The following is a 57,671-nucleotide window of genomic DNA, read 5'->3' on the forward strand; positions in this document are numbered from 1 at the left end:
CCGGGAACGGGTTGCCCAAGACTTCCGCTCACGCGGTCAGGAAGAAGGTGCGAAGATCGAAGCCAATGCTAACCGTGAGTCCACCATCATTATGGCGGAAGCTTATAAGGAAGCGGAAAAAATTCGCGGCGAAGGGGATGCTAAAGCCGCTAATATCTACGCACAAGCTTACCAACAAGATGCCGAGTTTTACGCTTTCTACCGCAGCCTAAACGCTTACCGCAATACCATCGGTAAAAACGGGGATGTCATGGTGTTAGAACCCAACTCCGAGTTCTTCCGTTATTTCAAGCAGCAAGCGCTGCAACCCTAAGCAGTGGCGTTTAACTGGAACGATTTGCTCACTGCTATCGCCCTCCTGTTGATTTTGGAGGGGCTTATGCCATTCTTAAGCCCCTCCCGCCTCAAACAAGCCTACCGCGAATTGATCGAATTACCCGACAAAACCTTACGAACCATTGGTCTGATAGGTGTAATTGCTGGTATCCTACTGCTCTTTTTGACCGATTAGCTGAAAACATGCTGAATACTCACCACTATTGGGCGCTTCCTGATGGAATCAGCGAAGCCCTGCCCGATGAAGCCGAAGCGCTGGAGCAATTGCGCCGCAACCTGCTCGACCTGTATGCCACCTGGGGCTACCGTTTGGTAATGCCGCCACTGGTAGAATTCATGGAATCCCTGCGCACGGGACATGGCACGCACCTTGATGTGCAAACCTTCAAGCTCACCGACCAGTTAAGTGGGCGCATGATGGGAGTACGTGCCGACATGACCCCGCAAATTGCGCGGATTGATGCCCACAAATTGCAAACCGAACAGCCGAATCGCCTATGCTACATGGGCACGGTATTGCGCACCCGCAGTTTCCACGACGGTTCACGTTCGCCCTTGCAAGTAGGCGCGGAATTGTTTGGTCATGCAGGTTTGGACAGTGATTTTGAAGTTATCAGCCTGTTGCTGGAAACCTTGACACATTGCCAAATCCCCGACTTGCTATTGGACATTGGGCACGTTGGCATTTTCCGCAGCTTAGCGCGTGCTGCTGGGCTGGATACGGCGCAAGAACGCCATTTCTATGACATGCTGGTGCGCAAATCCTTGCCCGAAATTGATGCATGGCTGGCAACAACCAATTTGCCTGCTGACATCAGCACTTGTTTGCAACAATTGCCACGCTTGAATGGGGCGGTTGAAATACTCGATCAAGCCGCTGCATTGTTTGCAAACGCGCCGAGCGACGTTCAGGATGCTCTAACGTATTTGCGCACCCTAACCACACGAGTAGCGGCGCACTTCCCCGCCTGTAATATCCATGTTGACCTAGCTGAATTGAGTGGTTACGACTACCATACTGGCATTGTGTACGGTGTTTATACATCGGGCATGGGTCGTGAAGTCGCACGCGGCGGGCGTTACGACGGTATCGGCGAAGCCTTTGGGCGCACCCGCCCTGCTACGGGTTTCAGTACCGATTTGCGCACCTTGGCAACGTTTGCTTTGCCACAGCAGCAACGGGCGGGCAACGCCAGTATTTTTGCGCCAGCCGTACAAGATGCGTCACTGGAACAACTGATTCGGACATTACGCAGTCAACAGCAACGGGTTATCCGTGCACTAGACGGGCAAACACACAACGCGGCAGCATTGGGTTGCAGCCAACAAATCATTCAGCAAGACGGTCATTGGAACGTCGTGGCTGTTTAATCTTTATTAACACCTTTTGGCACATTTGAGCGAGACTGACATGGGAAAATTCGTCGTTGTATTGGGCACGCAGTGGGGTGATGAAGGCAAAGGCAAGATCGTTGATCTGCTGACTGAAAATGCCTCCGCCGTAGTACGTTTTCAAGGTGGGCATAATGCTGGGCATACGTTGGTCATCAACGGTGAAAAAACCGTGCTGCATTTAGTGCCGTCCGGTATTTTGCGTGAAGGCGTGGAATGCATGATTGGCAACGGCGTGGTCGTCGCTCCTGATGCCTTGCTCAAAGAAATTGAAATGCTGGAAGCGCGGGGCGTTCCCGCACGTAGCCGTTTGAAAATTTCCGCAAGCTGCCAACTGATCCTACCGTACCACGTGGCGTTGGATGCGGCGCGTGAAAAAGCGCGTGGCAAGCAAGCGATCGGCACGACAGGGCGCGGCATTGGCCCGGCTTACGAAGATAAAATTTCCCGCCGTGGTTTGCGCGTTGGCGACCTGCTGAATCCAGAACAGTTTGAAACCAAGCTACGCGGTATTATGGAATACCACAATTTCATGCTGGAACATTACTTCAAGTGCGACACAGTTGATGCCGATGTGGTACTCGCTGAAGCGATGCAAATGGCAGAAATCATCAAGCCGATGATTACCGACATTCCGAACCGTTTGGCGGAACTGCGTAAAGCGGGCAAGGACGTGATGCTGGAAGGCGCACAAGGCACATTGCTGGACATCGACCACGGCACATATCCATTTGTCACATCCTCCAGCACCACGGCTGGCGGCGCTTGCACAGGTTCGGGCATTGGCCCGCGTAACCTTGATTACATCCTCGGCATAACCAAAGCCTACACTACCCGCGTTGGTTCTGGCCCATTCCCGACCGAGTTATTTGATGACACCGGTGCTTACATTGCCAAGCAAGGTAATGAATTTGGCTCTACCACGGGTCGTCCGCGCCGTTGCGGTTGGTACGATGCGGTATCGTTGCGTCGCGCCATGCACATTAACTCCATTAGTGGGCTGTGTATCACCAAGCTGGACGTGTTGGATGGTTTGGAAACGGTACGAATTTGCACCGCTTACAAGCTGGATGGCTATATCCTTGATGTGCCACCTGTTGACACCGATGAATTTGCACGTTGCGAGCCGGTCTACGAAGACATGCCGGGTTGGACAGAATCCACTTTTGGCGCAACCAGCTATGACGCGCTGCCAGCGAATGCTAAGGCGTATCTGGCGCGTTTGGCTGAAGCGGTGGAAACGCCTATCGACATTATTTCGACAGGCCCTGACCGCGACCAGACCATTATTCTGCGCGATCCTTACGCAGCATAATGGCGATGGATGTTAGCCGTCGGTTTGGCGGCATCATCCGCACCTACGGTGAGGCGGCATTTAACCGCTTCACCGCCGCGCATGTTTGCGTGATTGGCGTGGGTGGCGTAGGTTCGTGGGCTGTCGAAGCCTTGGCGCGTAGTGGTATTGGCGCACTCACGCTGATCGACCTTGATAACGTTGCCGAATCCAATATCAACCGCCAATTACCTGCCCTCGGCAGCACGATTGGACGTGCCAAAATTGCCGTATTGCGGGAACGTTGCCTCGACATTAATCCCGCCTGCCAATTGTATCTCGTTGAAGATTTTATCGACAAGGATAACCTTGCGACTCTCATCAAACCCGAATTCGATTACGTGCTGGATTGCATCGACAATGCCCGCACCAAAGCGGCACTGATTGCGTATTGTCGCCGTAACAAAATCCGCTTAATTACCGCTGGGGGCGCGGGTGGGCAAAAAGACCCGACCAAAATCCGTCTAACCGATTTGACCAAAACCTTGCAAGACCCGTTGCTATCAAAAGTGCGTAAGGAATTGCGCCAGCATTACGGTTTCAGCAGCAATCCCAAACGCCGCTTTGATGTACCTGCCGTGTGGTCGGAAGAAGCGATGACTTTGCCGGAGCGGGCAGATGGTGCAAGCGCGTGTGATTTGAGTTGCGCGGGGGGGATTGGGTCGGTGACAACGGTGACGGCAAGTTTTGCCTTTGTCGCCGTCAGCCACGTATTGGGAAAACTAGCAATCCACTAAATCAGCGAATCAGCCATTTCTGGTGTATTCTCTTCCATAGAAACCAGAGGAGGATTTCGCCATGTCAACAGAAGAAACTAACCCGAATACTCAAGAACCTGAAGCCACAGCAAGCGTGCGCTTGCGACCGTTTATCGCCCCCTGCCGCCCAATTTCCCCAACTGCTCCCTTGCGCTGGCTGAAACAGGGGTTTCAAGATTTTAAGCAAGCGCCGCTCTTGAGCATGGCATACGGGGCGATATTCATGCTCGCCAGTTGGCTGATTGCCTTGTGGTCATGGGAAGTGGGCAGTTTTACTATGCTCATCGTTTTGTTTGCCGCCTTTGTGTTTCTTGGTCCTGCGCTGGCGATGGGTTTGTATTCCGTCAGTTGCCAACTGGATCGGGGCATGAAACCACGTATCGGGTTTTGTCTGACACAGGGTAAGAAACGCCTTGGCAATCAGATGGTGTTTGCTTTTGCCTTGTTGGTCATTTTCTTGGTCTGGGCGCGAGCGGCTGCCATCGTCAATATTTTTCTACCGATGGCACGAAGCCCCAATCCCTCGGAATTAATGACGTTTTTGATCATCGGCTCTGTGGTGGGCTTGCTGTTTACCTTGATCGTTTACTGCGCCAGCGTGTTTTCCCTGCCCATGATTATGGATCGGGAGGTGGATGCGATTACCGCCGTGTTGAGCAGTGTCAATGCTGTCCTGAAAAACAAAGCTGCCATGTTGCTGTGGGCACTGATTATTTTGGGGTCGGTGTTGCTGGGCTTCCTGACACTGTTTATGGGCTTTATCGTCACCTTGCCGATCATTGGCTACGCCAGTTGGCGGGGCTATCGGGAAACCATTATCGGTGATGAATGGCAGCAAGACCCGGATACAGCCGCCTGATCCGGGTCATGTTACTCAGGTTTTGGGCAAGGTAACGCCGGTTTGCCCTTGGTACTTGCCGCCACGGTCTTTGTAGGACGTGGAGCATACCTCATCTGACTCGAAAAACAGCATCTGCGCCACGCCTTCGTTGGCGTAGATTTTCGCGGGTAGCGTTGTTGTATTCGAGAATTCCAAGGTAACGTGCCCTTCCCATTCGGGTTCTAAGGGCGTTACATTTACAATTATTCCGCAGTTATGGACGAAAACGCCATTATCCAACGCAAAATTTCCCGCTTCAGGAACGGTCAAACAGAACACATCGTGATCACCTGCAACAGGACGAACATGTGTCACTTTATGGTTTTGCTGACCTTCACGGCTCACACCTCGGAACGCATCAATAATATGCGGGAAACGCCGGAATACAGCACGATCACATTCTAATAAACGTGCTGCTCCTCGAATTGACCCTGTTTGATGCAATGCCTCTTTCACGACTTCATCAGTAATCTCGGTACGCAAACGCAAATTTCGCGCAAATTCAGCCTGACGTTGATGTCTATCAGGGTCAGCCTGCTCCCAAACAGCTTTCATCCGTTCACCTTGCCTCGCTCGTTCTGCATGATCCTGATAACGGGCAAGCATCGCCTCACGATGAGCCTGTCGAGTAGCATCCGAGGGATTGCAACGCGCTGCTAGTAACTCTGCGCGTTGAGCAGCGTAAACATCATCGTGCCAGAAACGGCTAGCTCGTTCACTTTGCAAGCTAGAATAACGTTCTGCCCATTCAGGATTTTGCATACGCTCATGCAATGCGGCACGGATGGATGCACTGTGTTCGTCAGGGTCAAACTCCTCACCGTAGTTTTCCGCATTGTGCAGCCGAATATGTGCTTCGGCATCCATGCGGACAATGTTCCAAGGGTTATTATTTAAACGGTCAATATCGACATGATGGCGATGGGTGTTTGGCGCATCAGCATACAAGCCATTCCGTAAATTCCACTCATCAGCCAAACGGTGCGTGGGATACAAATGCCCGTTCAACGGTTGGTATACCATTTCATAACCACGCGCCAACTGCCGATATAATGGCATCAACGACGCTCCCGGTGTTAATTCACCTGCCGCGATCCAACGCCCATCACGCAGCATAAACAAATGGTCAGGGGTAGCGAAAATACTTTTACCATTATCTAACCCAACTTCAATGAGGCTATCACGCCCCACATAACGCGGGGCTTCCAGTTGTGTCACAATCAAACGACCGTTTGCACCAATGCTATAACCCCAGAACAATTCACCCTGCTCGGCACGTACTGCCATTTCTTCCAAGGTTGGAGAAGAGCCATCGACTAAAGCAACACGGGTATCGCCGCGAAAACAACGCGCATACGTCGATTTCCCCAAACACACCACCAAGGTGCTGCGGGGAATACGGAAATATTCCACCGTCCGCGCCAGTGCAAACGAGTTGGGCGGGATAATGCAAACATCGCCTTTGAAATCCACAAAGCTCTTTTCGTCAAAGTTTTTCGGATCAACAATAGTGCTATTGATATTGGTGAAAATCTTAAACTCGTTGGCGCAACGCACATCATAACCGTAACTTGACGTGCCGTAAGAAACGATCCTTTCGCCGTTGGCAGTGCGCACCTGCCCTGTTTCAAACGGTTCGATCATATTGTGTTCGGCTGCCATGCGGCGAATCCAATGGTCGGATTTAATGCTCATCCTTTCACCCCTACGCCACCTTGACGCTGAAACGGTACTTTAACAAACGGTAAACGCACCGCACCACTGAGGTTATACGCCACCGTGCGTGAACGGATAGCATCCGGTGCGAGGCGTAAAATTTCGGCGAAATCGAGTTTTACCGGAATTTTAACCGGCACATCCTGACGTGCGCCGAGCGTGACATTTTCGGTTTGATCACCGCTGGCGACTTGCCGCCCGTTGAGGATTAAACCGTATTCAATGCCCTGCAACGGAATCGGGAAGGCATTAGGGTTGCTGACATTCAGAGTGACAACTGCCGTGCCTTGGGTGAGGGAAATCTCTTGCACTTGGATGTTTTGGATCGAGACGTTGGGCTGCTCAATCACACCGGGGACGCTGCTGCACGCTGGCAACAACAGGGATGTGGATAGCAATAGGGATATTCGTTTCAGCATGGGTTTTTCTTTGTGTTAAGGGCGATAGCGAATACTAAAACAAAATGGCGGTGGTAAGAAGACCCTCACCCCCCAGCCCCCTCTCCCGCGAAGCGGTAGAGGGGGAGGAGGACACTACTTTTTCAATTCATTTTTCAGATCATCAATTTTCCATTGTTCTGAAGGAATGAGACGATTCTCATCTTTCAGTCTTTGCAAAACCTTCAACGCTTCGCTTAATAATTCTTTGCGCTTATCCGGTTGAATTTTCGCCAACTTGTAGTAACTTACTACCAGGTCGTTTTGCCATTCGGCCTGCTTCGGGTCGAGTTCCACCAGCTTCTGGGCTATCAACAGCGAATCCTGATACGCCTTCAGCGCGGCGGGCGTGTCGCCGTTCGCCTTGTAAAGGTCACCTACCTTGTTGTAGCTCACCGACAGGTCGCGCTGCCATTCGGCCTGCTTCGGGTCGAGTTCCACCAGCTTCTGGGCTATCAACAGCGAATCCTGATACGCCTTCAGCGCGGCGGGCGTGTCGCCGTTCGCCTTGTAAAGGTCACCTACCTTGTTGTAGCTCACCGACAGGTCGCGCTGCCATTCGGCCTGCTTCGGGTCGAGTTCCACCAGCTTGTTTCGGATCAACAGCGAATCCTGATACGCCTTCAGCGCGGCGGGCGTGTCGCCGTTCGCCTTGTAAAGGTCGCCGATTCGATCATAGCTCACCGACAGGTCGCGCTGCCATTCGGCCTGCTTCGGGTCGAGTTCCACCAGCTTCTGGGCTATCAACAGCGAATCCTGATACGCCTTCAGCGCGGCGGGCGTGTCGCCGTTCGCCTTGTAAAGGTCGCCGATTCGATCATAGCTCACCGACAGGTCGCGCTGCCATTCGGCCTGCTTCGGGTCGAGTTCCACCAGCTTGTTTCGGATCAACAGCGAATCCTGATACGCCTTCAGCGCGGCGGGCGTGTCGCCGTTCGCCTTGTAAAGGTCGCCGATTCGATCATAGCTCACCGACAGGTCGCGCTGCCATTCGGCCTGCTTCGGGTCGAGTTCCACCAGCTTCTGGGCTATCAACAGCGAATCCTGATACGCCTTCAGCGCGGCGGGCGTGTCGCCGTTCGCCTTGTAAAGGTCACCTACCTTGTTGTAGCTCACCGACAGGTCGCGCTGCCATTCGGCCTGCTTCGGGTCGAGTTCCACCAGCTTCTGGGCTATCAACAGCGAATCCTGATACGCCTTCAGCGCGGCGGGCGTGTCGCCGTTCGCCTTGTAAAGGTCACCTACCTTGTTGTAGCTCACCGACAGGTCGCGCTGACGGTCAGTATTATCAGGTTCGGCGGTAGCAGCTTTTTTCAGGGATTCATGGGCTTGGAGGAATTTTTCCTGCGCGGTTTTACCATCGCCGTTGGCTTTCAGGATGTCGGCTTCCCCCATGATTGCAGCGGCAAACTCACGCTCCTGTTTTTGGGTTTTAGCGGCTTGTTGCATCCCGCGCCATGCGTCGAGGGCTTGGGGGGTATTGCCCAGCTTTTGGGCAATTTTGGCAAGCTCCCACCACGCAGTAATGTTATCGGGTTGGAGTTGGGTGACTTCGCGGTAGCGGGCGAAGGCTTTGTCGTGGTCGAGGCGCAGTTCGGCGACCTCGGCGAGGTCAAAGGCGCGTTGTGCAAGACGTTGGCGCGAGAGTTCAACGTCTTTGTCGTAGGCTTGTTGCAGCAGGGTTTCGGCTTGGTCGAGGTTGCCTAAGTCGAGTTCGCGGCGGGCTTGTTGGGCGAGTTCGTCGGTTTTGGCGTATTCGCCTAAACGTTGTTCCAAGTCGGCGTATTTGCGTTTGAGTTCTTCGAGTTCGGCGGCACGGTCAGCTTCTGGTACACCTTTGGCAATCAGACCTTGTAACAGGCGTTCTTCTGCCTCTTTAGAAAGCTGGACTTTAACATCTTGGGTGATGCTGACATTCCCACCCGCGACTGCGTTGGGTGAAAAATCACCGCCACTGCTTTGGCTGACTTCTTGCTTATCACCACAGGCGGCAAGCAACAATACACTGACTAACACTAAACGACGCATAACCAACCTCAACAGGGTTTCTTGCTCCCCGCCTTTGCAAAAGGAGGGGTTGGGGGAGGATTTTCTTACTTCTGCACGGATACCGTCGCATTACCAACGCTGTTCGGGCTTTGATCACCCTTGCTGCTTTGTTCAACACGCTCTACCGCGACACCCGCGCCGACACTGTTCGGGCTTTGCTTGCCTTCACTGTGCTGGATGATGGCGGATTGTGGAGCAGCGGCCTGTTGCTGCACGATGCTTTTGGCAAAACCGCCGATAACAATCAGCAACGCCAACACAAACACGAGATTCAAGCCTTTGTGAAACAGCCCTTCAGTGGCTTTGCCAGTCAGTTTTTCGGGTTTGAACAGCTTGACTAAGCCTGCCAGCGTAAATATGGCGAAACCAACCAATACCAAGGGGTCACTCAGGTGTTCGATCCAAGGGGTAATATCACTCATCGCAAGTCTCATCGGGTAGTGGGTTGCCCGAAAGTGTAGCAAGATACAAACGTAAGTTATAGCGATTTTCAAGCAGTTATTCGCAAGAAAAGCGGCATAGCCGCTTTCTCTTACTCCCCCTCTACCGCTTGGCGGGAGAGGGGGCTGGGGGGTGAGGGTCTTCCCTACACGTTCATAATCTTAATCGTCGGGAACTTGGTGCTGTAATCCTTGGCTTTTTGCGCCAGACGCGCTGAAGCTTTACGGGAAATGTCTTTGTAGATTTGCGCCACAGTACCATCCGGGTCAGACACCACGGTAGGGTTGCCGTTGTCGACTTGCTCACGGATTTTGATGTCGAGTGGCAAGCCACCAAGGTAGTTCACGCCGTATTGTTCTGCCATGCGCTGACCGCCACCTTCGCCGAAGATGTGTTCAACCGTGCCGCAGTTACTGCAAATGTGCATACTCATGTTTTCGACGATACCCAAGATAGGCACTTCGACTTTCTCAAACATTTTCAGCCCCTTACGCGCATCCAGCAAAGCAATGTCTTGCGGTGTGGTAACAATAATCGCACCGGAAACCGGGATTTTCTGGGAAAGCGTCAACTGGATGTCGCCTGTGCCGGGTGGTAAGTCGATTACGAGGTAATCCAAATCACCCCAGTTGGTGTCGCCGAGCAATTGTTCCAAGGCTTGTGTGACCATCGGGCCGCGCCAAATCATCGGAGTGTCTTCTTCGATCAGGAAACCAATCGACATGGCTTTAATGCCGTGGTTTTGCATCGGCTCTAAGCTTTTGCCATCGCTGGATTCCGGCTGCCCGCTAATGCCTAACATACGCGGTTGGCTGGGGCCGTAAATGTCCGCATCCAACATACCAACGCTTGCGCCATCGGCTTTAAGTGCTAACGCAATGTTAACCGCTGTGGTAGATTTTCCAACACCGCCTTTACCAGAGGCCACTGCGATAATGTTTTTGATACCGTCTTTGCGCTTCACACTTTTTTGCACGGCATGGGCAGCAACTTGGGTAGTCACGCTTACGTCAGCATCAGCAACACCCGCAGCAGCTAAGGCAGCTTTGATCTCGGCTGCCAGTTCATCGCGGTAGCCACCAGCAGGGTAGCCTTGCACAACGCGCACGGCTACCTTGTCATTGTCGGTGGTGATGTCCTTCACTTGGTGCAGGCTCACGATGTCCTGATCCAGATAACGGTCTTTAATGCCTTTCAGTACGGCTTCAACCTGTTCGCGTGTCATGTTAGGGGAACTCCTCAAATGGGCTTGAAAACATGACCGGCATTCTACACTGTCTGATGCCAGACTCGAAATAAGCACCCATTCAGCGATGGGTATTACCTAGTGGGATACTCAAGAATGGATAGACCTTATTGACAAGGGTTTGAAACAGTTACCATAAAATCTATATAAATCTATTCAAACTTTATCATTTTGGTTAGGTTTATAAAAGCATAGTGCCGTTTATCCGTAAAAGATAGCAGCAAAAGCACGGATGACTAGACAACTATCACACCGTGCTGCATTCTGTTTGCCATGATCATCAGCCACAAAATCCGCCTTGACCCCAACCATAAGCAAGCGACGTACTTGGCGAAAGCCGCAGGCACAGCACGGTTCGCCTACAACTGGGCGTTGGCAGAATGGCAAACCCAATACGCCGCATGGAAAGACGACAACACCCAGCCAAAACCCAACCAAATGGGCTTGCGCCGCCAATTGAACGCCATCAAACGCGAACAATTCCCCTGGATGCTGGAAGTCACCAAAAATGCCCCGCAAATGGCAATTATCCAACTCGGTGCAGCTTTCAAGAACTTCTTTGCGGGACGCACCCAGTACCCGCAATTCAAAAAGAAAGGCAAAAGCCGCGACAGTTTCACCCTCACCAACGACCAGTTCAGCCTTGACGGTTGCCGCATCCGCATTCCCAACCTTGGGTTAGTACGGATGCGGGAAACGTTACGCTTTTCCGGTAAAATTCTCTCTGCCACGATTTCCCGCACCGCTGATCAGTGGTTCGCCAGCATCACCGTGGATACCGACCAACATCATCTCCCGCCTGCCAAAAACCAAGGCACGGTAGGGGTGGATTTGGGCGTATCTGCACTGGCAACCCTATCAACGGGGGAAAAAGTGGTTGGGGCAAAGCCGCATAAAGCCTTGCTTTCCCGCCTAAAACGGCTCTCGCGCAGCCTGTCCCGCAAGGTCAAAGGCAGTGCCAACCGTCACAAGGCGAAGCAGAAGCTGGCAACACTTCACGCACGTATTGCCAACATTCGCCAAGACAGTTTGCACCAGTTCACCACGGATTTGACCCGCCGTTTTCACACCATCGGCATTGAAAACTTGAACGTATCGGGCATGGTGAAAAATCGCCATTTATCCCGTGCCATCAGTGATATGGGGTTTTTCGAGTTTCGGCGGCAACTGGAATACAAGGCGGAAATGCGGGGTGCGGTGGTCGTGGTGGCTGATCGGTTTTTTGCCTCCAGCAAAACCTGTTCTGCTGCTGGCTGTGGGCATAAAGTGGAGAAGCTGCCACTGTCGGTACGTGAATGGACTTGCCCCGTTTGCGGTGCAGTCCATGACCGTGACGTAAATGCCGCCAAGAATTTAGAAGAATACGCCGTGAGTTACACGGTGTCTGCCTGTGGAGGGGAAGGCTCTGGTCTTGGGCGCAAGCCGAAGACGAAACCAGCCCCCGTGAAGCAGGAATTCAACACCATGACTACTTTTAGTTAGCTATAGGTAGATTTGGGTAGGTTTGAAATAACGGATAACTACAATGTGTGAAGTTGTGTAGAATAACCTCTTTCGCCCTACAGGATGCCCATTATGGTTTGGAAACCCCGCGTCACCGTCGCCAGTGTCATTGAACATGAAAACCGCTTTTTGATGGTGGAAGAAATGCACTTTGGGCAACTTACCATCAATCAACCTGCCGGACACATGGAACACGGTGAAAGCCTACTGGATGCAGTACGTCGTGAAACGCTGGAAGAAACCGGCTGGATGTTTGAACCAACTGCCCTACTCGGTATTTTCCACATGCACCGTGATGACCCTGACCGGGTGTACTTGCGTTTTACCTTCACTGGTACGCTGCTCGAACCTGTCCCTGGCTACCAAATAGATTCAGATATTACGGCAGTACACTTCCTGACCCGCGAACAAATTCGTAACCAGCAACCACGCATTTGGCGCAGTGATTTGGTCGGGCGTTCACTCGACATGTACGAATCTGGTGTACGCCATTCCCTCGACAGCCTGCAATACTTCGTTGCCAATGACTAACACACGCACCAAAAAAGTCATTGTTGGCATGTCTGGCGGTGTAGACTCCTCCGTTGCGGCCTTGTTACTGCTCGAACAAGGCTATCAAGTCGAAGGCTTGTTCATGAAAAACTGGGAAGAGGACGATACCGAAGACTATTGCTCCGCTGCGGTTGACCTTGCAGATGCACAAGCTGTTGCCGACCAATTAGGCATTACCCTGCACACCCGCAATTTCGCCAGCGAATACTGGGAGCGCGTGTTCACTTACTTTTTAGAGGAATACCGAGCTGGACGCACACCCAACCCCGACATCATGTGCAACAAGGAAATCAAATTCAAAGCCTTCCTTGAATTAGCATTGGAACTGGGTGCAGACTATATCGCTACCGGGCATTACGCCCGCATTGCACGTGACTCCGGCGGCACAGTGCGGATGCTCAAAGGCGTGGATAACAACAAAGATCAAACCTATTTCCTCTACACCCTGCAACAGCACCAACTACAACGCAGTTTGTTCCCTGTGGGTGAATTGGAAAAAAGCAAAGTCCGCGCCTTAGCCGTAACCGCCGGATTCACCACTGCCCGCAAAAAAGACAGCACGGGTATTTGTTTTATTGGTGAACGTAAATTCCGCGATTTCCTGCAACGCTTTTTGCCTGCTCAACCCGGTAACATTGTTACTCCCGCCGGTGAAATCATCGGTAAACACCACGGCTTAATGTATTACACCCTTGGACAACGCCAAGGTTTAGGTATTGGCGGACGTAAAGATGCCGATGAATCCCCGTGGTTCGTTGTCGATAAAGACATCGCAAATAATCACCTGATTGTCACTCAAGGCCACCAACACGCATTGCTAATGAAACATTTCTTGTTAGCTTCACAACTGCATTGGGTTTCTGGTCAAGCATTAGCCCAACAGTTTGAATGCAAAGCAAAAATTCGTTATCGCCAGACTGAAGAAACCTGTCAGGTCAGCCTACAGACAGATGGCAATTGCGCCGTTTGTTTCCCCAACGCACAACGTGCCATTACTCCCGGACAATCCATTGTGTTTTATCAAGACGATACCTGTTTAGGCGGCGGCATCATTGATGCAATGTCAACAAATTGTCCTAATCCTTCAAGCTAACTTGAATTATTGACGTAAACCCTTATTCTCTCAACACATACCAGAAACGGACACGATAAAAACCTGTGGAAGCCAATAACCGTAACCGAACCATTGCCCTTGCCGCGCTCTTCCAGTGTGTAGAAGGTGTCACTCAAATCGCCGCTCGTGGCAATGTCGATAGCGAATTATTTGAGTCCTGTATTAACAGCATGTTGACCGAAGACGACTCATCTCCCGAAGCTCTTTATGGTGGTATAGATACACTCAGAACGGGCTTTCGCGTATTAATGTACCAATTGGGTGCTGGCACTATGAACCCCGATGGCAAACCCAAAGATATCGAGGCTACCCGTTATGCGGTTAACCTGCTGTATCTGGAGAAGAAACTTGCCAATGACCCCGATATGTTTCAAGCATTATTAAAGAACATCGAAAACGCCCAACAACAACTCGACTTTTTTGCCATGACTCACCCCAATATGATTGCGCGACTGGCTGAAATATATAGCAATACCGTCAGCAAACTGGGGCCGCGTATTATGATCAAAGGCGACCAAAATCACCTTGCCAACCCTGAGAATGCTGCCAAAATTCGCGCATTATTACTGGCTGGCATACGTGCAGCCTTATTGTGGCGACAAGCCGGAGGTAGCCGTTGGAAGCTCATTTTCTCACGTGGGGCAATGCAAAAAGAGGCTCAACGCTTGCTGAAAAGCTAAGACATATCTTGATTAATTTGTGCAATCACGGCCTGCGGATCAGCCGCCTGCGTAATTGGCCTGCCAACCACCACATAACTCACTCCTGCTTGTTGTGCCTGTGCAGACGTCATGACCCGTGATTGATCACCCAGCTCACTACCTGCTGGGCGAATACCAGGCGTTACCAGCAAGAAATCCTCCCCTAACACTTGCCGTAACATGACTGCTTCCTGCGCAGAACACACCACTCCATCCAACCCACTGCTTGCGGCAAGTTGTGCTAAATGTTGCACTTGTTGTGCAGGATCGGCAATGACCCCCGTACTCGCCAATTGCACTTTATCCATTGACGTTAACACCGTGACTGCAATTAACTTGGGTGGATTTTCAATACACTGTAATGCTTCTCGTGCTGCTTGCATCATTTTTGCACCACCTGATGCATGAACATTGATCATCCACACGCCCAAAGCTGCGGCTGCTTTACACGCTGATGCTACGGTATTGGGAATATCGTGGAATTTCAGATCCAGAAACACATCAAAGCCACGCGCTGTTAATTGACGTATAAACTCAGGGCCAGCAGCAACAAATAATTCAAAGCCGACTTTAAGCTTACATTGTGCAGGGGTGAGAGCGGCAACAAACGCCAGTGCTTGTTCCGCAGTGGCAAAATCGAGGGCAATAATCAAACGGCTAGACATATGATATTCCTTACAAATTAAACGTTACTGACCGTATCCCACTGGTGACAAGCAGGACAGCGCCACAAATAGCCATGCATTTTATACCCACACTGGGCGCACTGGAAATCTGGTTGGCTGGCAGACAAACGTTGCAAGGCGATTTGTAGTTGGGCAATATCACAGACTTTTTCTTCCTGCCACAATGATGACAAGACTTCTGTCGAATGCACTACGGTGTTCAAACTAGGTTTGCCTTTAGTTAAGTATTCTTCAACCTGAGTACGCATTTCCGGTAACTTACCCAATTTACGTGCCAATTGCAGTAAGTAACCAAATAACTTCGTATCTTGGGTTTTCGCAAACGTTTGTTGAATGAAGCTACGCAGACTTTCAAGCTCATCTTTTTGATTAAAATTATTCACTAACTGATTGAATAAAACACCAATCAGACGCGTATCTTTCTCAATCGCCTGGTGATAAATACCCAAAGCCTCTTCGCGCTGATTACGGGCATACGCTAAATCACCTTTCAACACCAAAACGCGGGCAGAGACTGGGTAGACTTTAGCAGCTTTTTTGATGGTTTCTTCTGCACGAAACAAATTTTGCTTTTGCAGCTCCTGTGCAGCTATTTCACAGTAGTAGTGCGCAATCAAACGACTATGATCAAGTTTGCTACGCTGCTGTGCTAACTGTGCAATCTCAATTGCTTTATCCCACTCATGCAATTGTTCATAAATATTACGTAATGGCTCACACGCATCAGCATGTTTCGGGTCATCTTTGAGTAATTCGCTAAATACGCTTTCGGCACGATCCAATAAACCAGCCGCGAAAAAATCCTCTCCGAGCGCCAACATGGCAGAGATACGTTGCGCTTTACTGAGATCGGAACGGGCAACCAAGTTCTGATGTATACGCAACGCACGGTTTATTTCGCCTCGATTGCGAAATAGGTTACCTAATAATAAAAAGGTATTAGCTGTGTGCTCATCAACTTCGGCATAATTGAGAAACACATCCAGTGCTTTATCAGGTTCTTCACTCAATAGGTAATTAATGCCTTGCACAAAACGCTGCGGAACATCCTTACGTTGCTCTTCGCGCTCTTTGTAACGCTTACGCGCCGCGTGCCAACCGGAATAAAATGCGATGGGCAATAATAAAAATAGAATTTCTTGCATAATGCCTTAGACGTAAAAAAGGAGGCTTAGTGCCTCCCCTTTCATAATTACACACGATAACAAGCTTGTTAATCCTGAATGGGATGAGTAGCACGCGATTCATTCACGCGCTCACGCAATTCCTTACCCGGTTTAAAATGAGGCACATGTTTCGGTGGTAAAGCGACCTGATCACCCGTTTTAGGGTTGCGACCTTTACGCGCCGCACGATGATGCAGGGAAAAACTGCCAAAGCCCCGGACTTCAATACGCCCACCACTAGACAGTGATTCGCTCATTTTGTCGAGCAACAGTTTAACGGACGATTCAACGTCGCGACTGCTCAGATGGCTTTGTTTACGTGACAGAATATCAATGATTTCAGATTTGGTCATCCATTCCACTCCTGAACAAACGACGGGGTTGTCATGATCGTTGTTGCAGCTTTCTAGTCTTGGAAAACGGTGCAGATCGTGTATCTGCACCGCCTGAACTATAGGTCATCCCTGACCTGCGTGCCATCCTGATGGTGAAACTTATTCGCCCATCTGTTCCTTGAAGATGTCACCCAGTGACGTGCCTGCACCGGAAGAACGCCCGGTGTATTCACGCATTACCCGCGCCTCATCTTCATCATCCTTGGCCTTGATCGACAGGTTGATGGAACGCGTCTTGCGGTCAACGCCCATGAATTTCGCTTCAACGGTGTCGCCTTCTTTCAGCAAGGTGCGAGCATCTTCAATCCGGTCGCGTGACAGTTCGGAAGCACGTAAAATGCCTTCGATGCCTTCACCCAAGTCGATTTTCGCGGCTTTAGGGGTGACTTCAACCACAGTGCCTTTCACGACGCTGCCTTTAGAATGGGCGGCCACGAAGTTGGAGAACGGGTCTTGTTCCATCTGCTTGATGCCGAGGGAAATGCGTTCACGTTCTGGATCAACGGCCAATACAACCGCTTCCACTTCGTCGCCTTTCTTGTAGCTGCGCACGGCTTCTTCGCCGGGAACGTTCCAAGAAATGTCAGACAAGTGAACCAGACCGTCAATACCGCCATCCAAACCGATGAAGATACCGAAGTCAGTGATGGACTTGATCTTACCGGAAACGCGGTCGCCCTTGTTGCGAGTACCCGCGAATTCATCCCAAGGGTTAGCTTGGCATTGCTTCATACCCAGAGAGATGCGGCGGCGTTCTGCGTCGATGTCGAGGATCATGACTTCAACTTCGTCACCCAAAGTTACAACCTTCGCTGGGTTAACGTTCTTGTTAGTCCAATCCATTTCGGAAACGTGAACCAAACCTTCAACACCGTCTTCGATTTCCACGAAGCAGCCGTAGTCGGTCAGGTTGCTGACCTTACCAAAGATGCGCGTGCCGGATGGGTAACGACGTACCAGATCTTGCCATGGATCTTCACCCAATTGCTTCAGACCCAGTGATACGCGGTTCTTATCGCGGTCGAACTTGAGGACTTTAACGTCGATTTCGTCACCGATGTTAACCACTTCAGAAGGATGTTTGACACGCTTCCAAGCCATATCGGTGATGTGCAACAGGCCGTCGATGCCACCGAGGTCGAGGAATGCACCGTAATCGGTGAGGTTCTTGACCACGCCTTTGATGACTTGACCTTCTTGCAGGTTTTCCATCAGCGCGTCGCGTTCTGCACTGTATTCTTCTTCAACGACTGCACGGCGTGACACCACGACGTTATTGCGCTTCTGATCCAGCTTGATGAGCTTGAATTCCAGTTCCTTGTTTTCCAAGTAGGAAGTATCGCGGACTGGACGGACATCCACCAGTGAACCCGGCAAGAACGCACGGATGTCACCCAACTCAACCACGAAACCACCCTTAACTTTGCCGGTGATGATACCGGTGATGATTTCTTCGTTGGTGAAGGCTTCTTCCAGAATTTCCCAAGCACGCAGGCGGCGAGCTTTTTCACGGGAAAGGCGCGTCTCACCGAAACCATCTTCGACGGTATCCAGTGCTACTTCAACCAAATCACCGACTTTAACGTTGATTTCGCCGCGTTCATTTTTGAACTGTTCAGCAGGGATAACACCTTCGGATTTCAGGCCAGCACTAACGATAATGAAATCGGAGCGGACTTCGAGAACTGTTGCATTCAGCAGAGCGCCGGGCTGCATTTGGGTGTAGGAAAGGCTCTCTTCAAACAGTTCAGCAAAACTTTCAGTCATGAATAAAAATACCTGTTAATAAAATGATTTATCGTCACTCGCATCCTGCATTGACGGGTTAAAACGCAAAAAGCCCAGACTTCCTGTCAGGGCTCCCTAGAAAATACGGTATCCAATGAAATGCTTAAACGACGTAGTGCAACACGGTGGCAAACACTTCGGCTTGATCCAACGAACTGGTGTCGATGACCAACGCATCAGCGGCAGGTTTTAAGGGAGCTACCGGGCGGTTGGTATCGCGTTCGTCGCGAGCATTGATCTCTTGAATTAGGTCGCAAAGTTTAGCACTAAGTCCTTGTTGGCTCAACTGTTTCAGGCGACGTTCTGCACGGATTTCTGCACTGGCGGTGAGATAAAACTTGTGGGTAGCTTCAGGAAACACCACCGTGCCCATATCTCGCCCATCAGCAACTAAACCGGGAAGCTGACAAAACTGGCGTTGCAGCTCCAATAATGCGGCGCGTACCATAGGTAATGCGGCAATTTGCGAAGTCGCACTCGCGCAGGTTTCATTGCGAATCTCACTGGTAATCATGTCACCGTCCAGCCATGCTTCGCCATTTTTAAATTCGATATTCAGGGTGGGAATCATCGCTGCCAGCGTAATTTCGTCTTGCAGATTCAGACCACGCCGCAAAGCCGCCACCGCTGCTACGCGGTAAATTGCACCGCTATCGAGCATGTGCCAGCCGAGTTTATCCGCCAGCATACACGCAATCGTGCCTTTGCCAGCACCTGCTGGGCCATCAATCGTGATAACGGGAATTTGCATACTCATATTGCCGCAATCCTCACACCAGCCTTGGCTGCTAATGCTACAAATCCGGGGAATGACGTGTTGACGTTAGCACAATCATTAATCGTGATCGGTGCTTGAGCGCACAATGCAGCCATTGCAAACGACATCGCAATGCGGTGATCGCCGTGGCTGTCAATCGTGCCGCCTGTAAAATTGCCGGGGTTGATAATAATCCCATCTGGCGTCGGTTGTGCATCGACACCACACGCCATCAAACCATCCGCCATCACCTGAATCCGGTCACTTTCTTTGACGCGTAATTCTTCGGCACCTGTCAGCACAGTTTGACCTTCTGCAAATGCGGCAGCAATGAATAACGCAGGAAATTCATCAATAGCCAGCGGCACAAGGCTTTCAGGAATCTGGATACCTTTTAACTGCACTGCACGCACCCGAATATCTGCTACAGGTTCACCGCCAACTTCGCGCTCATTCAGCACATCGAGGTTTGCCCCCATCAGACGCAAAATATCAATTACGCCCGTGCGAGTTGGATTCATACCGACGTGTTCAATGGTCAGATCAGAGCCTTGTGCAATACTTGCCCCTACCATAAAAAAAGCAGCCGAAGAAATGTCGGAGGGTATATCAATATCGGTTGCAGTGAGTTTACCGCCGCCTTGCAAACTAATACGGTTACCCTCGGTTTTCACTTCATAACCAAAACCACGCAACATGCGTTCAGTGTGGTCACGGGTTGGTGCAGGTTCCGTCACCGACGTTTCTCCCTCAGCATACAAGCCCGCCAGTAACAACGATGATTTCACCTGTGCGCTTGCCATTGGCATATCATAATGAATACCGTGTAACTTGCTGCCACCATGCACCAATAATGGCGGTGTACCTGTTGCCGTTGCTTCAATATTTGCGCCCATACGGGCTAAAGGTACAGTCACGCGCTTCATCGGACGCTTGGAAAGCGAGGCATCACCTGTCATCTTTATGTCGAACGCCTGTCCACTCATTAAACCTGACATCAGACGCATGGATGTGCCGGAATTCCCCATATCCAAATCGTGCGTGGGGGCTTGTAAGCCGTGCAGCCCTACGCCATGGATGGTGACGTTGCCATCATCACTTGGGCCTTCAATCTCCACCCCCATAGAACGAAAGGCATTCAAGGTACACAGACAATCTTCACCTTGCAAAAAACCACTGACGTGGGTCGTGCCTTCCGCCAGTGCGCCCAGCATGATAGAACGGTGCGAAATGGATTTATCGCCGGGTACGCGCACACTGCCGTGTAAACTGCCACCGGGTTGGACGATGAATTGTAGGTTGATGCTGGAATGGCTCACGGGGAATTCCTGTGGTAATGCGTAAAAAAGTAGGCTGGCATTCAAACATACACCATAAACTTTGCCAAGTTGTAGCATAGCATTTGCAAGCAATTTTCATATTTCACCAAACGCTTCTGTTAGGATCTCTCCCGAAACTTTCGCCCCGCAAACGCTGCCAACATGCCGCGCAAAATATTCATCTCACTCACAGTCACCCCTGCCCGCCCAAACAATCGCCGCATCCGCCGCATCAGCAAACGCGGATTTTCGGGGTCAAGAAAGCGCGTATCAATCATCAACTGTTCCAAATGCGTGTAAAACCCTTCCAATGCTTCCGCACTCGCCAACGCTTCTTCAGGATCAGCCGTAACAGACTGGTCAGGCGTTGCCAAACGCACCGCCGTTGCGCATTCATACCCCAACACCTGAATCGCCATCGCAATATTCAACGACAGAAAATCAAACGCCATCGGGATATGCACCAGCGTATTGCAGTGATCCAGCTCCTCATTGGTCAAACCGGTACGCTCACGCCCAAACACCAGCGCAATTTTCTGCTGCTGCGGCAAATGCGCCGCAACGAAAGTGCCACATTCCCGCGCATCCATCTGCGGCCATTGCAAAGTCCGCTCAGAACGCGCACTGGCTCCGATCACAATTTGGCAATCAGCGACTGCATCTTGCAAAGTCGGCACAATTTTTGCTTGTTCAATAATATCGTTCGCACCTGAGGCCAGTGCCCACGTTTCTTGAGAATACGGTTTACGCGGCGTCACTAAGCGCAAATCTTTAATGCCCATGGTTTTCATGGCACGCGCCGCCGAACCAATATTACCGGGGTGTGAGGTTTCTACCATAACGATGCGTAAGTGTTGAAGCGTAGTGTAAGGCACGGTGTGGTTGTCCATTCGATATTTCGTAAAGTGAGCATTATGCTATAGTCTTTACGGCAATATGACCAATAAATGAATCGCTTGGAAGAGGAGTTCCTGCATGAGAAAAATCGTTTCACTGCCCACAGTCGTGGTTGCCATGCTCTTAACGTTGATGCCTAGTTGGGTAACAGCGAATGACGGCAGCGGCTTAGATGCTTGGTTTGGCACCATTAATGGTTGGTTATCAACCGTCATTTTTTATGATGTGTTTCCTGGTGAGCCAGCCATGCCGTTCATTGTGGCATGGCTCATTGCAGGTGCTGTCTTTTTGACGCTACGCTTCAGTTTCGTCAATTTACGCATGATGGGACATGCTTTCGCCGTATTACGGGGTAAATACCGAACCGCAGATGACAAAGGTGAAGTGACGTCTTTCCAAGCGTTAACCACTGCGTTATCGGCAACCGTGGGCTTAGGCAATATCGCCGGGGTAGCGATTGCGATCTCGATTGGTGGGCCGGGCGCAACTTTTTGGATGATTGTAGCGGGCTTTCTCGGTATGACGACTAAGTTTACCGAAGCAAGCTTGGCGCAAATGTACCGCGAAGTACGCCCAGATGGGCGCTTAATGGGCGGTGCAATGGAATATCTATCTAAAGGCTTTGCTGAGCAAGGCATGGAGGGTCTGGGCAAATTTCTCGCCATCATGTTCGCGGTATTCACCATTTTTGGCTCATTTGGGGCGGGTAGCGCTTTCCAAGTCAGCCAATCCTTAGGTGCGGTAAAGGAACAGATTCCGTTTTTTGCAGAAATGCCAATTGCTTACGGTATTCTGATGGCAGTGTTAACCGGGTTAGTGATCATTGGTGGATTAAAGCGTATTGCGCACACGGCAGAAGCTATTGTACCCACAATGGTCATCGTATATTTACTAGCCTGCTTATGGATTATCCTCAACAATATCAGCGGTGTGCCCGATGCATTGAGTAAGATTGTGGTTGAAGCCTTCTCCCCCATCGCAGTGGCAGGTGGTATTGTCGGGGCGATTGTACAGGGCTTCAAACGAGCCGCGTTCTCCAGTGAAGCGGGCTTGGGTTCAGCCGCGATAGTGCATTCCACAGCTTCGGTTAAATACCCGATACGTCAAGGAATGGTTGCATTGTATGAGCCATTCATTGACACCGTGATTATTTGCACTATGACGGCACTGGTAATTATTTTGACAGGCGTTTACAACTCGCCAGAAACAGAAAGCATCCGTGCCGCGAGCCAAGGCGCTGCATTAACGGCCGTCGCCTTCCGCACGGTAGCAGATTGGTTCCCGATTATCCTCACGCTGTCGGTATTTTTGTTTGCTTTTAGTACCATGATTGCATGGTCATACTATGGTGAACGCTGCTGGGTATATTTATTTGGCGAAAAACTTTCGATCATTTACAAAGTGATGTTTTTAGTCTTTGTGTTGTTAGCTTCGGTAGCAAGTGCAGCCAATATGCTGGACTTTACTGACTTACTGGTATTAGCGATGGCTTTCCCGAACCTGATCGGCTTGTATCTGCTGAGTGGTAAAGTGCGGGTAGCCTTGAATGATTACACTGCCAAGCTAAAAAGCGGCGAGCTGGATCGTGAAGCGAAGCGTTAATTAAAGATTGGTTCCCCCCCTCCCCTGATAAGGGGAGGGGGGTTTATGCGTAACATCAGATGCCGCCCCCTCGTACAGTTAGCTGGAAAACTTCACCCGCACCCGCAACTGCCGCAACACATCCACCGGCACACTATCCGGCAACACAATCAAACTGTGCAACTTACCTGTTGGCGTGCGCAAATTTAGCACACACAACCACGGATGCAAAAAGCTACTGTCATCCAACCGCGCAAAAAATCCAGCCGCAACAGTACGCACCAAGCACACGTCCACCTGATAAAAACGCACTTCCTGCACCGCATTCGGCACAACCCTGCTAATATGCAAGCGCCAGTAATAGCGCAACGACACCACGATCAACACAAGCAGCAGCCCCTTGCCCCACACCGGCAGCACAGGAATCAAGCCCGTCACCAGTGCTGCCAGTAAATGGGTAGCCACCACAAAAACAGCTAAGCGCCTTGAGACCACTGGCTGCAAATACAAAGGCGGTTGATTATCCAAAATGGATCAGCAAACTAAAGCACGCAATAACGAACGTGCATTGGCCATACCCACCACTAAGTTTTGTTGGATGTCTTCCATGGTGATCTCTTCGTTATCTTTGCCCGCTGCCCAGTTAGCCACCACCGCACAGGCGGCATAGCACAAGTCCAGTTCACGGGCGAGCGCCGCTTCTGGCATCGCCGTCATGCCTACCAAATCACAACCATCACGCTCCAAACGGATGATTTCAGCGGCAGTTTCCAAACGCGGCCCCTGGGTAGCAGCATACGTACCACGCGGCACCACATCCAGCTTCGCACATTCTGCCGCTACCAGCAGGGCATTGCGCACCTCAGCACAATAAGGCCACGAAAAGTCGATATGCGTTACATCGGTCAAACCCTCCTCAAAAAAGGTATGCGCCCGCCCGTAGGTGTAGTCAACAATTTGATCAGGAATAACCAAGCGTTTCGGCTGCATATCAGGGGTAATTCCCCCCACTGCCGCAATCGCCACGATTTTTTTAACACCTAAGCTTTTCAACGCCCACAAATTAGCACGGTAATTCACGCGATGCGGGGGGATATTGTGGGTATAACCATGCCGTGCCAGAAACACGATACGCTTCCCGCCAATCATTCCATGCGTCACAGGGCCGGATGGCTCGCCATAAGGCGTATGCACTACTTCGCGGTGAATTACTTCTAAACCTTCGATTTCGGTCAATCCCGTGCCGCCGATTACCGCAAATTCAATATTATTCATTTTACAACCCTTTTACTGCATAAATACCGTTAGCATTACGCCAATATTCCTTGTAATCCATCCCAAACCCGAATACATAGCGATCCGGCAATTCGAGTGCAGAAAAATCACGGTGAACACCCTCAACCCGACGCCCATGCTGCTTATCAGCGAGAACCGCCACATACACTTGAGCCGCGCCCTGTTCTAGACACCAATGCGTAATTTCACGCAAAGTATAGCCTTCATCAAGAATATCATCGACCAACAACACATGCCGCCCTGCCAACGCCGTATCCGGCTTGTGCAACCACGTAATCGTCTTACTACCACTCGTTGCCCCACGATAACGGGTGGCGTGTAAATAATCCTGTTCTAAGGGAAATGCCAAGCGTGTCAGCAAATGCCCCGTCAAGATCACTCCACCCGTCATCACACACAACACCAGCGGGGTTTTATCCGCCAGTTTTTCGGTAATTTCCACTGCCATCATATCCAACATGGCAGCAATATCCTCAGCGGAATACAATAAATCAGCATCTGCCATCGCACTGGCAGCATCAGCGGCTGTGATAACCATTTGTTCACCTACTGTTCAAGCAATTTTGGTATTCTAACTTAAATCAAGAAATCGTCATGAAAAAACAGAAATATGATCGATGGGTCTTGCATTAGCACAATCAGAATATTATGATTTGCTTATATTAATGAACCCCTTTTTACGCGCCGACGGGCGCATTACTCTCCGCTAGAGGTATATCTCATGAAACATACAAAAATCGCATTGATGTTCGCATTACTGGCTGCTTCCGGTGTTGCATCTGCTGAGTTCTTCGACGGCTTCGACAATGGCAGTGGCGTAGGTCAAGGTCAGGGTCAAGGTCAAGGCAGTACTAGTGGTCAAGGTCAAGGTTACGGCACTGGCGCTGGCGATGTAAATGGCTGGGGTCGTGGTAAAGGTGATGCTGACGGTGAAGTGGATTTCACTATCACTTTCAAAGGCAAAGGCAAAACCGATATGGCTGCTGACACCTACGGTCAAGGCCGTGGCGATGGTTCTACCAACGTACAAGGCAGCGGCTACGGTTACGGCGATGGCTACAACAATATGTACGGCTACAGCAACACCTCCTCTAACGGTGGCAACAACCCTTGGGGTGGTTATGGTATGCCTAACATGATGCAACAAGCACCTGCACAAGGCCAAATGCCAGCAGCACCTGCACAAGGTCAAATGCCTATGATGCAGCAAATGCCTGGCTACGGTTACAGCCCAATGATGATGGCACCTAGCTACGGAATGCAAGCGCCAAGCTTTGAGCAAATCCAAAAGCAAATGGAAATGCAACGCGCCCAAGCTGACGCTTTCTTCAAGAAAGTAGAAGAGCAGCGTGCAGCGATGGCTGCTCAACAGCAAAAAATGGTTGAAGCCAACAAAGCGGCTGCGCCTGCTGCTGCCACTACAGCTCCTGCTGCTGAAGTGAAAGTTGAAGCGGCTCCTGTGGCTGCTCCAGCACCTGCTGCGCCAGCCGCCGCTCCTGCTGCTAAGTAATCAGATTTCATAATCTGAAGAAAAAGGCCGGTCTCATCCGGCCTTTTTTGTAGCCTCCACACACTCACGCACCAGCCCCGCCCCTCGGTAAATAAACCCGCTGTAAACCTGCACCAAACTCGCCCCCGCTGCCAATTTCGCTTGCGCATCCGCCCCAGACAAAATTCCCCCTACCCCGATAATCGGAATCCGGCTATCCATATCCGCCCGAAACTGCCGAATCACTTCCGTGGAATGTTGCGTCAATGGCTTACCGCTCAACCCACCTTGCTCATTCGCATGAGGCAACCCTTGCACCGCTGATTTATCCAAGGTCGTATTGGTCGCAATCAAACCATCAATCTGCACCTCGGAAAACACTTGCGCCATCTCGCGGATTTCCACCTCGCTCAAATCCGGCGCAACCTTAATCGCCACCGGCACGTAACGCCCGACTTGCTGCGCCAGTTTGCCTTGCTCTTCCCGCAACGTGACCAATAAACGCTTCAAATCATCCCCGTATTGCAAAGTGCGCAACCCCGGCGTATTCGGCGAAGAAATATTGACCGTGATGTAATGCGCCACAGGGTAAGCTTTGCGCAAACCAATCAGGTAATCATCTGCCGCTTTTTCCACGGGGGTATCGAAGTTTTTACCGATATTGATACCAATAATGCCGGAGTAACGAGCTTGGCGGACATTTTCCAATAAATGTTCAATCCCGTGATTATTGAAGCCCATACGGTTGATAATGGCGTGCGCTTTGGGTAAACGGAACAAACGCGGCTTAGGATTGCCGGGTTGCGGGCGCGGTGTCACCGTGCCAATTTCAATAAAGCCAAAGCCCAACGCTGCCAATGCGTCGATGTATTCGCCATTCTTATCCAGCCCTGCCGCCAAACCGACGGGATTGGGAAATTCAATGCCCATTACCGTGACAGCCTTGCCCGGCAACGCCGCCGGTTTGCCCAACAAGCCGGTTTTACCCGCCAGTTTCAGGGAATCGAGTGCCAGATGGTGTGAGGTTTCAGCGGGAAATAGAAAAAGCAGATCGCGTAGGAGTATGTACACAGAGAAATCCCCGGTTCAGGATGAAACCGGGGATTATAGAGGTTTAACGCATATTTTCCAGCGCAGCAATCCGATCTTCCAACGGTGGGTGGGTCATGAAGATTTTCTTCAAGCCATCGCCCAAGCCACCGGCAATCCCGAACGCTGCCATTTCACCGGGCAAATCGTGTACCGCATGGGCACTTTGCAGGCGTTTCAGCGCATTGATCATTTTCTGACGACCTGCCAAATCCGCACCGGCAATATCCGCCTTGAATTCGCGGTAACGTGAGAACCACATCACAATCGCAGTCGCTAAGAACCCCAGCAGAATATCGGCAACGAACGACCCCACAAAATACCCGATACCCGGCCCGCTGTTTTCGCTATTGTTACCACGGAAGAAGTTATCCACCACCATGCCAATCAATCGCGCAAAAATAATCACAAAGGTGTTCAACACGCCTTGCAGCAAGGTTTGCGTCACCATGTCGCCATTGGCAACGTGACCGATTTCATGCCCCAATACCGCTTCGACTTCATCCGCCGTCATGTGATCCAACAAACCTTGGCTAACTGCCACCAGCGCATTGTTACGGCTGGCGCCTGTCGCAAATGCGTTCGGGTCAGGTGAATAGAAAATCCCAACCTCCGGCATTCCAATGCCGGACTTTTCGGCTTGGCGGCGTACCGTTTCCACCAACCAACGCTCTTGCGCCGTGCGCGGGGTTTCAATGATTTGCACACCCATGCTGCGCTTTGCCATCCATTTGGACATTAGCAAGCTGATAAATGAGCCGCCAAAACCCATAATGATTGCCAATGTCAGAATACCACCCATGCTGCCTGCACTCATATCAATGCCAAACAACCTGCCGATAATATACCTTACAGCGTCAAGACCTGAACATTTTTAAAGGTTTGAAAATTTGTTGTCATCAACTGGGTCAGTTCTTTCTTGTGATCGGTATCCAGCTTGTCGAGACAGTTGGTGATGGCCGCCTTGAAAGCGGGAAACTTATCATAGTATTTCGAGTACAAGCATTTTTTCTTGACGAACTTCCACAACCGTTCAATCAGATTGAGGTTGGGTGAATAGGTCGGTAAAAATAATAGTTCAATATTGAGCCTTTTCGCACAGGCAAACACGGCTTCACAGCGTTGATACTTGGCATTATCCAAGACCAAAGTGATCGGTATTTTGAGTGCTAACGCTGCAATTTTTTCCAATAATTCACACACGCTGTTAGCGTTGATATAGGAGTCGTTAGTGATCGTGATGAGTTGTAGCGTTATCGCATTGAGTGCGCCCAATACGTTGTAGCGTTGTCGACCACAGGGGGCTTTGATGAATACGCGGGAAAATGACCACAAAAACCCCAGAAACGGTGCTAACACGAAGTGGGCGGCATCGACAAAAAAAGGGCGCGTTTGCCCTCCTTAGCCTCCTGAATGCGCGGTTTTAGTTCATTTTCCAGGAACTTTTCTTGTGCTTCCACATCAGCTTTGGCGGGTATCATCCCCACTTTATGGATGTCCATCCCTATTTTCTTCATAAAGACACGTACCCTGTCCTCACTGCGTTTGATGCCTGTCAGCTCCTCAATCTTAGCGGCTGCCGCCTTGCTGGTTGCGGGGGGATATTCACGAAAATAGGCTTCAATCTTGTCTTTATATGCCATCAAATCACTCTGTGGTTTATTGAATCGTATTTCTTTAAGAGCTTCTAAACCGTTAGGTTGTAGGTAGGCGTTTAGGTAGGCAAGCAGCGTGGCTTCTGTAATCCTTTCCAATCGTTTGATTTCCTTATGCGTCAACTGTTGGGATTTCAGGTACAGCACGGACATTTTCTTACGGACTCTGGGATGAGGATGGCGCTCCTTCCAGTAGAACAGCTCCGCTATCTCATCCTCAGTGAAAGTGATTTTTAATGTCATACATTACTCATGGCTGCTTTTGTTACCAGTCATCTAACCATATTTCCCTGATCAAAAAAACTATTTTATGGCACGGACTGGTATACTCATCGAAATAAACAGCACGACCATCACCGCAAGGTTCGTCAGTGCCAATAAAGCAATCCGCATCATGTCTCTTCAACCTCTGTATTGAATGTTATGCCCTGAATATTAGGTCACGCGGGGCTAGATTCAAGTTTTCCTTACTAATTGACGCTTATTTCCAGACCAGTGACATTTTGATAGCCTTTCGGAAGCAATTTGCCGCGCTTGGCACGTTCACTGCGGTACTCGTCCAATTCCGCACCCTTGATAGTTTTAAACTGCTTACCCGCACGAATCAGCAACGCCGCATTCGCAGGCAACATCGCCGCAAACTGCACCGTTTCATCGGCAATACCCAACCCACCTTTTTTCAGGCTGATCAACTTATTGCCCTTGCCTTTGGACAATTGCGGCACATCTTGCAAGCCTATCACCAGCACATAACCCGATGATGACACCAGCACCAGCGAATCGGTGGCAATGTTCGTCACCAATAATGGCTGTAAAATCGCCACGCCCTCGCCCACCGTCAGGGTCACTTTGCCCGCCTTCACCCGGCTTTGCATCTCGCCAAAGGTACACAAGAAACCGTAACCTTCCGCCGAATGCAGCAAATACTGATCGCTGTCTTTGCCCATTAGTGCGTATTGGAACTTTGCGCCTGCCGGTGGCGCGAGTTTGCCCGTCAACGGTTCGCCCTGCCCGCGTGCCGATGGCAAGGCATTCGCAGGCAAGGAATACGTGCGCCCGGTGCTATCCAGCAATACCACTTGCTGGCTGGAACGCCCACGTACTGAGGTCAGGAATTCATCACCCTGCTTATAGCTCAATGACGCGGGGTCAATATCATGCCCTTTTGCCGACCGAATCCAGCCCATTTTCGACACCACCACCGTCACCGGTTCGGATGGTGTTAGCGCAGTTTCGTCCAACACTTGTGCTGCTGCGCGTTCTTGCAAGGGCGAACGCCGTGCATCACCGTACAACTTCGCGTCTTCTTTCAATTCTTTGCGAATCAAATTGGTGAGTTTGGTATCCGAACCCAGCAATGCCAGCAGGGTTTCTTTTTCCTTTTCCAACTCGTCCAATTCACCGCGAATCTTCATTTCTTCCAAACGTGCCAATTGACGCAATTTGGTATCCAAAATGTAATCCGCCTGAATCTCGGTCAAATCGAAACGCTGCATTAACACCACCTTCGGCTCGTCTTCGGTGCGGATAATGTGGATCACTTCATCAATATTGAGGAATGCCACCAACAAACCCGCCAATAAATGCAGGCGTTTTTCGACTTTATCCAACCGCCATTGCAAGCGGCGCGTCACCGTTTGCCGCCGGAAGGTCAGCCATTCGGTCAAAATATGCAGCAAGTTTTTGACTTGCGGGCGACCATTCAGGCCGATCATATTCATATTGACGCGGTAACTGCGCTCTAAGTCGGTGCTGGCGAATAAATGCGACATCAGCATGTCCACGTCCACGCGGTTGGAACGCGGCACAATCACCAAGCGCACCGGCTGTTCGTGGTCGGATTCATCGCGCAAATCTTCCACCAACGGCAGTTTCTTCGCCTGCATTTGCGCGGCGATTTGCTCCAGAATCTTGCTGCCCGACACCTGATACGGCAAGGCAGTAATAATAATGTCACCGTCTTCAATTTCGTAACGCGCCCGCATCCTAAATGTGCCGTTACCCTTTTCGTAGAGCGCGAGGAAATCCGCCGCTGGAGTAATGATTTCGGCTTCGGTAGGGAAATCCGGCGCGGGAATGTGCTGATGCAAATCCTGCAAGGTCGCATTCGGGTGATCGAGCAAATGCAGACACGCATTCACCACTTCGCGCAGGTTATGCGGCGGAATATCGGTCGCCATCCCCACCGCAATGCCGCTGCCACCGTTGAGCAAAATATTCGGTAAACGGGCGGGCAAAATGGTTGGTTCTTCCAACGAACCATCGAAATTCGGTTGCCATTGCGCCGTACCCTGTCCCAATTCTTGCAGCAACACTTTGGCGTAAGCAGTCAAGCGCGATTCGGTGTAACGCATTGCCGCAAACGATTTCGGGTCATCTTGCGAACCCCAGTTGCCCTGCCCATCCACCAGCGTGTAGCGGTAGGAAAACGGTTGCGCCATTAACACCATTGCTTCATAACACGCCGAATCACCGTGCGGATGGAATTTACCCAATACGTCACCGACAGTACGTGCTGATTTTTTGTGTTTGGAAGCCGCCGTCAGCCCTAATTCGGACATGGCGTAGACAATGCGGCGTTGTACGGGCTTTAAGCCGTCGCCAAGATGCGGCAAGGCGCGATCAAGAATGACGTACATGGAATAGTCGAGATAGGCTTTCTCGGTGTATTCTTGAAGTGGCAGGGTTTCGATGCCTTCGTAGTTCATGGATGTCCTGATTCCTTATTCTAGGTTGAGCACAGAGTAATGCACAATGTCACTGAAAGACAACCAACTTCTCTAAATCAGCCATATAACCTTGAAACATTGAAGATTTTTAATTTATGCAAACCACTGTACTGATTGCTGACTACCAGAATACAACCCATGCGACGGATATTGGTCGCCTACTTGCCCACTATGCACAAGATCCGATGGGAGGTGGCAAACCACTACCGGATGAGATCACCCAAAGTGTTGCCCAAGCACTAGCCCGTATTCCCCATGCCTTTAGCGTATTGTGTTATGTAGATGGTCAACCCGCCGGACTAGTTAACGGCTTCGAGGCATTTTCAACATTCCAGTGCAAGCCACTCATTAATGTTCATGATGTTGTTGTCGCTGAAGCATTTCGCGGCATGGGCCTCAGCCAATTATTACTCACTAAAGTGGAGGAGGTTGCACGGGCAAGAGGCTGTTGCAAGCTGACGCTTGAGGTACTGGAAGGCAACCAGCAAGCACAACACGCCTATCGAAAATTCGGGTTTATGGGCTATGAACTAGACCCACAGGTAGGCAAAGCATTGTTTTGGCAAAAACCTTTATGACACTCGCACCCACCATCAATCCAGCGTACAGTTATCACTAAATGTAACAACAATTGACCGTTTGGAGCGGAATGATGACAACCAATAACCCTCGCTACGTCAGCTTACTGACCCGTAATACCCTAGCACTAGTACTCGCAGGAGGGCGCGGCTCACGTTTGTATGAACTCACCGATCGCCGAGCTAAACCTGCTGTCTATTTTGGTGGGAAATTTCGCATTATTGACTTTCCTCTGTCTAACTGCGTGAACTCAGGCATTCGTAAAATTGGCGTCTTAACTCAATACAAAGCCCACTCACTCATTCGGCATTTGGTACATGGCTGGTCAAACTTTCGCACCGAACTGGGCGAATTTGTGGAAGTATTACCCGCCTCACAACGTACCACAGGCAACTGGTATGCAGGCACTGCGGATGCCATTTACCAAAATCTGGACATTGTAGAAGCACTGCGTCCTAAATATGTGTTGGTACTGGCAGGCGACCATATTTATAAAATGGACTATGGCGAGATGTTAGCCTACCACGTCGAAAAAGGTGCTGACATGACCGTCGCTTGCGTCGGTGTCCCGTTAGAAGATGCAAAAGGCTTTGGCGTAATGACCGTCGATGAGCATCACAAAGTCGTCGCTTTTGATGAAAAACCGGCAGAACCACGCCCCATGCCGGGTTCACAGGATACGGCACTGGCTTCGATGGGTAACTACATCTTCAACACCGACTTTTTGTTTGAGCAATTACACAAAGATGCTGCCAACCCTGATTCCAGCCGCGATTTTGGTAAAGACATTATCCCCGCGCTGATCAAAGAACATGCGGTATATGCTTACCCATTCCGTGACCCTATTACCGGAAAACAACCGTATTGGCGCGATGTGGGTACTATTGATGCCTTCTGGGAGGCTAATATGGAACTCGTCTCTATCGAACCAGAATTAAACTTATACGATGATGCATGGCCTATTCTGACTTACCACCGTCAACTACCTTCAGCCAAATTCGTCTTTCGGGATGCCGGGCGTGAAGGCAAAGCCTTGGATTCGGTGGTTTCCGCAGGCTGTGTCATTTCAGGCGCAACCGTCGTTAACTCGCTACTCTTTTCCAATGTCAAAGTCCATTCTTACAGCGCTGTCCAAGACTCGGTACTGTTGCCAGAAGTACGGGTTGGCAGGCACTGCCGCATCACGCGTGCGGTGATTGATCGTGGCTGTAACTTACCAGAGGGAACCGTCATTGGTGAAGATCGCGAAGCAGACGCCAAACGCTTCCGCGTTACCAACAAAGGCATAACACTAGTGACACCGGAAATGCTTGGGCAGAAGGGTTCAGCCAGCGTTGGTTAAGTCAATAGGCTTTCTCGCTTTTTTTGTAACTACTCAGTCTATCCAAAAACCGCTCTGAGAGACTCAAACGGATTTCGCCCCTGAATCTTGTCGGTTTCCCACACGGAACGGATAACACAAAAAGCCTCCGCACCGCCCATTGCGCGGAATCCACCCGCCACCTTGAGTTTAACTTTGACGGGTCGAACGGCTCGTTCAGCCAGATTGTTGTCAAACGGTACATCAAACCGCTGAATGAACTGCAACACCGAATCCTTGAAGTCACGTAGACGGCATAACAAGTTTCTGGCGGGGTCTTGTTTGGCTTTGCCTTGTTTAGGGTTGATTTTAGGTTGTTCAGGGAAAATCAACAGTCCGTGATTCACCCATTGGTCATAACGTTGCTTGAGTTCAGTCATTTGCTCCAGCGACAATGCCGTTTGTTGCGCGTCTTTTGCTTCAGCCACTGCGGTCTTAGCATCAATCAAGACCTGTTTGAGTTGTGCAGGCCATTGATGTTTGAGGGTTTCATCAAAGTAGTTCAACTCCCGCAGCAGATGCGCCCCACAAAGGCTGTGTACCACCTGATCAAAGCGGAAATACGGTTTCCAATGGTCATGAACCGCAACGCCTTGGAATACCGGCAGGATTCCCGCCGCTGTCATGGCCTCGTATCCGCGCCGTGCATGGGCAGTGTAGTAAACGGCTTCGGGTGTTGCGGCTACATGCAACCATTGGGTTTTGCCTTGCGCCCGCATTCCGCTTTCATCAAAGTGAGCCACGTCGCTGCTACTAATGGTGTTCTGAATAGCTGTATAAGTGGCCGTCAGGTTTTCACTCGCCTGACCGATCCAGTGCTGCACACTGCCATCGGAAGGCTTAACACCGTATTGGTCGAATACAATCTCGCTTGCCCGTGACAGCGAAATGAAATGACCTTGTACCAAACCCACCGTATAGGCCTTTAAACGTGCGCCGTAACTGATGTAAGGGGCGAGTGTTGCCGGGAATTCGCCTTTATGAACCTTGCCACAACCACACGTGCAAATCAGTTGGCGGTGTTCCGTGACCACGATTTGGGGTTCGGGAATGTCCCACTGTTGCCGACATTCACCTGTCTCAATCAGGGCTTCGGTTAGCGGCAAACCACAGTCGCAATGCCCGGCAACACCGTAATATTCCACGTGATCGGGTGATGGGTGCATCACGAGGCTATGCCCTTTATGACCTGGCTGGCCACCTTTTGGGCGTTGTCCAAGCTGACGCGGCTGTGCGGGTTGGCGTTTCAGTCCATCCGATGACGGGGGCTTGTGTGAATTTTTACTGTTTTTGTTGAGCTGTGCTTCCAGCTCATTCACGCGGGCGGTCAACTGATCAATACGGTCAAACAGCGTCAACACTAACTCCACCAATTCGGCGTGGCTTAACTGCTGGAGACTTTCTCGTGTTGGGCGGGGTAGCTGGTTCATATCGATAGTGTAGCTGATTTTTTAGGAGACTGAGTAGTTACCTTTTTTTTATAATAGTGATAGGCACTTTTGACGAACTGCATAGTGCGCAGCAAAGGCTTACTTAACGGGTGTTGAGTGCTCAAGTGGAAATTAACCATTTTGCGGCGATCAACCCATAAATGGTCAATCATGGGATGATTTGGAATCGCACAAGAATCCATCCACTTCAATGACGTATCATTTAACGTGCGGTAAATGTTTTCCAACTCCAACAAGACTCCGGGCGAATACGCGGCATAATCTTCGTGGTAAGCAATTTTCAGGGCGTAACTACCCTGTGTTGCATTCACCAGATTTAACTTAATCGCAATGGGTTTACCATTCAACAACAGTCGCAACATCATCAATTGTCTGTTTGCCGCTGCATTACGAATAAGGTTCTCCGCAAACTCACGCTCCTCGCAGTGGCAACTCATTGCGGTCAAGGCACGGCCTTTCCACCCCTGCTCTTCTAAGCGTAAAAAATCATTAATCCAATCACTTAACCCCTGCCCTTGCCCCGGCAGTAACGTTTGAAACTCCAACTTACCTAAATTTTCAAGACGTCGACGCAAACGGCTGTATTCTTTACGTTTCTTCTTGCGCTGATGTATTAATACATAATCTTCACCCGAAGTTCCCGCCGTCAATAATGCCCGATCCCACGTATCTTTTTCATTCAATAAACAGCCTTGGCCTTGAGCACACAACCGTAAATAGTGAGCAAACTCACCGTCAGCGGGTACTTTATTGAGTGAAAACGCTAATGCCCCCGAATGTTTGTGCAACCAGTTAAATAACGCTTCCAACGTTTCTGCGGCATACAACTTGTGCACCAACGGCGTCCCCAACGGGCAATGCGGATGCAGCCAGTTAAGCCAATGACGAGCGGGGAATTGTTGATAGGTCTGTTGCTGTACCAGCGGAAACAACCCCGTTAAGCGAGAATGTGCCGCATCTGACCACACTAATAAAACAGCTACCTTATCCTGGGCAGGCAAGGTTTCCAAAGCGGGTAACAATGCCCAACTCTCATAGAAAACATTGGGTTCAAGTGTATGACGTGTCAGTAAGTCCCATGCGGGAACAATATCACGCAATTCATGTATAGCGGTTACCAGTTGCGTAGTCAAAGTGAGTACCCAGTTATAATTATTGAATTACTATATGAGTGACTATTGTCAACCTAATGAGCTATTGGACTTAAGCGAATTCCCGACAAACGTATCCAAATCAACGACAACAAAAAAGCGAGCCGAAACTCGCTTTTTTGGTCTTCACAAGAAAGGATAACGCTTAGGCAGCGATCCACTCTTTGTAGGCTTCCATGTCTTTTTCCTGACCAGCAGCATAACCCGCTTCATACGCTTCTGTCAGGCGCTGCTCTTCACGCATAGGGTTGAGCAGGTAGCCACCTTGCCAGCCTTGCAGGAACTCAGGGTCAACGCCCGCTTTTTCCATTTCTACCACAGCGTTGTAATACTGCATATTCATTTGTCATGTCCTCTCTAAATCAAAAATGAAAATAAACGTGGTGCTTTTTACGCCGCAGCACGCAGTGTTTCCAGTGCCTTGCCGCTATCCAGCGTAGCACGTACCGCATCAGCGGCCTCCTGTATCGAACCGTAACGGCCCAAATGCGCCAGACAGATCGAGGCGGAGTATACCAGACTGTCGTACATCAAACCTTTTTCGCCACCCAGTGCGGAGATGCCCATCTCAGCCGCTTTTGCTGCCAAGGCATCGCTATCCACTGTGGTTGCAATCTCATCGCCAATCATGGGGGCAGCAGGTAAATCATCAGGCAATGGTACTGCCCGCACCTCTGCCTGAAGTCCAAAGTTTTGGGGATCAAGCTCACGTTGCTGTTCTTCACCTTTTTCATAGTAATAAAACAGCTTGCCAGCCTGTTGCAGGGAAGGAATAACCCCACCCTCCACACCACGCACAAACATGGCGCTATCAAACCCTGCCTGACGTGCCAATGATGCGTAAATGGATGGATACGCCTTATGCACATACCCGCCCATGCAATGCGTTTTCACACGACCACGGATAGGCCCTAACATGGTTTCCACCGTGGTCAGCACTTGACGCTTAATCATACGCTGGCGAATCGGAATCAGGTCATGCAAACCGGGGGCAAACTGGCGCTGATCCAAATAAGTCCAACCAATGCGCTCCAATTGCGCCACCGCTTCAGCCGGAGTCAAATTTACATTGAGACCCGCTGCTTTCAATACCTTATGGTGGGTCGCACCAAGCTTAGGCCCTACTTGCTCTAAACCGTGCAAGACCGCGTGTACGCCCATTGCCGCTAATACGACGGGGACAAACGTGGAAGCCGGTACGCCGCGTGTATAACCGTCATACGGGTCAGACACATCTAATATTTCATCCACATTCGCCGTGCTGATAGCCGAGGTATCAATCAAGGCTTGCAGCGTGCCACGATTTTCTTCATCGGTCTCACGCTTCATGCGCAACGCAATAAAGTAAACCGCGACCTGCACCGGGTCAGCCTCACCACTCAGAATGTGGCGCATCGCGTAATAGGCATCCTCATAGCTCAAGTCCTTGCTGTATTCAGGGCCTGTGGCTACTTTTTGGATGCACTGACGCATGTGCAATTTCAAATTACGGTCGGTGTTTGTATCAGTCATCGTGGCATTTTCCATATCGCGGAAGTTTAAGAAGCGCGTCCCTGTTTCTAAATATCCCTCTAGGGGTAACACTCACCTCCCAGCGGGCTATTTCGGAACAAAGCGTAGAATGCGCTAAGATTGAAGTCCGATTTTACGTTCAAGGAGATTCCTGTGTCACAAACCGATAATGAGTCTATGGATTTCGCAAGTGGAATGGCAGCATTTGAAGCCAAACATTTTTCCCGTGCCATGCAACTGCTGTCCCCTTTTGCCGCACAAGGCGACCCAGTGGCGCAACACCTGTGTGCGATTATGTATCAAAACGGTTTAGGTATAGTCCGTAATGATGCTAAAGCCTTCCAACTCATGCAAGCTTCGGCAGAACAAGGTTATGGCCTGGCACAACATGGCTTGGGCTTTATGTACCTCGAAGGTGAATGTGTTCCCAAAAACGGCGCAGAAGCCGCCAACTGGTTCCGCAAAGCAGGCGAACAAGGGTTACAAGGCTCACTCACCACCTTGGCACTGATGTACCAACAAGGCAACGGTGTTCCGCACGATGAAGCCGAAGCGAAACGCTTGTATAAACTTGCAGGCTTCGACGATCTGGGGTAAACCATGCGCCAAGCAGGCAATAAACTACACGTCGTGGTCAACGATGTTCCCGTCTTGGAATTTGATCGCAGCCAGCCGATTCCCGGTCATCAACGTCTGTATTTAGACAATATGGATGTCAAAATGGCGCAAGGTATCACGGTTGACGGGGAGTTTCACTCTACCCCTAATCCGATAGTGCGCTCCCATTTTGTCGCAAACTCCATGGTCAACGCACTGTTTGCCGAGAATTATTCCTTGGCAATAGCCTTGTGCACATGGCTGGCAGACCGTATTCCTGATTTACAAATGGTGAAAGCCATCGGTGATATTGAAGCCGATATGGGCATTGAATTGGTGTTTGACCGCGACTATACCAAAGCAAAAACTGAACAGGGGATTAAGTTCTATAAGCCAGAAAAATAAACAAAATATGCGAATAAATAAAATTAATAAATTAAGTAGTGATTCAGCCCAAACCCGTAAGATGCACGGCATGGATGAAGGGCGCACAGCAATAACAACAAGCCCGGCTAACGATGGATGTTATGAAAAAGCCAGTCGGCTCAAGCATGAATCAATGCCGAACCGACCTTGAACGTTTAACTATCTGCAAGGGTGAGCAGACCCGACACAGATAAGAATCATAACAATAAGCGAATTTTCGCAACGTGTACCGAGCGACAATAGTAACAAGAAATGCTCGGTTTTTCCTGTTTATTTCCGATCAACTGTATTTATTAAGTGCGAACTTCAAGCCGCCTGCACCGCGATTTGCTTTGACGTATGCGTTACCCGATTGTGCTGATCTACATACACCAGTTGCGGCTGATGGACATTGGCCTGTGCCTCTGAAAACCCCGCATACGTACAAATAATAATCAAATCACCCGTACTAGCCTTATGCGCAGCCGCACCATTGATCGAAATAATCCCACTACCCGCTTCCGCACGAATGGCATACGTTGAAAAACGTTCACCATTGGTAATGTTGTAAATATGCAGTTGCTCATATTCACGAATATTCCCGATGCGTAGCAAGTTATCGTCAATCGCGCAAGAACCTTCATAGTCCAACTCAGCATGAGTGACAGTAACACGGTGCAGTTTGGATTTAAGAAGCGTCAGCTCCATGGCGGTTCCTCCGTAACGTTCAGTCAAGTATTTGGCAAAGCAATACTATTATGATGTTCCTGTTAATTTTTTCAATGTTAAGGGGATATTATCTATCAAGCGAGCTTTGCCCAGCCATGCCGAACCTAGCACCACCAAATTTTCATCCCCCACTTGCGCGGGTAACAAATCCACTGTGCGCCGAATTTCCACATAGTCCGGTTGGAAACCGCGTGATACCAGTGATTGCATTGCCTCGGTCTGTAAAGCAGCATAATCCTGCCTAGATTTGTGCAGCGCGTCAACCACTTCCCGCAAGGTCAACTGCAATCCGGGCGCAAGTTTCCGCTCGGCGGTGGTGAGGTAGCCATTCCGCGAACTCAGCGCCAATCCGTCAGCCTCACGCACCGTCGGTAAACCCTCAATATGAATGTCCATATCCAAGTCGCGCACCATCTGGCGAATCACCATCAATTGCTGGAAATCTTTCTCACCAAACACTGCAACATCCGGTTGCACCAGATGAAACAGCTTGCACACCACGGTAGAAACCCCCGTGAAATGACCGGGACGCGAAGCCCCTTCCAGCAAGGTACTAATCCCCGGCACTTCGACTTTGGTGGCTAAACCGCCTGTGGGATACATCAGCGCAGGCGTTGGCGTAAACACCAAATCCGCCCCACCCGCTTGCAACTTGCTGCAATCTTCCGCCAGAGTACGCGGATACGCGGCCAAATCTTCCTTGCGGTCAAATTGGGTTGGGTTCACAAAAATGGATACCACCACTTTGCTGCCTAGCTCCTGCGCGCGTTTTACCAAGGCAATATGCCCCGCGTGTAAATTACCCATTGTGGGCACAAAAGCAATGGTTTCACCCGCCCTGCGCCAGCTTTTGAGCTCTTCGCGCAATGCATCAATGGCTTGAACAATAATCATGGGATACTCTTTAGAAAAAACAGTGTTGATCGGCGGGGAATGTGCTCGCTTTTACGGCTTGCACATACGCAGCGACGGCTTGCGGAATGGTTGCGCCTGTACCGATAAAATCTTGGGAAAATTTCGGTGCACGCGGTGAAATACCCAGCATATCGTGTAAGACCAGCACTTGCCCGTCACAGTCGCGCCCTGCCCCAATCCCGATGGTTGGAATCTCTAAGGCTTGGGTAATTTGTGCTGCCAACGCCACGGGGACGCATTCCAACACCAACATATCTGCCCCAGCATCTTGCAGCGCTTTGGCATCATCGAGCATTTGCTTGGCGACAGCTTCATCACGACCTTGCACCCGGTAGCCGCCAAGTTTGTGGACGGATTGTGGTTGCAAACCCAAATGCGCACACACTGGCACGCCATGATGCGCCAGTTGTCTGACGGTAGCGACTTGCGGCGCACCGCCTTCTAACTTCACCATGTGTGCGCCACTTTCCTGCATCAAACGAGCGCTATTACGCAAGGCAAGTTCGGGCGAGGTGTAACTCATGAAAGGTAAATCGCCAATGACCAAAGCGCGTTGGCTAATTTTGGTGACAGCGCGAGTGTGGTAAACCATGTCATCCATCGTCACGGGAACAGTGGTTTCGTGACCTTGAATGACCATGCCCAAAGAATCACCGACGAGAATGACATCGACCCCTTGCGCGTCCAGCACCTTGGCAAAACTGGCGTCGTAAGCCGTTAGCATGACGATCTTTTCGCCTTCGCGTTTCATCTTGCGCAAGGTGGTGACGGTCACGCGTGGCTCAGGTTTCGTACTCATGCGGCTTATCTCCCAGAATCCGTTAAATGTTGCAGTGCAGTTTACCACACCGCAACATTTCAGCTAGTTAACCTGAGCGTTACCAGCAGTAGCCTGATGAAGCACATGCCACGACAATCTGCCCTAAAATAGAGAACACTTCTTTGCGCACAGACTCTGGTTTCGCCGTATCCTCATCCATCGCCACAGGTGTCGCACTAGCAAGATTGAATTGGATAGGCTTAGAGGATGAATTGATTTGCAAACAGGTACACGATTTTTATTTCCAAACCGTGCCCTTACTGGAAGCCAATGTTGTGCTATTGCGCATCGGCAGGGAAACCTTAGCCCTGTTGCAAGATGGCATTAGCATGGAAAGCTCTATTCGTTTTTTTTATGATGAAGTGCGCAAGCGCAGCCCCGAAGATGCCGAGGCTGTGCTGCAAAACGTGGGTCAAGACATGCAGGACATATTGGCGGAATAACGCCGCGATAGGCAATCGACTTAAAAATCTTCCTGTTCCGCCTCTAACACGGAGAGGCTGACGTGCTTGCCCAATTCTTCATTTAGCCCTTGCCAGTCTTTATAATCTGCTAATTTTTCGGCGATTTTAGGCTTCATTTCGTGCGCTTCCATCTCGTTGCGCATTTCTTTGACGGAGCTATACACCTTGCTCAGGTAATCGCGGTAATAGGTCAGCGTATTTTTGCTGCCAATAGGGCCATGACCAGGGACAACTTTGTCCACATCCAAGGTTAACGCGTGTTCGGCGGCTTTGATGCCACCGACGAAACTGCCGTCATCCATGCGCACAATGCGCTTGTTATTGATGTTATCGCCGGTGAACAGCACTTTTTCGCCCAAAACTTCGTACATCACGTCGGTTGATGAATGCACTTTGCCCTCGATAATGTGTGTTTTCAGGGTCAGGTCGCCGACTTTGATTTCCTGCGCATTGGCTAACACTTCGGTGGGAATAATCGCCTCTGTACCCGCCGTCGCTTTCTCGGTCATGGTATCCATCGTACTGATCCATTCTGCCGCCGCACCGTTGGTCGCTTCTTCAATCATGGTGGGGTGAGCGAAAAACTTCACGTCAGGATTTTCTTCCTTAAAGGCTTGATTGCCTAACCAATGATCACCGTGTACGTGCGTGGTAAACACCTGCGTAATCGGCTTATCGGTCACTTTACGAATGTGGGCTAATACGGCGCGACCGATGGCGGAACTCGAACCGGGGTCAATCACCGCCACCTCCTTATCGGTGACAATGAAACCGGGGTTATTCATAAAGCCCTTGTTTTCCTTGTTCGGATAACCCGTAGGACCTTGAATCACGTAAACATGTTCAGACACTTTTTCTGGCTTATACTTGTCCAACAAGTCTTGGTGTACGGGTTTATCCTCTGCCCACGTGTTCAGGCTCAATGTCACCACAGCGACACCACCCAACCAATGCCATACAGGTTGCTTCATGTTTACTTCTCCTCATTCGGTTCGATATTGTAAGACTGACAGGATAGATGATGCAGAAAGGCTGCAAAAAATTCCCATGCGTACCGGAATTAGCTGAAATTTCTGTGGGTTTGTCTACAATAGGCGGCTTTATCGAGTCAGCAGGCTGGTAGGCTTTATACATGCAACACAACAATAGTAATCGCAAGGGCATAATCCTCGCAGGCGGCAGTGGCACACGCCTCTACCCGTTGACCCGTGCGGTCAGCAAACAACTGATGCCAATCTACGATAAACCGATGATTTATTATCCGCTGACGGTGCTAATGCTCGCCGGGATTCGCGATATTCTCATCATCACCACCCCCGAAGATTCGGCGCAATTCCAGCACTTGCTAGGTGACGGTTCGCAATGGGGATTGAACATTGAATACGCGGTACAACCATCCCCCGATGGTTTAGCGCAAGCGTTCATCATTGGCGCTGATTTCCTCGGCAATTCACCCGCGACGCTGATTCTGGGTGACAATATTTACTACGGCGAAGGGCTATCCAGCCGTTTGCAAACCGTTGCCCAACAAACCTCCGGTGCAACCGTGTTCGCTTACTACGTCAAAGACCCCGAACGTTACGGTGTTGCCGAATTCGATGCCAATGGCAAAGCCCTCAGCATTGAAGAAAAACCTGAAAAACCACGTTCTAATTACGCCGTAACTGGCTTGTATTTCTACGACAATCAGATTGTGGATGTGGCGCGTGAAGTGCGCCCTTCCCCGCGTGGCGAGTTAGAAATCACCACCGTCAACCAGATTTATCTGGAACGCGGGCAGTTGCAGGTGGAAATGCTCAAACGCGGCACTGCGTGGTTGGATACCGGCACGCACGCTTCCCTGCTGGATGCTTCCAACTACATCCGCGTCATTGAAGAACGCCAAGGGCTGAAAATTGCCTGCCCCGAAGAAGTCGCGTGGCGCATGGGTTATATCGGTGACGAACAATTATTACAACTTGCCGAACCGTTGAAAAAAAGCGGGTACGGCGTATACCTCGCGGAATTGCTGAAATGAAGATTATCCCCACCAACATTCCCGACGTGCTGATCCTCGAACCGCAGGTGTTCGGCGATGCACGCGGCTTTTTTCTGGAAACGTGGAACAGCAAAACGTTTGCGGATGCAGGCTTAGACCTGAACTTTGTGCAAGACAATCACAGCCGTTCCGGTCAAGGTATTTTGCGCGGAATGCACTACCAAATCCAAAACCCGCAAGGCAAGCTGGTGCGCGTCACCAGCGGCAAAGTGTTTGATGTCGCAGTGGATTTACGCCAATCCTCACCCACCTTCGGGCAATGGGCGGGAGCAGAACTTTCCGCTGACAATCACCGCATGTTGTGGGTTCCGCCCGGTTTTGCACACGGCTTCTATGTCATGAGCGAATCGGCAGACTTTTTGTACAAATGTACTGACTTTTACGCCCCCGCTTACGACCGCAGCTTGCGCTGGGATGACCCGACTGTGGGTATCGAATGGCCGCTAATCAATGGCACACAGCCCACGATTTCCGCCAAAGACGAAGCAGGCAAAAGCTGGCAAGAGGCGGACAAATTCGCATGAAAATATTACTCACTGGCGCACACGGGCAACTTGGTTCAGAATTGCAAGCCACCTGCCCTGCCAATATCACCCTGATCCCGACTGATCGGGATACACTGGACATTACCGATCCGCAACAAGTCATCAATGCACTGGAACAACATCGCCCAGATGTCGTTATCAACGGTGCTGCTTATACCGCCGTCGACAAAGCGGAAACGGATAGCGCCAACGCTTACCTGATCAACCACGCCGCCGCACACGTCTTCGCCGCACAAGCAGCATTGTTTGATTATTACCTGCTGCAAATCTCAACCGATTTTGTGTTTGACGGGCTGCAATCCACCCCGTACCTGCCGAATGCCATCGCCAACCCACTCGGTGTTTACGGCGCAAGCAAACTCGCAGGCGAACAAGCCGTACAAGCTGCCTGCCCCAGTGCGGCTATTGTGCGCACCTCATGGCTGTATTCGGCTTACGGCAATAATTTCGTCAAAACCATGTTGCGCCTGATGCGCGAACGCGATTCCCTTGGCGTGGTAGCCGATCAAATCGGCACGCCGACATGGACAGGTACACTCGCGGCAACGCTGTGGTCATTCATCGCGCAAAAACCGCAGGGCATCTTCCACTGCGCCGATAACGGCGTGGCAAGCTGGTACGATTTCGCTGTTGCCATTCAGGAAGAAGCACTGGCGCTGGGATTGCTCAACAAAGCCATCCCCATCAAGCCGTTGCGCACCGACGAATACCCAACGCCCGCACGTCGCCCCACCTTCAGCGTGATGGATAGACGCGCAACTGAAGGCTTACTGGGCTACACTCTACCGCATTGGCGCAAGAGCTTGCGGCAGATGCTTACTCAATTGAAACAACAAAACGTAACAGCATGACAACGACATACACACCTAAACATCTGCTCGTCACTGGCGGCGCAGGCTTTATCGGCACAAATTTCGTGCATTTTTGGCTGCAACAATACCCAAACACCCGCTTGGTGATTCTGGATGCACTGACCTACGCTGGGCGCTACGAAAATCTGCAACCGTTGGAAGGACAAAGCAATTTCCGCTTCGTGCATGGCGATATTCTGGATCAGCCGTTGGTAGAGCAGTTGCTGCGCGAGGAAACCATCGACACGATTGTGCATTTCGCGGCTGAATCGCACGTTGACCGCTCGATTTATGGCCCGGATGCGTTCCTGAAAACCAATATCGACGGCACACACAGCTTGCTGAAAGCGGCAAAAACCGTGTGGCTGGATGAGAAACCGGGCTTTGTACACCGTTTCCACCACGTTTCCACCGATGAAGTGTATGGCACATTGTCAGCAACCGACCCAGCATTTACGGAAACCACCCCGTATGCGCCGAATTCGCCGTATGCCGCCAGCAAAGCTGCGTCTGATCACGTAGTCCGCGCCTACCAGCATACCTACGGCTTGCAGACCACGACCAGCAACTGCTCCAACAATTATGGCCCATACCAGTACCCGGAAAAGCTGATCCCGCTGGCGATTTCCAACCTGTTGCAAGGCAAACCCGTGCCGATTTATGGCGATGGTCAGCAAATCCGCGACTGGTTATACGTTGACGATCATAACCGGGGCATCGACCTGATTATCCGCACCGGGCGCATCGGCGAAACCTACAACATAGGCGGCAACAATGAGCAGGCAAACCTGAGCCTGATCCACGAATTGTGCGCATTGCTGGATGCACGTTTCCCCGATTCGCCGCATGTACCACACAATCAGCACATTGTGTACGTGACTGATCGTCCGGGGCATGACCGCCGTTACGCCATCGACAACAGCAAAATTTGCAGCGAATTGGGTTATGTACCCGCAGAAACCTTCCAAAGCGGTTTGGCAAAAACGCTGGATTGGTATTTGAGTCACCCCGACTTCTGGCAAGGTGATGTCAAGTTGTTTGGCACACACGAGGGCAAGGCTTAATGCAGTGCCGTATTTGTGGCAGTAACGGCGCACACCGCCACTATGTCGCCAAGGAAATGATGCTGGGGTTACGTGACGAACACCGTTATTTTCAGTGTGCGGATTGCGATTGCCTGCAAATCGAACAGATTCCTGCCAATATCACGGATTATTATCCCGACAACTATTATTCCTACAGCGATGCAACCAAAGCAGGTAATACGCTTAAACAAACCTTAACCAAGCTGCGGGATCGTTACGAAGTCACCGGTAAGTGTTTGCTTGGGCGTGTGATGCATTTGTGGATACCCCATGCGAAACTGGCGACTTTACGCCCGTTAAAGCTAACGCCAAGAGCCAAAATATTGGATGTAGGATGCGGTGCAGGCCATTTACTACTCTCACTAAATGAACTTGGCTTTAAAAACTTATTGGGAATTGACCCGTTTAATCATGCTGACATTCTTTATCCTAACGGTTTACGGATCGAAAAGCGGGATATTTTCAGCGAAACGGGACAATGGGACGTGGTAATGTTTCACCACTCTTTTGAACACTTACCGAATCAGCGTCTCCATTTAGGACAGGTATACAACATTCTAAAACCGGGCGGTATGGCTTTGGTACGTATACCAACCGTATCCTCCTATGTGTGGCAGGAATACGGCATAAATTGGGTACAATTGGATGCACCGCGCCATTTTTATCTGCATTCGGTCAAGAGTATGCAAGCATTAGCCGAACAAGCCGGTTTTTTGTGTGAGCAGGTGATATACGACTCCAACGCACTGCAATTTTGGGGCAGTAAGCAATATGAGCGGGATATTCCGTTGCGTGATCCTCGTTCGTGGTCAGAATCACCGGAAAAGTCATTGTTTACGCGCAAACAAATCACTGAATTTGAACAACGAGCACGCGAGTTAAATGCGCTGAACCAAGGGGATCAGGCAGCATTTTACTTGAGAAAACCGGCATGAATGGCAAGCCTAAGCTCCTCGCCATATCCTCCCCCGGCGGGCATTGGATTCAACTCACCCGACTATGTTCTGGGTTAGAAGGCCATTATCAGGTGGTATATGCCATGCCAGCAGCTTTGTTCACATCGGCTACGCTCAGTGAACGGAAAATGTATGCAGTAACGGATGTGAGTGCGGATGATAAATGGCGATTGGTTCCGTGTACCTTACAAATATTGTATATCCTTTTGAAAGAGCGCCCGAAAGCAATTTTATCCACGGGTGCAGCACCCGGTGCAGTAGCAATTTGGCTGGGCAGTTTTCTTGGTATCCGCACCATTTGGGTGGATAGCATTGCCAATGTGAAACACATTTCCCGTGCCGGTAAACTGGCAAAAAAGCGAGCGGATGTCTTCCTGACACAATGGGAACATTTAAGCAACAGCCAAGATATTCTGTTCAAAGGAGCAGTGCTGTGATCTTCGTCGCGGTGGGGACACAGTTTCCGTTTGACCGTCTGATCCGTGCCGTAGACGAGTGGGCAGCACAACATAATGTTACGGGGATGGCGCAGATTGCTGGTGGTGAGTATTTGCCGCAACACTTGCAATGGGAACGTTTTATGACCACCGCCGTGTTCAATCAGCACTTGCAAGCGGCTGATTTGATTATTTCGCACGCTGGCATGGGCAATATCATCACCGCCCTCGAAAACCACAAACCCATTATCGTCATGAACCGCCAACACGCATTGGGCGAACACCGCAATGACCACCAACTGGATGGGTTGGAATGGATGGGTAAATTGCCGGGCGTGTATACCGCCTCCACGCAAGACGAGTTGTATGCATTGCTGGAACGGCGGCAGGAATTGTATGCCACCCCACTGGCAACGGATGCTCGACGGCAAACTCTGGTCGATTTTATTGATCAAGCCATCCGCGCATGAGCAAAATAAACTCACTATTACACACCAGTCTGATTACTACCTCCAGCCGCTTTTTGGGTGTAGGGCTTAACTATGCCGTCATCCTGATCCTGACAAATACCTTGAGTACCGACGAATCAGGCATGGTTTTATTGTTGATGGTGTTGATTCCTGCCGCCGCTTTATTCAGCCGTTTAGGCGTCGAACAATGGCTTGTACGCGATGTGGCACGTCTGCCGGAAACGGATACACGCTTGCAAGCAGCTTACTTACGTGATGCGTACAAACTGGTGTTATGCAGCAGTGGCGCGTTCATTGTTCTGTGGTTCTTGTGTGTTCCTGTCATACAACATAGACTATTTGATGATGCCATACACGCCTTACCATTATGGTTAGCCGCCGTAGGTATCTTATTGTTTAATGTGGTGATGATTAATGCCGCTTTTCTGAAGGCGGTACATTACACCTCAGCGTCGATGCTGGTGCAAAATAGTTTGCCAGCCGTGACGTTCTTGATATTAATCGGGCTGTTCTGGCAATTACTAACAGTGAACCAAACCCATTTGTTATTGTATAGTGGGTCACTCTTGTTGGCTGGGCTACTATCGTTTTGGTGGTTGCGCCCTTGGTGGCAAGACTTATTGGTTCGGCATAATTCACGTTGGTCAATGCGTGAGGTATGGCAGCAGTCTCTCCCCCTTGCGCCTGTTTCCATCTTGGCTTTTTTAATGTTATGGACAGATACATTACTGACAGGGTGGATGTTGAATAACCATGATGTTGCATTATACAGCGTTGCCGCTCGCCTATCGTTTGTCAGTTTATTTTTTCTGGGTGCAATGGATGCCACCATTTACCCACGCTTACTGCGTATCCACCAGCAACAACCTGAACAGGCTAAACGCTTTTTCTGGCAAGCTACCGCATTAGTGGCAGGAATTTTAGGTGGCGTGACATTAGTATTATTGCTGTTAAGCGATGTGTTGCTGGCACTGTTTAAACCCGACTACCTGCAAGCTAGTAATGTGTTAAGTATTCTGTTGCTGGCACAACTGGTCAGGGCATTGAGTTTGACATTCTCATTCATGTTCATCATTAAAGAGCAAGTCTGGTATCTGAACACCTTACTAGGTACTGCTTTAATGGTAGATATTGTGAGTAATTTGCTGTTGATTCCTCTATACGGAATCGCAGGGGCGGCAGCGGCAACCCTATTGGCAAATAGCGTGCTAACCGGCGGCGTAATCTTGCTGTTCTTCAAAAACCGCCTGCTAAGCGAACATGGGCAACTATACTAGGAAGCACCATGCTAAGAGTTATTGCTATCTCATTCATTATATCAACATTTATCCCTTCTGAATTTTTTTTCATGGTGGGATCAGTACGAATTGAAGCTTACCGTCTCATATTAGGTTTAGCATTGCTGTATGCGGCATTTAACTTTAGGCTGGCGCTTCAACAAGCTGATTTAGTAGATATTTTACTAATAGCATTAACGGGGTTCGTATTCGCTAGCTTTTTGCATAATCATGGCCTTCAAAAAGCGGTGGAATCCACTGGAATTTTCGCTATCGAAACCTTGGGAGCTTTTTATCTCGCCCGCCTGTTTATTACCACACCACAACGCTTTTATCGGCTAAACCAAATATTTATTACGCTCTTAGCTTTACTCACCACCTTGACATTTTACGAAGCCTTTACCCAACACCGCGTGTTACATGAAGTGGCGGAGAATATTACCGGTAATCAGGCTCTCGACCCGCGCTTGTATACGCATTATTACATCCGCAATGGCATTATGCGGGCGACCAGCTTGTTTGAGCATCCGATTTTATACGGAACCTTGATGGCCTTGTTCTTCCCGTTCGCCATCCTACTGGTATTACGTTACCGTAGTACCGGACATGTATTAACATTGGGTGGATTAGTCACCTCGATGATTTTAACGTTATCGTCTGCGCCACTATTAGCCATTATTTTTCAGGGATTTACTGCCATATTGGTTAGATTCTGGCAAAACGCCCGTGAGTTTTGGCTGTCGATGTTTTTTGGCGGGCTTGCCACCGCTTTATTGATTGAAGCATTTTCTAACAGGGTTTTTTTCGGGATCCTCATTTCTTACCTGACCTTTAACCCCAATACAGGCTACTTCCGTATTTTGCAGTGGGAATACACCACCGATGACATCCGTGACAACCTGATTCTGGGTATCGCGCATCACGATTGGACACGCCCGTATTGGATGGAATGGATGGGGAATAGCATTGACAGTTTCTGGCTATTATTGATTCTCCAGCACGGTTTGTTCGCATTAATCCTATTGCTGTTGGCGTGCTTGTATGCTGTTTTCCATACCCTCAACCTTGCGCATCACCATTGTGAGCAACACCGCTGGATGGTATCTGCCTGGATTATGTCGTTCATGTCACTGATTCTAATCGGCTTTACGGTGGATTATTTCGGTAAGTTACAACCCCTCTTTTTCTTTATGCTGGGGGCAATTGGTTGGGCACACTATTATCCTTTATGGAACCGTCAGGCGGAAGAATTGGCATCATCAGACAATTCCCACAATACTAACCTCAACGATAACCGTGAAAATTAAAGACAAGACATGAGACTGCGTTTTATTAATCAAAGAGTATTTATGTGGCTGGTATGGTTTCGTGACAGTCTACTCTGGCTGCGCACCTGGTATTTCCGCACCATTTATGGCATGAATATCGCACCCGATGTACGGATTTCTTTTAAGGCAAGGCTGGACAAAACGAACCCTCGCTGTGTTGAAATTGGGGAAAAAACTTATATTGCATTCGATGCCATTATCCTTGCGCATGATTATGCTACCCGACGACATGGTGGGCAATTCGAGCAAAAGACTCGCATTGGGACTAACTGTTTTATCGGCTGTGCGGCGATTATTTTGCCGGGAGTCAGCATCGGCGATCAGGTCATTGTTGGAGCAGGTAGTGTCGTTACCAAAGATGTGCCTGCGCATTCAATTGTAGCGGGTAATCCAGCCAAAGTAGTGCGTTCCGGCATCCAGACGATTGCTTATGGGAGATTGGTATGATCACTGCCACACCAGACGTTAGCATCATTCTGGTTTCTTATAATACATCTAGTTACATCCGCCGTGCACTGGAGTCGCTATTTCGCGAAACCCAATTGACCTCTTTTGAGGTCATCGTGGTGGATAATGCCTCTGGTGACGGTTCTGTCGCGATGATTCGTCAGTTTTTTCCGCAAGTGATGCTGATTGAATCTGGGGAAAATCTGGGCTTTGCAGGAGGAGTGCAACTGGGCGCACAACAGGCAAAAGGTAGCTATCTGCTGTTGTTAAACCCAGATACGGTAATTGTTAATGCAGCCGTAGATCGTTTATTGCACTTCGCCAGACTTTACCCGGATAGCGGTATTTGGAGCGGCGTTACCCTCAATAACGATATGAGCCTGAATACTCAACATGCCTGGAGCAGGCCTAACTTACGTGATTTATTTTATAGTGCTATAGGATTAAGTAAGTTATTCAATAAAACCTGCGTATTCAATAACGCCAACTACGGTTGCTGGGCACGCGATACCATCAAAGATGTGGATATTGTGTCCGGTTGCTTCTTTCTAACCACCCGTGAATTGTGGGATAAACTCGGTGGGCTGGATGCCAGCTTTTTCATGTACGCCGAAGAAGCCGACTATTGCCTACGTGCCAAAACCCTAGGTTATCAACCAATAGTCACACCTGATGCCCGCATTATCCATCACGGCGGTGTCAGCCACAGTCATTTTTCTGGAAAACAAATCAAGTTACTCAAAGGTAAAGTGGAGCTGTTCAATCGACACGTAGCTGCGTGGCAACGCCCTGCCTACACAGCTTTACTTTATTTCTATGTACTGAACAAATATATATTACATACCGTTTTCAAACCACACTCAGAACAACGGCGTGAGTGGCGAACCATATTTGCACAACGTGCGGACTGGTTGAGAGGGTATCGTTAATGGCGAGCGTGATTGTTCCTGCACACAATGAAGCGAGCGTGATCCGGCGTTGCTTAGATAGTCTCAAAGATCAGCCAGATATAGAGACACTGATTGTGGCCTGTAATGGGTGTACTGATAATACGGCTGACATTGTGCGCAACGAATACCCGCAAGCGATTTGCTTAGAGATTGAAATACCTTCTAAAGTCAATGCCTTGAATGAAGCTGAAAAACATGTCACTAGCTGGCCCGTCTTTTACCTTGATGCTGATACATGTCTATCACCTAATGCGATTCACGCGATTACACAAATAATGGCGAGTGGTAGCCCCTTGTTGGCTGCACCCGAACCGGTTATTGACACATCCCAATCTTCTTGGGCAGTCCGGCAGTATTATCGTATTTGGTTGCAACTGCCCTATATTCGCGAAGGCGTGGTGGCTACCTGTAGCTATGTCATTAGTCGGGAAGGCCATCAACGTTTCCAGAAATTTCCGGCTGTTATCAATGATGACGGTTTTGTGCGTTGCCAATTTGAGCGTCACGAACGTCATAATATTGCTGGCACACAAATCTTTATTAATGCCCCCCGTAATCTCACTTCGTTAATCAAGATTAAAACACGCGCACGTTTAGGTAATATGCAGTTAGCCAGCAGCAATCTCTGCACTAAAACAGACAAAAAACCGTATTCCCGCATCTTGCTTGATAAACTGATGAGTCGTGATGCAGTACCTGCTATCGTCTATGTGTTCATTGCAAGTTTCATTCGCTGGCGAGCCAAGCAGCAATATCGCCACTTGCAAACCTATACATGGGAAAAAGACCAGTCTTCACGTTAAAAAATCACATCATGTTCATACCGAATACTTATAAGAAAATGCCGTTTGTATTTTTTTTACGACAAAACTCCCCAACTGAGCTATATTACAAGCCAGTTTCAGCAACTTTCGAGTGTCATCACGGTTGCCTGATAACCAAAAGAACTATTTGAATAACAAATAGATGGGGCTTTTGTGCCATTTATTATTTTGCTTGTAACAGCGAGTTAACGTGTTGTTTTTTTACATCACCCTCTAGCCTATGCTCGCTGGTTAACAACACACTCCATGATGGCGTTTGGTGCAGCCATTGTTAGAGGATAACGGTTGAATGGAAAACTTGAAGACAAATAACAAAATCAGCGCTGAACTGATCTACCGAGGTACAGACACGTTAATTATTCTGGGAATTGTTATCCTCGCATCTTTACATTCAAGCACTTACAACATTCAAGGTTACTTAAGTATCGGTCTCGGCACCTCACTTTTGTTTGGCTTGGTGGGTCGATTTACCGATATTTACACATCGTGGAGTGGAAGACCATTCTTCCGTGACGAAGTTATACGCCTTATTGTGACCTGGTTAGTGACCTTTTTGTTCCTTATTTTCATTATTTTTGCTGCAAAAACTTCAGAAGAGTTTTCACGCTTTGTATTGATAGGCTGGTTATTTATCACGCCGCTACTGCTAATCAGTAGCCGTTATGCTCTACGTAATTTACAAGCTTCACTCAAACGTATCGGCATTAACAACCACAGCATTGCCATTGCTGGCATCACCCAGCAGGGTTTACATTTTGCTCAAATGATTGAAAGCCAACCCGATTCTGGGTTTCAAATTGCTGGGTTTTACCATTTGGAAGACAATAGTTCTGCGCTTCAACTGCCACGGCACTATGCCAACCTCGGTAATGCAGAAGCGATGAAAGAAGCAGCACGCACAGGCGAGTGGGATCAGATTTACCTTGCACCAGCATCGGGACAGTCAACATTCTCTATGTGTCTGATCAATGAACTGTCAGACACGATCACACCGATTCGTCTTATCCCAGACGACTTTACCAACTCATTGTTACACAGCCGTTACATGGAAATTGCTGAAACACCCGTTTTACGTATTTATGATGCCCCAATGTCTACACAACGGGCATTAATCAAGCGCATAGAAGATTTGTTTCTGGGAGCGCTGATTTTAGCCCTTGTGTCACCCATGATGCTGGTCATTGCTATTGCGATTAAATTGTCTTCACCCGGCCCTATCTTATTCAAGCAGACAAGACACGGCTTGCGAGGTGAAAAATTCCAAGTACTGAAATTCCGTACCATGATAGTCTGTGAAAATGGTGGAAATATTAAACAGGCAACCCGTAATGACTGCCGGATCACTCGCATAGGTTCTTTCCTACGCAAAACATCGTTGGATGAATTACCACAGTTTTTCAACGTGCTACAAGGCCATATGTCGATTGTGGGGCCGCGTCCACACGCAGTTGCCCATAATGAAGAATACCGCCAACTCATCCCCGGTTATATGCGTCGCCACCTGATGAAACCTGGTATCACTGGCTGGGCACAAGTGAATGGCTGGCGTGGCGAAACCGATACGCTATTTAAAATGGAAAAGCGTGTAGAACTTGATATGGAATACATCCGTAGCTGGAGCTTAGCGCTGGATCTGAGAATTATTGTTGTGACGGTCTTCAAAACGTTGTATGACAAAAATGCTTACTAGAGCCACAATAAAGCAGTGAGAATCGAACAACTTACCTTCACCCGTTACGTCGCAGCGCTAACGGTCGTGTTTTTTCACTACGGCACAACCGTGTTTCCGGCAAATCTGGCGTGGGTAAACCCGGTATTGGCAGCAGGGCCTATTGCCGTTAGTTACTTTTACGTACTCTCCGGCTTTATCATGGCAATTGCTTATTATCGCCCCGATAAATCACAGCAAGCATTTGATACGCGGCGCTATTGGTGGGCACGAGTCGCACGGATTTACCCCGTATACCTGTTAGCACTGTTGCTGATGGTAGCAGCAAAGTTTCAAAGTGCAGGGAGTGAACCGTTAACCGTCGCACTTAGCTTGAGCATGTTGCAAGCATGGATACCAAGCTACCCTTTAACGTTAAATTCACCCGGCTGGTCATTATCAGTAGAGGCATTTTTCTACTTGTGTTTTCCACTGTTGCTCCTGCTGGTGAAACGTTATCACTTGGTACACCTCACCATTGCTGCCGGACTATTGTGGTTAGTCACTCAAATCGGGCATACCCTCCTGCTTAATACAGAAGCGTACACACCGCGTGGATTATTGCATGATGTTATTTTTTACAATCCATTCATGCATCTAAATACATTTATCATTGGCTTTATCGCGGGAGCATGGCTACAAATGGGTAAGCTGCAACGCTTAAGTAGCCCTGGCTTAAATGTCCCTGGGCTGGTGCTGGTGTTAGCATTCATCATCATGATACTGATTACCCGTCAACCTATAATAGACAGCACTGGTATTGCGTTTGACTACACCAATGGCCTGATTGCCCCGCTATTTTTATTGTTTATAGTCCTCCTTGCACTGAATACCGGAAAAATTAGCCGGTTTCTGCAACACAAATGGCTGGTATTGCTGGGTGAAGCCAGTTTTTCACTGTATATCTTGCAAAAACCACTGCATGGCATTTATGAAAAATTGATGCCTGCGGGGATAGATGTTAATGGAGCACTGCATTTTTACGTTTTTGTAGTACTGCTAACCATCAGTGCATTATTTTCTTATTGGTTTTTTGAAGCACCACTACGACGCTTAATCAACAACTTTGTTAACCGTGCCCCCTAAGAATTGCTACAATCGGGCGCTCTACTCAACTTGGCCTATAGACCCTCTATATCATGCAAAATGACCAGCACAACCGCCATCAAACCAGCACTTACGCACCTGATTTGCTGAAAAAACCAGATACACTTGACTTGCGCGAGTTCGGGCGTACCTTGCTACGCCGCAGACGCATGATTATGTTGATCACAGCACTTACCTTACTCTTGGCATTGCTCATCACGCTATTGAGTAAACCCGTTTATCGAGCCACCGCGACACTGCAAATCGAACGTGAATCCAGCAAGGTCGTCAACATCGACAATATTCTAGGTTCTGGTGACATTCGCGACACCCGCGATTTTTATCAAACACAATTCGAGTTAATTCGCAGCCGCGCATTAGCGGCTCAAGTTATCACCAAGTTGAAACTAGAAGAAAAACTCTCCAGTACCTCGATTATTGGTCAGATCAAAGCATGGTTTAATACCCCTGATGCCAATAGCCAACAAACGGCACTCGAAGATCTGCTGCTGGACAATCTAACCGTAGAACCGGTTAAAAACTCACGTTTAGTCGCCATCAGTTATACCTCATCTGACCCCACTCAAGCTGCTGACATTGCCAATGCAGTCGTCAGTACATTCAAAGACATGAATACCGAACGGCGTTTGTCTGCCACCACAGATGCCTCCGAATACCTCGATAAAACCGTGCAAGAAACCAAAACACTCTTGGATGAGTCTGAACAACGTTTGAACCAATACGCCCGTGAACATGAAATTTTCCAACTCGACGGCGAAGAATCCACCACTTCATCACTCGCGTTGAAGCAGCTTTCCGAAGAACTCATCAAAGTACAAAAACAGCGCATTGAACAAGAAAGCAAATACGAAATTCTTACCGATAAAAGTCGCACCCTAAACGATCGTATCGGCGTCTTGGAAAAAGATGCATCTTACCTGCAAGCGATGCAACAGCGCCTAGACAAGCTCAAAGCCCAGCAAGAAAAACAAACCATTGCCAATCTGAGCAAGGAAATCACCAAACTCGAAAAAGACATTGAAATCGAAGTTGACGCAAAACGTGATTCTCTCAAAAATGAGCTAGAAACCACTAAACGTAAAGAAAGCATGATCCGCGAAGGCATAACCAAAGCTAAAACCGAAGCTATGCAAGAACAAGATAAAACCATTGCCTATAGCACGCTCAAGCGAGAAGTCACAACCAATCAAGAACTCTACCAAAACCTGCAACAGCGCCTGAAAGAAATCAATATTGCCGGTGGTGTGGTTGCCAACAACATCGCCATTATTGACCCTGCACAAACGCCACTCAAAAAATTCAAGCCTAATTTATCCACCAATCTGTTATTCGGTGGCTTACTCGGATTATTGCTAGGCATATCCGCTGCCTTCATGCGTGAATTTCTGGATGATACCGTCAAAGATATTAACGAGTTGGAACGGGTCACCCAACTTCCGGTACTTGGCGTTATGGCTGAAACGACGGATGCTAACACCCGGCAACTGGCAACTGCCACTATCAGCAAGCCACGTTCCGTTATCGCTGAAGCTTTCCGTTCATTGCGTACCAGCTTGCGTTTTTCACACCAACGTGATGATACACCCATCATTTTTATCACCAGTACCAGCCCTAATGAAGGCAAAACCACCACCGCCAGTAACCTAGCCTGTGCTTATGCATCGGCAGGGAACCGTGTACTGCTAATTGATGCGGATTTGCGCAACCCTTCATTACACAAAACCCTAGGCATTCATGCACCTAATGGTTTAGCCAACTACCTTTCTGGCGCATTGGATAATCGTGAATTGATTCAAACCACTGACATTCCTAATTTATACTTACTCCCGGCAGGAAGCTTGCCGGATGATCCGGCTGAATTACTGTCCTCACCCCACATGCATTCCCTATTAGCAAGTGCTAAACGTGATTTTGACCAGATCATTTTGGATGGTCCGCCGGTATTAGGGCTTGCCGATGCATTGATTCTGGCGTCACAATCTTCCGCCACTTTGCTCACTGTTCGCGCTGAATATACCCGCATGGTTATGTTGGAAAATGCCCTAACCCGTTTACGCCGTGCGCAAGCGCCACTCGTCGGCATCTTACTGAATCGCGTTGACTTGAACAGCGGTTATGGCGATGACTATGGTGGTTACGTTTACCAAGCCGAAGAACAGCAGGTAAACCCCAGCGCAGTGAGTAAATGGTTGACTGCCTTGAAAAAACTGTAATAAGGAGACACATCATGTCTATCGCACTGGCTTTACACGTTCTAGCCGTTGTCATTTGGGTCGGCGGCATGTTCTTTGCCTACATGGCGTTACGCCCCATTGCTGCAACTGTCCTCGAACCACCCCAACGCTTAACGCTGTGGAATG

Annotated in this window: 58 protein-coding genes and 4 pseudogenes (2 of these 62 running past the window's edge); 33 read left to right on the forward strand and 29 right to left on the reverse strand. The window is 49.6% G+C overall.

Translation table 11 applies throughout. From position 1 onward, the window contains the following. The 6 genes from hflC to QJT81_11955 all read left to right on the forward strand — a co-directional run. A protein-coding gene (hflC, locus tag QJT81_11930; protein ID WGZ92582.1) for a protease modulator HflC crosses the window boundary here: on the forward strand, positions 1–313 show its final stretch. 560 nt of this gene lie to the left of the window's left edge; only the last 313 of its 873 coding nucleotides appear in the window; its start codon lies off the left edge, out of view; its stop codon occupies positions 311–313. Between the two features lie 66 nt (positions 314–379). Next, on the forward strand, positions 380–511 hold the full coding sequence (locus QJT81_11935) for a DUF2065 domain-containing protein (protein WGZ92583.1): 132 nt from the start codon (positions 380–382) through the stop codon (positions 509–511). Positions 512–519: 8 nt separating this feature from the next. Then, positions 520–1,707, forward strand: coding sequence for an ATP phosphoribosyltransferase regulatory subunit (locus tag QJT81_11940; GenBank protein ID WGZ92584.1), 1,188 nt, complete (start codon positions 520–522; stop codon positions 1,705–1,707). A 40-nt stretch (positions 1,708–1,747) separates the two neighbouring features. Continuing rightward, positions 1,748–3,043 carry an adenylosuccinate synthase gene (locus tag QJT81_11945; GenBank protein WGZ92585.1) on the forward strand — a complete coding sequence of 432 codons (1,296 nt, stop codon included), beginning with the start codon at positions 1,748–1,750 and terminating at the stop codon, positions 3,041–3,043. Between the two features lie 5 nt (positions 3,044–3,048). Next, on the forward strand, positions 3,049–3,798 hold the full coding sequence (gene tcdA / locus QJT81_11950) for a tRNA cyclic N6-threonylcarbamoyladenosine(37) synthase TcdA (protein WGZ92586.1): 750 nt from the start codon (positions 3,049–3,051) through the stop codon (positions 3,796–3,798). 61 nt (positions 3,799–3,859) lie between these two features. Next, positions 3,860–4,678 (forward strand): DUF2189 domain-containing protein, encoded by an 819-nt coding sequence (locus QJT81_11955; protein ID WGZ92587.1) that lies wholly within the window; start codon positions 3,860–3,862, stop codon positions 4,676–4,678. A 15-nt stretch (positions 4,679–4,693) separates the two neighbouring features. Here QJT81_11955 and QJT81_11960 read toward each other — a convergent pair. The 7 genes and pseudogenes from QJT81_11960 to apbC all read right to left on the reverse strand — a co-directional run bounded on the left by QJT81_11960 (position 4,694) and on the right by apbC (position 10,567). Beyond that, positions 4,694–4,912 (reverse strand): annotated as a pseudogene (locus QJT81_11960) (dCTP deaminase). Positions 4,913–4,942: 30 nt separating this feature from the next. Further along, a pseudogene (locus tag QJT81_11965) lies at positions 4,943–5,986 on the reverse strand (dCTP deaminase). A 57-nt stretch (positions 5,987–6,043) separates the two neighbouring features. Continuing rightward, positions 6,044–6,394 (reverse strand): annotated as a pseudogene (locus tag QJT81_11970) (dCTP deaminase). Then, positions 6,391–6,834, reverse strand: a complete 444-nt coding sequence (locus QJT81_11975) for an LEA type 2 family protein (GenBank protein WGZ92588.1) — start codon at positions 6,832–6,834, stop codon at positions 6,391–6,393. The pseudogene QJT81_11970 and the gene QJT81_11975 overlap by 4 nt, the downstream one beginning before the upstream one ends. A gap of 114 nt (positions 6,835–6,948) precedes the next feature. Then, a complete protein-coding gene (locus QJT81_11980; protein WGZ92589.1) occupies positions 6,949–8,880 on the reverse strand; it encodes a hypothetical protein in 1,932 nt (643 codons plus the stop codon). Positions 8,881–8,945: 65 nt separating this feature from the next. After that, positions 8,946–9,323: a hypothetical protein gene (locus tag QJT81_11985; protein WGZ92590.1), complete on the reverse strand. Its 378-nt coding sequence runs from the start codon at positions 9,321–9,323 to the stop codon at positions 8,946–8,948. A 164-nt stretch (positions 9,324–9,487) separates the two neighbouring features. After that, positions 9,488–10,567 (reverse strand): iron-sulfur cluster carrier protein ApbC, encoded by a 1,080-nt coding sequence (gene apbC, locus QJT81_11990; protein ID WGZ92591.1) that lies wholly within the window; start codon positions 10,565–10,567, stop codon positions 9,488–9,490. A 294-nt stretch (positions 10,568–10,861) separates the two neighbouring features. On the opposite strand from apbC, the gene QJT81_11995 reads away from it, so the two are divergent. The 4 genes from QJT81_11995 (at position 10,862) to hflD (ending at position 14,437) form a co-directional block, all read left to right on the forward strand. Further along, positions 10,862–12,070: an RNA-guided endonuclease TnpB family protein gene (locus QJT81_11995; GenBank protein WGZ92592.1), complete on the forward strand. Its 1,209-nt coding sequence runs from the start codon at positions 10,862–10,864 to the stop codon at positions 12,068–12,070. A gap of 93 nt (positions 12,071–12,163) precedes the next feature. After that, a complete protein-coding gene (locus QJT81_12000) occupies positions 12,164–12,622 on the forward strand; it encodes an NUDIX hydrolase (protein WGZ92593.1) in 459 nt (152 codons plus the stop codon). Beyond that, positions 12,615–13,736 (forward strand): tRNA 2-thiouridine(34) synthase MnmA, encoded by a 1,122-nt coding sequence (gene mnmA, locus QJT81_12005; GenBank protein ID WGZ92594.1) that lies wholly within the window; start codon positions 12,615–12,617, stop codon positions 13,734–13,736. The genes QJT81_12000 and mnmA overlap by 8 nt, the downstream gene beginning before the upstream one ends. A gap of 65 nt (positions 13,737–13,801) precedes the next feature. After that, positions 13,802–14,437: a high frequency lysogenization protein HflD gene (gene hflD / locus QJT81_12010; protein WGZ92595.1), complete on the forward strand. Its 636-nt coding sequence runs from the start codon at positions 13,802–13,804 to the stop codon at positions 14,435–14,437. Here hflD and pyrF read toward each other — a convergent pair. The 7 genes from pyrF to QJT81_12045 all read right to left on the reverse strand — a co-directional run bounded on the left by pyrF (position 14,434) and on the right by QJT81_12045 (position 21,459). Continuing rightward, positions 14,434–15,123: an orotidine-5'-phosphate decarboxylase gene (pyrF, locus tag QJT81_12015; protein ID WGZ92596.1), complete on the reverse strand. Its 690-nt coding sequence runs from the start codon at positions 15,121–15,123 to the stop codon at positions 14,434–14,436. The two genes, hflD and pyrF, sit on opposite strands and share 4 nt — an antisense overlap. 17 nt (positions 15,124–15,140) lie before the next feature. Further along, positions 15,141–16,154: a tetratricopeptide repeat protein gene (locus tag QJT81_12020; GenBank protein WGZ92597.1), complete on the reverse strand. Its 1,014-nt coding sequence runs from the start codon at positions 16,152–16,154 to the stop codon at positions 15,141–15,143. Between the two features lie 203 nt (positions 16,155–16,357). Beyond that, complete coding sequence (locus QJT81_12025) at positions 16,358–16,663, reverse strand: integration host factor subunit beta (GenBank protein ID WGZ92598.1); 306 nt, start codon at positions 16,661–16,663, stop codon at positions 16,358–16,360. A 141-nt stretch (positions 16,664–16,804) separates the two neighbouring features. Then, positions 16,805–18,472 (reverse strand): 30S ribosomal protein S1, encoded by a 1,668-nt coding sequence (gene rpsA / locus QJT81_12030; GenBank protein ID WGZ92599.1) that lies wholly within the window; start codon positions 18,470–18,472, stop codon positions 16,805–16,807. A 124-nt stretch (positions 18,473–18,596) separates the two neighbouring features. Further along, the gene (cmk, locus tag QJT81_12035) at positions 18,597–19,250 is read right to left on the reverse strand and encodes a (d)CMP kinase (protein WGZ92600.1); all 654 of its coding nucleotides are present in this window, start codon (positions 19,248–19,250) and stop codon (positions 18,597–18,599) included. Then, a complete protein-coding gene (aroA, locus tag QJT81_12040; GenBank protein ID WGZ92601.1) occupies positions 19,247–20,569 on the reverse strand; it encodes a 3-phosphoshikimate 1-carboxyvinyltransferase in 1,323 nt (440 codons plus the stop codon). Before aroA ends, cmk begins: the two co-directional genes overlap by 4 nt. Before the next feature lie 119 nt (positions 20,570–20,688). Further along, positions 20,689–21,459 carry an RNA methyltransferase gene (locus QJT81_12045; protein ID WGZ92602.1) on the reverse strand — a complete coding sequence of 257 codons (771 nt, stop codon included), beginning with the start codon at positions 21,457–21,459 and terminating at the stop codon, positions 20,689–20,691. An 85-nt stretch (positions 21,460–21,544) separates the two neighbouring features. On the opposite strand from QJT81_12045, the gene QJT81_12050 reads away from it, so the two are divergent. Then, positions 21,545–23,068: an alanine/glycine:cation symporter family protein gene (locus QJT81_12050; GenBank protein ID WGZ92603.1), complete on the forward strand. Its 1,524-nt coding sequence runs from the start codon at positions 21,545–21,547 to the stop codon at positions 23,066–23,068. A 78-nt stretch (positions 23,069–23,146) separates the two neighbouring features. On the opposite strand, the gene QJT81_12055 is transcribed toward QJT81_12050, so the two are convergent. The 3 genes from QJT81_12055 to QJT81_12065 form a co-directional block, all read right to left on the reverse strand. After that, complete coding sequence (locus tag QJT81_12055; GenBank protein WGZ92604.1) at positions 23,147–23,512, reverse strand: hypothetical protein; 366 nt, start codon at positions 23,510–23,512, stop codon at positions 23,147–23,149. A 69-nt stretch (positions 23,513–23,581) separates the two neighbouring features. Next, entirely contained in the window at positions 23,582–24,322 is a 741-nt protein-coding gene (locus tag QJT81_12060) for an S-methyl-5'-thioinosine phosphorylase (GenBank protein WGZ92605.1), read from the reverse strand. Between the two features lies 1 nt (position 24,323). Continuing rightward, a complete protein-coding gene (locus tag QJT81_12065; GenBank protein ID WGZ92606.1) occupies positions 24,324–24,881 on the reverse strand; it encodes a hypoxanthine-guanine phosphoribosyltransferase in 558 nt (185 codons plus the stop codon). A 183-nt stretch (positions 24,882–25,064) separates the two neighbouring features. On the opposite strand from QJT81_12065, the gene QJT81_12070 reads away from it, so the two are divergent. After that, complete coding sequence (locus QJT81_12070) at positions 25,065–25,853, forward strand: hypothetical protein (GenBank protein WGZ92607.1); 789 nt, start codon at positions 25,065–25,067, stop codon at positions 25,851–25,853. 33 nt (positions 25,854–25,886) lie between these two features. Here the strand turns inward: QJT81_12070 and QJT81_12075 are convergent, their stop codons facing one another. From QJT81_12075 to parC, 4 genes and pseudogenes are all read right to left on the reverse strand, one after another. After that, a complete protein-coding gene (locus tag QJT81_12075) occupies positions 25,887–26,846 on the reverse strand; it encodes a quinone-dependent dihydroorotate dehydrogenase (GenBank protein ID WGZ96478.1) in 960 nt (319 codons plus the stop codon). Between the two features lie 100 nt (positions 26,847–26,946). Then, positions 26,947–27,765: a protease HtpX gene (htpX, locus tag QJT81_12080; GenBank protein ID WGZ96479.1), complete on the reverse strand. Its 819-nt coding sequence runs from the start codon at positions 27,763–27,765 to the stop codon at positions 26,947–26,949. A 5-nt stretch (positions 27,766–27,770) separates the two neighbouring features. Further along, positions 27,771–28,819, reverse strand: a pseudogene (locus QJT81_12085) (IS630 family transposase). 227 nt (positions 28,820–29,046) lie between these two features. Then, entirely contained in the window at positions 29,047–31,284 is a 2,238-nt protein-coding gene (gene parC, locus QJT81_12090) for a DNA topoisomerase IV subunit A (GenBank protein ID WGZ92608.1), read from the reverse strand. 116 nt (positions 31,285–31,400) lie between these two features. On the opposite strand from parC, the gene QJT81_12095 reads away from it, so the two are divergent. Continuing rightward, positions 31,401–31,883, forward strand: a complete 483-nt coding sequence (locus QJT81_12095; GenBank protein WGZ92609.1) for a GNAT family N-acetyltransferase — start codon at positions 31,401–31,403, stop codon at positions 31,881–31,883. Between the two features lie 71 nt (positions 31,884–31,954). Next, positions 31,955–33,226, forward strand: coding sequence for a glucose-1-phosphate adenylyltransferase (gene glgC, locus QJT81_12100; GenBank protein WGZ92610.1), 1,272 nt, complete (start codon positions 31,955–31,957; stop codon positions 33,224–33,226). Positions 33,227–33,264: 38 nt separating this feature from the next. On the opposite strand, the gene QJT81_12105 is transcribed toward glgC, so the two are convergent. From QJT81_12105 to QJT81_12120, 4 genes are all read right to left on the reverse strand, one after another. After that, positions 33,265–34,674: an IS66 family transposase gene (locus QJT81_12105; protein ID WGZ92611.1), complete on the reverse strand. Its 1,410-nt coding sequence runs from the start codon at positions 34,672–34,674 to the stop codon at positions 33,265–33,267. Further along, on the reverse strand, positions 34,671–35,828 hold the full coding sequence (locus QJT81_12110; protein ID WGZ92612.1) for a GNAT family N-acetyltransferase: 1,158 nt from the start codon (positions 35,826–35,828) through the stop codon (positions 34,671–34,673). Before QJT81_12110 ends, QJT81_12105 begins: the two co-directional genes overlap by 4 nt. A gap of 163 nt (positions 35,829–35,991) precedes the next feature. Continuing rightward, positions 35,992–36,189, reverse strand: coding sequence for a hypothetical protein (locus QJT81_12115; protein WGZ92613.1), 198 nt, complete (start codon positions 36,187–36,189; stop codon positions 35,992–35,994). 47 nt (positions 36,190–36,236) lie between these two features. Further along, entirely contained in the window at positions 36,237–37,358 is a 1,122-nt protein-coding gene (locus QJT81_12120) for an anthranilate phosphoribosyltransferase (GenBank protein WGZ92614.1), read from the reverse strand. 153 nt (positions 37,359–37,511) lie between these two features. Here QJT81_12120 and QJT81_12125 point away from each other — a divergent pair, with 153 nt between their 5' ends. Next, complete coding sequence (locus QJT81_12125; protein WGZ92615.1) at positions 37,512–37,955, forward strand: tetratricopeptide repeat protein; 444 nt, start codon at positions 37,512–37,514, stop codon at positions 37,953–37,955. A gap of 3 nt (positions 37,956–37,958) precedes the next feature. Next, positions 37,959–38,360 (forward strand): hypothetical protein, encoded by a 402-nt coding sequence (locus QJT81_12130; protein ID WGZ92616.1) that lies wholly within the window; start codon positions 37,959–37,961, stop codon positions 38,358–38,360. Positions 38,361–38,687: 327 nt separating this feature from the next. Here QJT81_12130 and QJT81_12135 read toward each other — a convergent pair whose 3' ends face one another. Genes QJT81_12135 through panB form a run of 3 tightly spaced genes read right to left on the reverse strand, consistent with a single transcriptional unit; the run spans position 38,688 to position 40,803 of the window. Continuing rightward, positions 38,688–39,068, reverse strand: coding sequence for an aspartate 1-decarboxylase (locus tag QJT81_12135; protein WGZ92617.1), 381 nt, complete (start codon positions 39,066–39,068; stop codon positions 38,688–38,690). 48 nt (positions 39,069–39,116) lie between these two features. Next, a complete protein-coding gene (gene panC / locus QJT81_12140) occupies positions 39,117–39,983 on the reverse strand; it encodes a pantoate--beta-alanine ligase (protein WGZ92618.1) in 867 nt (288 codons plus the stop codon). A 10-nt stretch (positions 39,984–39,993) separates the two neighbouring features. Then, entirely contained in the window at positions 39,994–40,803 is an 810-nt protein-coding gene (gene panB / locus QJT81_12145) for a 3-methyl-2-oxobutanoate hydroxymethyltransferase (protein ID WGZ92619.1), read from the reverse strand. A gap of 206 nt (positions 40,804–41,009) precedes the next feature. Between panB and QJT81_12150 the strand changes: the two genes are divergently transcribed. Beyond that, entirely contained in the window at positions 41,010–41,267 is a 258-nt protein-coding gene (locus QJT81_12150) for a hypothetical protein (protein WGZ92620.1), read from the forward strand. Positions 41,268–41,287: 20 nt separating this feature from the next. Here the strand turns inward: QJT81_12150 and QJT81_12155 are convergent, their stop codons facing one another. Continuing rightward, positions 41,288–42,259: an MBL fold metallo-hydrolase gene (locus QJT81_12155; GenBank protein ID WGZ92621.1), complete on the reverse strand. Its 972-nt coding sequence runs from the start codon at positions 42,257–42,259 to the stop codon at positions 41,288–41,290. Between the two features lie 161 nt (positions 42,260–42,420). Between QJT81_12155 and rfbA the strand changes: the two genes are divergently transcribed. The 16 genes from rfbA to QJT81_12235 form a co-directional block, all read left to right on the forward strand. Next, positions 42,421–43,305, forward strand: a complete 885-nt coding sequence (rfbA, locus tag QJT81_12160; GenBank protein WGZ92622.1) for a glucose-1-phosphate thymidylyltransferase RfbA — start codon at positions 42,421–42,423, stop codon at positions 43,303–43,305. Next, positions 43,302–43,850 carry a dTDP-4-dehydrorhamnose 3,5-epimerase gene (rfbC, locus tag QJT81_12165; GenBank protein ID WGZ92623.1) on the forward strand — a complete coding sequence of 183 codons (549 nt, stop codon included), beginning with the start codon at positions 43,302–43,304 and terminating at the stop codon, positions 43,848–43,850. The genes rfbA and rfbC overlap by 4 nt, the downstream gene beginning before the upstream one ends. Then, positions 43,847–44,722: a dTDP-4-dehydrorhamnose reductase gene (rfbD, locus tag QJT81_12170; protein WGZ92624.1), complete on the forward strand. Its 876-nt coding sequence runs from the start codon at positions 43,847–43,849 to the stop codon at positions 44,720–44,722. The genes rfbC and rfbD overlap by 4 nt, the downstream gene beginning before the upstream one ends. Then, on the forward strand, positions 44,719–45,786 hold the full coding sequence (gene rfbB, locus QJT81_12175; GenBank protein WGZ92625.1) for a dTDP-glucose 4,6-dehydratase: 1,068 nt from the start codon (positions 44,719–44,721) through the stop codon (positions 45,784–45,786). Before rfbD ends, rfbB begins: the two co-directional genes overlap by 4 nt. Beyond that, positions 45,786–46,742, forward strand: a complete 957-nt coding sequence (locus tag QJT81_12180; GenBank protein WGZ92626.1) for a class I SAM-dependent methyltransferase — start codon at positions 45,786–45,788, stop codon at positions 46,740–46,742. Before rfbB ends, QJT81_12180 begins: the two co-directional genes overlap by 1 nt. Further along, a complete protein-coding gene (locus QJT81_12185; GenBank protein ID WGZ92627.1) occupies positions 46,739–47,200 on the forward strand; it encodes an oligosaccharide biosynthesis protein Alg14 in 462 nt (153 codons plus the stop codon). The genes QJT81_12180 and QJT81_12185 overlap by 4 nt, the downstream gene beginning before the upstream one ends. Beyond that, entirely contained in the window at positions 47,197–47,670 is a 474-nt protein-coding gene (locus tag QJT81_12190) for a glycosyltransferase (protein WGZ92628.1), read from the forward strand. The genes QJT81_12185 and QJT81_12190 overlap by 4 nt, the downstream gene beginning before the upstream one ends. After that, positions 47,667–48,947, forward strand: a complete 1,281-nt coding sequence (locus tag QJT81_12195) for an oligosaccharide flippase family protein (GenBank protein WGZ92629.1) — start codon at positions 47,667–47,669, stop codon at positions 48,945–48,947. The genes QJT81_12190 and QJT81_12195 overlap by 4 nt, the downstream gene beginning before the upstream one ends. A gap of 248 nt (positions 48,948–49,195) precedes the next feature. Then, positions 49,196–50,254, forward strand: coding sequence for a hypothetical protein (locus QJT81_12200; GenBank protein ID WGZ92630.1), 1,059 nt, complete (start codon positions 49,196–49,198; stop codon positions 50,252–50,254). 9 nt (positions 50,255–50,263) lie between these two features. Then, complete coding sequence (locus QJT81_12205) at positions 50,264–50,722, forward strand: DapH/DapD/GlmU-related protein (protein WGZ92631.1); 459 nt, start codon at positions 50,264–50,266, stop codon at positions 50,720–50,722. Further along, positions 50,719–51,651, forward strand: coding sequence for a glycosyltransferase family 2 protein (locus tag QJT81_12210; protein ID WGZ92632.1), 933 nt, complete (start codon positions 50,719–50,721; stop codon positions 51,649–51,651). Before QJT81_12205 ends, QJT81_12210 begins: the two co-directional genes overlap by 4 nt. Further along, entirely contained in the window at positions 51,651–52,475 is an 825-nt protein-coding gene (locus QJT81_12215; protein ID WGZ92633.1) for a glycosyltransferase, read from the forward strand. Before QJT81_12210 ends, QJT81_12215 begins: the two co-directional genes overlap by 1 nt. A gap of 310 nt (positions 52,476–52,785) precedes the next feature. After that, positions 52,786–54,186, forward strand: a complete 1,401-nt coding sequence (locus tag QJT81_12220; protein ID WGZ92634.1) for an undecaprenyl-phosphate glucose phosphotransferase — start codon at positions 52,786–52,788, stop codon at positions 54,184–54,186. A 15-nt stretch (positions 54,187–54,201) separates the two neighbouring features. After that, entirely contained in the window at positions 54,202–55,290 is a 1,089-nt protein-coding gene (locus tag QJT81_12225) for an acyltransferase (GenBank protein WGZ92635.1), read from the forward strand. Positions 55,291–55,343: 53 nt separating this feature from the next. Continuing rightward, positions 55,344–57,524 carry a polysaccharide biosynthesis tyrosine autokinase gene (locus QJT81_12230; protein ID WGZ92636.1) on the forward strand — a complete coding sequence of 727 codons (2,181 nt, stop codon included), beginning with the start codon at positions 55,344–55,346 and terminating at the stop codon, positions 57,522–57,524. 14 nt (positions 57,525–57,538) lie between these two features. After that, positions 57,539–57,671, forward strand: partial view of a CopD family protein gene (locus tag QJT81_12235; protein ID WGZ92637.1) — the start only. The gene runs 326 nt beyond the window's last position; only the first 133 of its 459 coding nucleotides appear in the window; the start codon lies at positions 57,539–57,541; its stop codon lies beyond the right edge, outside the window.

It is taken from the genome of Candidatus Thiothrix putei, from assembly GCA_029972225.1.
GTDB classification, from domain to species: Bacteria; Pseudomonadota; Gammaproteobacteria; order Thiotrichales; family Thiotrichaceae; genus Thiothrix; species Thiothrix putei.

Excerpts from the sequence above, each read along its gene's own strand:
- panB (WGZ92619.1), bottom strand. The coding sequence starts at position 40,803 with ATGAGTACGAAACCTGAGCCACGCGTGACCGTCACCACCTTGCGCAAG.
- mnmA (WGZ92594.1), top strand. The coding sequence starts at position 12,615 with ATGACTAACACACGCACCAAAAAAGTCATTGTTGGCATGTCTGGCGGT.
- panC (WGZ92618.1), bottom strand. The coding sequence starts at position 39,983 with ATGATTATTGTTCAAGCCATTGATGCATTGCGCGAAGAGCTCAAAAGC.
- QJT81_12180 (WGZ92626.1), top strand. The coding sequence starts at position 45,786 with ATGCAGTGCCGTATTTGTGGCAGTAACGGCGCACACCGCCACTATGTC.
- QJT81_11935 (WGZ92583.1), top strand. The coding sequence starts at position 380 with ATGCCATTCTTAAGCCCCTCCCGCCTCAAACAAGCCTACCGCGAATTG.
- QJT81_12120 (WGZ92614.1), bottom strand. The coding sequence starts at position 37,358 with ATGACTGATACAAACACCGACCGTAATTTGAAATTGCACATGCGTCAG.
- QJT81_12105 (WGZ92611.1), bottom strand. The coding sequence starts at position 34,674 with ATGAACCAGCTACCCCGCCCAACACGAGAAAGTCTCCAGCAGTTAAGC.
- rfbC (WGZ92623.1), top strand. The coding sequence starts at position 43,302 with ATGAAGATTATCCCCACCAACATTCCCGACGTGCTGATCCTCGAACCG.
- QJT81_12065 (WGZ92606.1), bottom strand. The coding sequence starts at position 24,881 with ATGGTTATCACAGCCGCTGATGCTGCCAGTGCGATGGCAGATGCTGAT.
- rfbB (WGZ92625.1), top strand. The coding sequence starts at position 44,719 with ATGACAACGACATACACACCTAAACATCTGCTCGTCACTGGCGGCGCA.
- QJT81_12210 (WGZ92632.1), top strand. The coding sequence starts at position 50,719 with ATGATCACTGCCACACCAGACGTTAGCATCATTCTGGTTTCTTATAAT.
- QJT81_12220 (WGZ92634.1), top strand. The coding sequence starts at position 52,786 with ATGGAAAACTTGAAGACAAATAACAAAATCAGCGCTGAACTGATCTAC.
- QJT81_12135 (WGZ92617.1), bottom strand. The coding sequence starts at position 39,068 with ATGGAGCTGACGCTTCTTAAATCCAAACTGCACCGTGTTACTGTCACT.
- QJT81_11995 (WGZ92592.1), top strand. The coding sequence starts at position 10,862 with ATGATCATCAGCCACAAAATCCGCCTTGACCCCAACCATAAGCAAGCG.
- QJT81_12115 (WGZ92613.1), bottom strand. The coding sequence starts at position 36,189 with ATGAATATGCAGTATTACAACGCTGTGGTAGAAATGGAAAAAGCGGGC.
- QJT81_12070 (WGZ92607.1), top strand. The coding sequence starts at position 25,065 with ATGAAACATACAAAAATCGCATTGATGTTCGCATTACTGGCTGCTTCC.
- QJT81_12155 (WGZ92621.1), bottom strand. The coding sequence starts at position 42,259 with ATGAAGCAACCTGTATGGCATTGGTTGGGTGGTGTCGCTGTGGTGACA.
- QJT81_12000 (WGZ92593.1), top strand. The coding sequence starts at position 12,164 with ATGGTTTGGAAACCCCGCGTCACCGTCGCCAGTGTCATTGAACATGAA.
- QJT81_11940 (WGZ92584.1), top strand. The coding sequence starts at position 520 with ATGCTGAATACTCACCACTATTGGGCGCTTCCTGATGGAATCAGCGAA.
- cmk (WGZ92600.1), bottom strand. The coding sequence starts at position 19,250 with ATGAGTATGCAAATTCCCGTTATCACGATTGATGGCCCAGCAGGTGCT.
- QJT81_12185 (WGZ92627.1), top strand. The coding sequence starts at position 46,739 with ATGAATGGCAAGCCTAAGCTCCTCGCCATATCCTCCCCCGGCGGGCAT.
- tcdA (WGZ92586.1), top strand. The coding sequence starts at position 3,049 with ATGGATGTTAGCCGTCGGTTTGGCGGCATCATCCGCACCTACGGTGAG.
- rfbA (WGZ92622.1), top strand. The coding sequence starts at position 42,421 with ATGCAACACAACAATAGTAATCGCAAGGGCATAATCCTCGCAGGCGGC.
- rfbD (WGZ92624.1), top strand. The coding sequence starts at position 43,847 with ATGAAAATATTACTCACTGGCGCACACGGGCAACTTGGTTCAGAATTG.
- QJT81_12025 (WGZ92598.1), bottom strand. The coding sequence starts at position 16,663 with ATGACCAAATCTGAAATCATTGATATTCTGTCACGTAAACAAAGCCAT.
- QJT81_11975 (WGZ92588.1), bottom strand. The coding sequence starts at position 6,834 with ATGCTGAAACGAATATCCCTATTGCTATCCACATCCCTGTTGTTGCCA.
- QJT81_11945 (WGZ92585.1), top strand. The coding sequence starts at position 1,748 with ATGGGAAAATTCGTCGTTGTATTGGGCACGCAGTGGGGTGATGAAGGC.
- QJT81_12215 (WGZ92633.1), top strand. The coding sequence starts at position 51,651 with ATGGCGAGCGTGATTGTTCCTGCACACAATGAAGCGAGCGTGATCCGG.
- QJT81_11985 (WGZ92590.1), bottom strand. The coding sequence starts at position 9,323 with ATGAGTGATATTACCCCTTGGATCGAACACCTGAGTGACCCCTTGGTA.
- QJT81_11980 (WGZ92589.1), bottom strand. The coding sequence starts at position 8,880 with ATGCGTCGTTTAGTGTTAGTCAGTGTATTGTTGCTTGCCGCCTGTGGT.
- rpsA (WGZ92599.1), bottom strand. The coding sequence starts at position 18,472 with ATGACTGAAAGTTTTGCTGAACTGTTTGAAGAGAGCCTTTCCTACACC.
- pyrF (WGZ92596.1), bottom strand. The coding sequence starts at position 15,123 with ATGTCTAGCCGTTTGATTATTGCCCTCGATTTTGCCACTGCGGAACAA.
- glgC (WGZ92610.1), top strand. The coding sequence starts at position 31,955 with ATGATGACAACCAATAACCCTCGCTACGTCAGCTTACTGACCCGTAAT.
- QJT81_12230 (WGZ92636.1), top strand. The coding sequence starts at position 55,344 with ATGCAAAATGACCAGCACAACCGCCATCAAACCAGCACTTACGCACCT.
- QJT81_12130 (WGZ92616.1), top strand. The coding sequence starts at position 37,959 with ATGCGCCAAGCAGGCAATAAACTACACGTCGTGGTCAACGATGTTCCC.
- parC (WGZ92608.1), bottom strand. The coding sequence starts at position 31,284 with ATGAACTACGAAGGCATCGAAACCCTGCCACTTCAAGAATACACCGAG.
- QJT81_12205 (WGZ92631.1), top strand. The coding sequence starts at position 50,264 with ATGAGACTGCGTTTTATTAATCAAAGAGTATTTATGTGGCTGGTATGG.
- QJT81_12195 (WGZ92629.1), top strand. The coding sequence starts at position 47,667 with ATGAGCAAAATAAACTCACTATTACACACCAGTCTGATTACTACCTCC.
- apbC (WGZ92591.1), bottom strand. The coding sequence starts at position 10,567 with ATGACACGCGAACAGGTTGAAGCCGTACTGAAAGGCATTAAAGACCGT.
- QJT81_12095 (WGZ92609.1), top strand. The coding sequence starts at position 31,401 with ATGCAAACCACTGTACTGATTGCTGACTACCAGAATACAACCCATGCG.
- QJT81_12045 (WGZ92602.1), bottom strand. The coding sequence starts at position 21,459 with ATGGACAACCACACCGTGCCTTACACTACGCTTCAACACTTACGCATC.
- QJT81_12050 (WGZ92603.1), top strand. The coding sequence starts at position 21,545 with ATGAGAAAAATCGTTTCACTGCCCACAGTCGTGGTTGCCATGCTCTTA.
- QJT81_11955 (WGZ92587.1), top strand. The coding sequence starts at position 3,860 with ATGTCAACAGAAGAAACTAACCCGAATACTCAAGAACCTGAAGCCACA.
- QJT81_12060 (WGZ92605.1), bottom strand. The coding sequence starts at position 24,322 with ATGAATAATATTGAATTTGCGGTAATCGGCGGCACGGGATTGACCGAA.